The 46444-nt window shown below is 37.1% G+C and carries 41 protein-coding genes and 2 tRNA genes (1 of these 43 only partly in view); 19 read left to right on the top strand and 24 right to left on the bottom strand.

Annotated elements, in window-relative coordinates; genetic code table 11:
- The 3 genes from RTX21_RS17560 to RTX21_RS18060 all read left to right on the top strand — a co-directional run.
- Positions 1-20, top strand: a tRNA-Val gene (locus RTX21_RS17560); it begins 155 nt to the left of the window's first position.
- A gap of 48 nt (positions 21-68) precedes the next feature.
- A tRNA-Val gene (locus RTX21_RS17565) sits at positions 69-143 on the top strand.
- A gap of 191 nt (positions 144-334) precedes the next feature.
- Positions 335-799 carry a VanZ family protein gene (locus tag RTX21_RS18060; protein WP_409415005.1) on the top strand — a complete coding sequence of 155 codons (465 nt, stop codon included), beginning with the start codon at positions 335-337 and terminating at the stop codon, positions 797-799.
- Here the strand turns inward: RTX21_RS18060 and RTX21_RS17570 are convergent.
- The 4 genes from RTX21_RS17570 to pepT are packed head-to-tail and all read right to left on the bottom strand — an operon-like array spanning position 774 to position 4336.
- Entirely contained in the window at positions 774-1676 is a 903-nt protein-coding gene (locus tag RTX21_RS17570; protein WP_312769776.1) for a glycosyltransferase, read from the bottom strand. The two genes, RTX21_RS18060 and RTX21_RS17570, sit on opposite strands and share 26 nt — an antisense overlap.
- Entirely contained in the window at positions 1673-2638 is a 966-nt protein-coding gene (locus RTX21_RS17575; RefSeq protein ID WP_312769777.1) for a glycosyltransferase family 9 protein, read from the bottom strand. The genes RTX21_RS17570 and RTX21_RS17575 overlap by 4 nt, the downstream gene beginning before the upstream one ends.
- The gene (locus tag RTX21_RS17580) at positions 2639-3058 is read right to left on the bottom strand and encodes a SufE family protein (RefSeq protein WP_312769778.1); all 420 of its coding nucleotides are present in this window, start codon (positions 3056-3058) and stop codon (positions 2639-2641) included.
- A gap of 27 nt (positions 3059-3085) precedes the next feature.
- The gene (pepT, locus tag RTX21_RS17585) at positions 3086-4336 is read right to left on the bottom strand and encodes a peptidase T (RefSeq protein ID WP_312769836.1); all 1251 of its coding nucleotides are present in this window, start codon (positions 4334-4336) and stop codon (positions 3086-3088) included.
- Between the two features lie 303 nt (positions 4337-4639).
- Between pepT and RTX21_RS17590 the strand changes: the two genes are divergently transcribed.
- Together RTX21_RS17590 and RTX21_RS17595 are read left to right on the top strand one after the other, a co-directional pair.
- Positions 4640-5488, top strand: coding sequence for a hydroxymethylglutaryl-CoA lyase (locus RTX21_RS17590; RefSeq protein ID WP_312769780.1), 849 nt, complete (start codon positions 4640-4642; stop codon positions 5486-5488).
- A gap of 119 nt (positions 5489-5607) precedes the next feature.
- Positions 5608-6012 carry an OsmC family protein gene (locus RTX21_RS17595; RefSeq protein ID WP_312769781.1) on the top strand — a complete coding sequence of 135 codons (405 nt, stop codon included), beginning with the start codon at positions 5608-5610 and terminating at the stop codon, positions 6010-6012.
- A 33-nt stretch (positions 6013-6045) separates the two neighbouring features.
- Here the strand turns inward: RTX21_RS17595 and RTX21_RS17600 are convergent, their stop codons facing one another.
- From RTX21_RS17600 to RTX21_RS17635, 8 genes are all read right to left on the bottom strand, one after another.
- Entirely contained in the window at positions 6046-6372 is a 327-nt protein-coding gene (locus tag RTX21_RS17600; protein WP_027383088.1) for an SUF system Fe-S cluster assembly protein, read from the bottom strand.
- A 1-nt stretch (position 6373) separates the two neighbouring features.
- The gene (locus tag RTX21_RS17605; protein ID WP_312769784.1) at positions 6374-7069 is read right to left on the bottom strand and encodes a 3'-5' exonuclease; all 696 of its coding nucleotides are present in this window, start codon (positions 7067-7069) and stop codon (positions 6374-6376) included.
- Between the two features lie 75 nt (positions 7070-7144).
- Complete coding sequence (locus tag RTX21_RS17610; protein WP_312769785.1) at positions 7145-8479, bottom strand: quinol:cytochrome C oxidoreductase; 1335 nt, start codon at positions 8477-8479, stop codon at positions 7145-7147.
- A gap of 12 nt (positions 8480-8491) precedes the next feature.
- Entirely contained in the window at positions 8492-9217 is a 726-nt protein-coding gene (locus RTX21_RS17615; RefSeq protein ID WP_312769786.1) for a c-type cytochrome, read from the bottom strand.
- Positions 9210-9731, bottom strand: coding sequence for a DUF3341 domain-containing protein (locus RTX21_RS17620; protein ID WP_312769788.1), 522 nt, complete (start codon positions 9729-9731; stop codon positions 9210-9212). The genes RTX21_RS17615 and RTX21_RS17620 overlap by 8 nt, the downstream gene beginning before the upstream one ends.
- On the bottom strand, positions 9718-11115 hold the full coding sequence (gene nrfD, locus RTX21_RS17625; RefSeq protein WP_312769790.1) for an NrfD/PsrC family molybdoenzyme membrane anchor subunit: 1398 nt from the start codon (positions 11113-11115) through the stop codon (positions 9718-9720). Before nrfD ends, RTX21_RS17620 begins: the two co-directional genes overlap by 14 nt.
- 18 nt (positions 11116-11133) lie before the next feature.
- Positions 11134-14193 (bottom strand): TAT-variant-translocated molybdopterin oxidoreductase, encoded by a 3060-nt coding sequence (locus tag RTX21_RS17630; RefSeq protein WP_312769792.1) that lies wholly within the window; start codon positions 14191-14193, stop codon positions 11134-11136.
- Positions 14194-14214: 21 nt separating this feature from the next.
- Positions 14215-15585, bottom strand: coding sequence for a c-type cytochrome (locus RTX21_RS17635; RefSeq protein ID WP_312769795.1), 1371 nt, complete (start codon positions 15583-15585; stop codon positions 14215-14217).
- A gap of 187 nt (positions 15586-15772) precedes the next feature.
- Here RTX21_RS17635 and RTX21_RS17640 point away from each other — a divergent pair, with 187 nt between their 5' ends.
- A complete protein-coding gene (locus RTX21_RS17640; protein WP_312769798.1) occupies positions 15773-16282 on the top strand; it encodes an SPOR domain-containing protein in 510 nt (169 codons plus the stop codon).
- 41 nt (positions 16283-16323) lie between these two features.
- Here RTX21_RS17640 and RTX21_RS17645 read toward each other — a convergent pair whose 3' ends face one another.
- The 6 genes from RTX21_RS17645 to ricT form a co-directional block, all read right to left on the bottom strand.
- Positions 16324-17601: a DUF6080 domain-containing protein gene (locus tag RTX21_RS17645; protein ID WP_312769801.1), complete on the bottom strand. Its 1278-nt coding sequence runs from the start codon at positions 17599-17601 to the stop codon at positions 16324-16326.
- Positions 17602-17692: 91 nt separating this feature from the next.
- The gene (locus RTX21_RS17650; RefSeq protein ID WP_312769803.1) at positions 17693-18517 is read right to left on the bottom strand and encodes a hypothetical protein; all 825 of its coding nucleotides are present in this window, start codon (positions 18515-18517) and stop codon (positions 17693-17695) included.
- A 71-nt stretch (positions 18518-18588) separates the two neighbouring features.
- The gene (locus RTX21_RS17655; protein WP_312769804.1) at positions 18589-20124 is read right to left on the bottom strand and encodes a protein adenylyltransferase SelO family protein; all 1536 of its coding nucleotides are present in this window, start codon (positions 20122-20124) and stop codon (positions 18589-18591) included.
- A 41-nt stretch (positions 20125-20165) separates the two neighbouring features.
- A complete protein-coding gene (locus tag RTX21_RS17660; protein ID WP_312769805.1) occupies positions 20166-22523 on the bottom strand; it encodes a penicillin-binding protein 1A in 2358 nt (785 codons plus the stop codon).
- A gap of 7 nt (positions 22524-22530) precedes the next feature.
- Positions 22531-22992, bottom strand: coding sequence for a gliding motility lipoprotein GldH (locus RTX21_RS17665; protein WP_312769806.1), 462 nt, complete (start codon positions 22990-22992; stop codon positions 22531-22533).
- Complete coding sequence (ricT, locus tag RTX21_RS17670; protein ID WP_312769807.1) at positions 22985-24448, bottom strand: regulatory iron-sulfur-containing complex subunit RicT; 1464 nt, start codon at positions 24446-24448, stop codon at positions 22985-22987. The genes RTX21_RS17665 and ricT overlap by 8 nt, the downstream gene beginning before the upstream one ends.
- 377 nt (positions 24449-24825) lie before the next feature.
- On the opposite strand from ricT, the gene RTX21_RS17675 reads away from it, so the two are divergent.
- The 4 genes from RTX21_RS17675 to RTX21_RS17690 all read left to right on the top strand — a co-directional run bounded on the left by RTX21_RS17675 (position 24826) and on the right by RTX21_RS17690 (position 28578).
- On the top strand, positions 24826-26052 hold the full coding sequence (locus tag RTX21_RS17675) for an outer membrane protein transport protein (RefSeq protein WP_312769808.1): 1227 nt from the start codon (positions 24826-24828) through the stop codon (positions 26050-26052).
- 14 nt (positions 26053-26066) lie between these two features.
- Positions 26067-27614: an SGNH/GDSL hydrolase family protein gene (locus tag RTX21_RS17680; protein ID WP_312769809.1), complete on the top strand. Its 1548-nt coding sequence runs from the start codon at positions 26067-26069 to the stop codon at positions 27612-27614.
- Positions 27615-27721: 107 nt separating this feature from the next.
- Positions 27722-28147, top strand: a complete 426-nt coding sequence (locus RTX21_RS17685) for an Rrf2 family transcriptional regulator (RefSeq protein ID WP_312769810.1) — start codon at positions 27722-27724, stop codon at positions 28145-28147.
- On the top strand, positions 28147-28578 hold the full coding sequence (locus tag RTX21_RS17690; RefSeq protein WP_312769811.1) for a nucleoside deaminase: 432 nt from the start codon (positions 28147-28149) through the stop codon (positions 28576-28578). The genes RTX21_RS17685 and RTX21_RS17690 overlap by 1 nt, the downstream gene beginning before the upstream one ends.
- Here RTX21_RS17690 and RTX21_RS17695 read toward each other — a convergent pair whose 3' ends face one another.
- The gene (locus RTX21_RS17695; RefSeq protein WP_312769812.1) at positions 28579-29337 is read right to left on the bottom strand and encodes a type III pantothenate kinase; all 759 of its coding nucleotides are present in this window, start codon (positions 29335-29337) and stop codon (positions 28579-28581) included.
- A 283-nt stretch (positions 29338-29620) separates the two neighbouring features.
- Positions 29621-31480: a M1 family metallopeptidase gene (locus RTX21_RS17700; protein WP_312769813.1), complete on the bottom strand. Its 1860-nt coding sequence runs from the start codon at positions 31478-31480 to the stop codon at positions 29621-29623.
- A 142-nt stretch (positions 31481-31622) separates the two neighbouring features.
- Here RTX21_RS17700 and RTX21_RS17705 point away from each other — a divergent pair, with 142 nt between their 5' ends.
- From RTX21_RS17705 to RTX21_RS17715, 3 genes are all read left to right on the top strand, one after another.
- Positions 31623-31874, top strand: coding sequence for a DUF6364 family protein (locus tag RTX21_RS17705; RefSeq protein ID WP_312769815.1), 252 nt, complete (start codon positions 31623-31625; stop codon positions 31872-31874).
- Complete coding sequence (locus RTX21_RS17710; protein WP_312769816.1) at positions 31875-32291, top strand: PIN domain-containing protein; 417 nt, start codon at positions 31875-31877, stop codon at positions 32289-32291.
- A 356-nt stretch (positions 32292-32647) separates the two neighbouring features.
- The gene (locus RTX21_RS17715; protein WP_312769817.1) at positions 32648-33778 is read left to right on the top strand and encodes an endo-1,4-beta-xylanase; all 1131 of its coding nucleotides are present in this window, start codon (positions 32648-32650) and stop codon (positions 33776-33778) included.
- A 121-nt stretch (positions 33779-33899) separates the two neighbouring features.
- On the opposite strand, the gene RTX21_RS17720 is transcribed toward RTX21_RS17715, so the two are convergent.
- Positions 33900-35612, bottom strand: coding sequence for a hypothetical protein (locus tag RTX21_RS17720; protein ID WP_312769819.1), 1713 nt, complete (start codon positions 35610-35612; stop codon positions 33900-33902).
- Between the two features lie 51 nt (positions 35613-35663).
- On the opposite strand from RTX21_RS17720, the gene RTX21_RS17725 reads away from it, so the two are divergent.
- Positions 35664-36152, top strand: coding sequence for a YdeI/OmpD-associated family protein (locus tag RTX21_RS17725; protein ID WP_312769822.1), 489 nt, complete (start codon positions 35664-35666; stop codon positions 36150-36152).
- A 53-nt stretch (positions 36153-36205) separates the two neighbouring features.
- Here the strand turns inward: RTX21_RS17725 and lepA are convergent, their stop codons facing one another.
- Complete coding sequence (gene lepA / locus RTX21_RS17730) at positions 36206-38002, bottom strand: translation elongation factor 4 (protein ID WP_312769825.1); 1797 nt, start codon at positions 38000-38002, stop codon at positions 36206-36208.
- 205 nt (positions 38003-38207) lie between these two features.
- On the opposite strand from lepA, the gene bamD reads away from it, so the two are divergent.
- The 5 genes from bamD (at position 38208) to RTX21_RS17755 (ending at position 43542) form a co-directional block, all read left to right on the top strand.
- Positions 38208-39200 (top strand): outer membrane protein assembly factor BamD, encoded by a 993-nt coding sequence (gene bamD, locus RTX21_RS17735; protein WP_312769826.1) that lies wholly within the window; start codon positions 38208-38210, stop codon positions 39198-39200.
- Between the two features lie 35 nt (positions 39201-39235).
- Positions 39236-39559 (top strand): DNA-directed RNA polymerase subunit omega, encoded by a 324-nt coding sequence (locus tag RTX21_RS17740; RefSeq protein WP_312769827.1) that lies wholly within the window; start codon positions 39236-39238, stop codon positions 39557-39559.
- A 105-nt stretch (positions 39560-39664) separates the two neighbouring features.
- Positions 39665-40858, top strand: coding sequence for a bifunctional phosphopantothenoylcysteine decarboxylase/phosphopantothenate--cysteine ligase CoaBC (coaBC, locus tag RTX21_RS17745; RefSeq protein ID WP_312769828.1), 1194 nt, complete (start codon positions 39665-39667; stop codon positions 40856-40858).
- Between the two features lie 90 nt (positions 40859-40948).
- Positions 40949-41854, top strand: coding sequence for a DUF4835 family protein (locus tag RTX21_RS17750; RefSeq protein WP_312769829.1), 906 nt, complete (start codon positions 40949-40951; stop codon positions 41852-41854).
- Positions 41855-41892: 38 nt separating this feature from the next.
- Entirely contained in the window at positions 41893-43542 is a 1650-nt protein-coding gene (locus RTX21_RS17755) for a DNA repair protein RecN (RefSeq protein ID WP_312769831.1), read from the top strand.
- Between the two features lies 1 nt (position 43543).
- Here RTX21_RS17755 and RTX21_RS17760 read toward each other — a convergent pair whose 3' ends face one another.
- Complete coding sequence (locus RTX21_RS17760) at positions 43544-45061, bottom strand: GH3 auxin-responsive promoter family protein (protein ID WP_312769833.1); 1518 nt, start codon at positions 45059-45061, stop codon at positions 43544-43546.
- A gap of 62 nt (positions 45062-45123) precedes the next feature.
- Entirely contained in the window at positions 45124-46062 is a 939-nt protein-coding gene (locus RTX21_RS17765; RefSeq protein ID WP_312769835.1) for a WYL domain-containing protein, read from the bottom strand.
- Positions 46063-46444 lie beyond the last annotated feature (382 nt).

Raw genomic sequence — 46444 nt, forward strand, 5'->3', positions numbered from 1 at the left:
TTCGAATCCCTCAGGGCCCACAAGATCTCTCAGGAAACTGAGAGATTTTTTCTTTAAAGTCAAATTTTGGGCAGTTAGCTCAGTTGGTTTAGAGCGTTGCGTTGACATCGCAGAGGTCACTGGTTCGAATCCTGTACTGCCCACTTTCTTAAAAATTATGTTAAATCACATTTTTTCTACTTAACATAATGTTAAAGTTTTATAAAAAATCTAATCATTTGTTTAATTCCGAGTTAACGGAAAGATTTTTGATACTCTATAATAGATAAAATTGTTGCGCCTTGTTACTTGGTATAAAACTCTTTTAATTACTAATCCCCTCAAAAGGAAACCTATGAAAAGATATTATGCAGTGTTGATTTTCTTCTACACATTTTTTTTATTATACATGATGTTTTACGGATGCGGACGTCATCCAGAATTTGGCTTTATACAGAAAAATCCTTTTCAAAGTATCAAATATTTTCTTCATTACCATCAGATTTTTTCAGAAAAATTCATGGTAAATATTATAGGTAATATACTAGTATTCATCCCCTACGGATGGCTAGGCATTTTAGATAAAAGATTAAATAACCTGCCGTTGCTATTTTTTGGATTCGTACTGTGGATCTGCGCTATAGAATATACACAATACTGGACAGCCAGAGGTACTGCCGATATAGATGATGTTTTCCTTAATACATTTGGTATGTTAATAGGATATTTTTTACTTAAAGTTGTAACTTGGCTTAATATATCTAATATCAGATTGGAATTGGGGTATCAGAAATTTAATTCTTATTCATATAATAGATAAGCTGGCCTAGCTTATAAAAATCTAAAGCTTTTAATGAGGCATCTCCTCTTAAGAGCTTTTTTTTGATATATTCTTTTGAAAATTTATAAATCAACCTGTAAATAAAAATACCTCCCGTTTTTTTCAATATGGAATAAGCTTTTGCAAGCTTTATTTTAGAGATTCTTTCGACATCTTTATCAGTTTTAATAAGCTGAGAAAGACTTTTTGCAGATTGATCGGCTTTAGCGAGAAAAACCTCATTGGTCTCAACATCATTATTGAAAATCGGATTATCAATATGGTCAATAAAAATATTGTTTTTGAAAAGGTCTTTCGCAAAAATCAAATCTTCGTAACCATATTGCGTAATTGTTTCATTAAAAGGATTTTTTTCTAAGACCGATTTTCTAACGATAAAATTATTAGTCTGAAAATCCAGATAAGGAGACTTTAAACGTTGTTTTAAAGGCAAGTTCTCTCTTTCTACAGCGAATTTCCATCTAAGACCATATTCCGCAGAGGGCTTTACATCACTCACTTTTCTGCCTCCAAAAACCACATCTGGATTTTTAGTATTAATAAAATCGGTATAGTGCTTAAGAAAATTTTGATTGATTATTTTTCCATCGCAATCTAAAAAAAGCAAGTAATCTGACTGAGAATAATTAAGGAATAGGTTTCGGATTTTAGAGCGCCCAATATTTTTATCGAGGAAAATAAACTGTTTGACAGCCTTTTCTAAATTTTTATTTTTATTGATAAATTCAGTTTTAGAAGCATCATCAATCAAGATAATTTCCGCATCCAATTTATTTGAAATAATCTGATTTTGAAGGTCTTTTACCAAATCATTGACATCGAAATTATAAACAGGAATACAAATACTCAGCTTCATATTTTGTCTATGATTTTCTGAATATCTAATTCCTCGAGACAAGCATAATCGCCTCGGAAGCATTCTTTATCACCAAAAACAGAGCAAGGTCTGCAAGACAGATCTTTAACATGAACAATATCATCTTCACTTTGCCCGTAACCTAAAAAGCCAGCAAAATGATGGGTAGAACCCCAAACCGAAATACATCGGGTTCCCATGAGACTTGCCAAATGCATATTCGCAGAATCCATAGAGATCATCACCTCCAATTCAGAGATCTTTTTGAGTTCTTCTTTCAGGGATAATTTTCCGGATAAACTATGGGTATTAGGAATTTGTTTTTCCCATTTTGTAAGGATCTCATTCTCCTCTTTTCCGCCGCCAAAAAAGTAAACCTTATGCGTTTTCGCTAAGATTCTCGCCAGTTCAAAGGATTTTTCTTCCGGCATCATTTTACCCTTATGTTGTGCAAAAGGGGCAAAGCCAATATCTTTTTTATTATCAGATTGATTTCTTAATTGATGGGATAATTCAACATCAAATCCCATTCGTCTGAAAACATCAGCATACCTTTCAACAGTTCTTTTAAGTTGAAATTTATCCAGATTCCAAATATCGGTCAGCTTTTCCTTCTCATCCTTACCTTTATCGATTTGAAAAATTTTGTAGCCGTGCCTGAAAAAAATAGAATTGATCATTTTGGTTCTGATCACATCGTGAAGGTCAGCAACATAATCTGGATTAAACTGTTTGATCAATTGTTTTGTCAGTTTTCTGATCCCGAAAATCCCTTTGTAATCGTCGAAGCTGATTCCGTGGAACTTCAGTCTCGGATGTTTGTCAAAAAGGTCTTTGAAGTTGTCTCTGCTCACAAATACAATTTCAACATCAGGATTCTGTTCCAGAAACTCTACGCAGACAGGAACTGTCATCGCTACATCTCCGAATGCAGAAAAACGATATGCCAGAATTCTCTTCACCTATTTCTTTAGTTGAAATGCAACTGCGTAAAATTTGATCTGCTTGGTCATCGCCATCAGTCCATTGGCTCTGGATGGAGACAAAAATTCCTGTAATCCGATTTCTGAAATAAATTCGAAATCAGAATCCAAAATCTCCTGTGTAGAATGTCCACTGTAGATTCTCACCAAAAGTGAAACAATTCCTTTTGGCAAAATCCCGTCAGAATCTGCATTGAAAAACAATTTCCCATCTTTGAATTCTGCATCGATCCAAACTTTGGACTGACAACCTCGGATTAGATTTTCATCCGTTTTTTTGTCCTCAGAAAGTCCTTTTAATTCTTTCCCAAGGTCTATAATATATTCATACTTCTGCTCCCAATCGTCCAGAAAGGCGAATTCTTCTATTAATTCCTGTTGTTTTTCTTTGATTGTCATTCAGAATTGATTTGAATTAAAATTAAATTATTTTACCGATTGAGCAATATTAGCAATCACCTTAACGGCTGCCAACATACTTTCCAAAGGTACAAATTCATAAGGTCCATGGAAATTGTGTCCACCAGCGAAGATATTTGGGCATGGCAATCCCATATACGACAATTGCGCACCGTCTGTTCCACCTCTGATCGCTTTGATCTTCGGTTCGATTCCGGAATCTTTCATTGCCTGTTCTGCGATATCTACGATATGCATTTTACCTTCGAATTGTTTCTTCATATTGAGATATTGCTGCTTGATCTCTATCTCAGCAGTTTTAGCGCCATACTTTTTGTTGATTTCCTCAACTTTTTCAGCAATCAGTTTTTTTCTGTCTTCAAATTTCTGGTCATCGTGGTCACGAATGATGTATTGAAGTTTAGCCTCTGAAACATCACCTTCGAAATCTGTTAAATGGAAAAACCCTTCGAAACCTTTTGTAGTTGCCGGTGTTTCATTAGCTGGAAGTGAATTGATGAATTCTGAGGCCACTAAACCTGCATTCAGCATTTTCCCGAAAGAATAACCTGGATGTACAGACAATCCGTGGATTTTTACCACAGCTCCGGCTGCATTGAAGTTCTCATATTCCAGCTCACCGATTTCCCCGCCATCCATCGTATAAGCCCATTCAGCTCCAAATTTTTCTACATCGAAATGATGTGCGCCTCTTCCAATCTCTTCATCCGGATTAAAGCCGATAGAGATTCGTCCGTGCTTGATTTGAGGATTAGCCAGAAGAAATTCGGCTGCCGTAACAATCTCCGCTACACCAGCTTTATCATCAGCACTCAGCAATGTTGTTCCGTCTGTTGTGATAATGGTTTGTCCGACATACTTTTTTAAAGATTCAAATTTGGTTGAGGACAAAGTGAATCCAGTTTCTTTGTTCAGTAACAGATCTTCTCCATCATAGTTTTCCCAAATCTGTGGATTCACATTTTCGCCATTGAAATCCGGTGACGAATCGTAATGCGCAATGAATCCGACTTGTGGAACTTTATCTTCCTTATTAGAAGGAATGAATCCAAAAACGTATCCTTTTTCGTCTATACTCACATCTTCCAATCCCAAATCCTGTAATTCTTTATACAGATAATTAGCAATATCCCACTGCCTTTCTGTAGAAGGTGTAGTCTCACTTTCTGCGTCGCTGGTTGAAAATATCTTGATGTATGTAATGAATCTGTTAAGGAGTTTTTCTCTCCAAATACCGTCTAATTGGATGTTTTCCATATAATTTGCCATATCTCCGCAAAGTTATATATTTATGCAGTGAACGACAAATAATATCTGATGATTGATAAGTTGTGAATTATCAAAAATCTGAGATGTTGTTGTGTGCGAGCGAAGCGAGCGCCGATGAGTCCTGTTGGAACACAGAATCTCTTGCGTGAGCGATTGCAGCGGCATCCTTTTTACTTTGCAAACCTTAAGAATGAAGGTTTGCAAGAAAAAGATATAGCGGAAAGCGCGACCTGCTTGTTCCGATTTATCGGGACAAAAGGGCACCCCCAAATAATTATAAAAACGATACGAATGTTCTTAACCGAGTGTCCACGCGACGCGATGCAAGGCTGGGGAGAAATGATTCCCACGCAGAAAAAAATAGATTACATCAACCGACTGATGGAAGTGCGCTTTGATGTCTTGGATTGCGGCAGCTTCGTGAATCCGAAAACGATGCCCCAAATGGTTGATTCCGGAATTGTGGTGGACGAAATTGACAAATCGCTTTCTAACACAAAACTGTCTGTCGTTGTTGCCAATCTTCGAGGTGCCGAAAAAGCTTTGAGCCACGAGCAAGTCGACATTCTGGGTTTTCCTTTCTCAATTTCTGAAACATTCCAACACAGAAATACCAATAAAAGCAGAGAGGAAGCTTTTACTGAAGTTGTGAAGATATTAGAGCTAACAAAATCTGAGAGCAGACAATTGAATCTTTATTTCTCGATGGCTTTCGGCAATCCTTACGGCGAAAGCTGGAAATGGGAAGATGTGGACTTTTGGGCAAAACGTTTTGAGGAAATTGGAATCAAAGATGTTCTTTTATCGGACACAACTGGTGTTGGCGACGTGGAAAGAATTTCGCTTTTGTTTAATAAAATTCCTGCCAAATATCCCGGCATCAATTTCGGAGCGCATTTTCATAACCGATACAAGGATTCTTACCTCAAACTGAAAGCGGCTTATGACGAAGGCTGCAGAAGATTTGACAGCGCCATAAAAGGAATTGGTGGTTGCCCAATGGCGGAGGATGATCTGGTTGGAAATATGCCGACTGAAAAGGTTTTCACTTTTATGCAGTCAGAAAAACTGGATATCCATCAAAATCTTCTCCATTTTGAAAGTGCTTACAACATGGCCAAAGATATCTTTCATTTTTAATTCGAAGTCCAAAATATAAATTATATCATATTTTAATAATTATTCACATTCATAATTCGGGATTTCAAAAAAATGATGTAATTTTATTACAGAAAAAACAATTAAAAAAACTATCGGTTATGACTTCAAAAACAACTTACTTAGGAGAATCCAAAATTGAATCTGTGCATGAAGCCTCCGGTGAAGTATTCTCAACGTATGTTCCATCCAATGATTTTACTGTCCGTGAGCATTTTTCTCCGACAGACATTTTTGCAACGGCTTTGGCAGAGAGCGTATTCGCTTCACTTGTTGTTTTGGGTAAGGACAGAAATATCGACATCACGGGTGCGACTTGCGAATTGAAAAAAACCATGTATTTTGAACCAAGAAGAATTGGTGAAATCTTCTGTGTTTTCAAATTCCCAAACTCTTACACTCCGGCAGAAAAAGAGTTTATCGAGTCTACGGCCAAGAATTGCCCAGTATATCTCAGCCTCAATTCAGACATCAAGAAAATATTCCTTTTCGAATATAAAGATTAAAATAAAAATCCTGCAATTAGCAGGATTTACTTTTTATAACATACCAAGTTCAAACTTGGCTTCTTCACTCATCATTTCTTTGGTCCAGGTTGGCTCAAAAGTAAGTTCGATTTTCGCAGATTTTACACCTTCCACTCCTCTCACCTTATCTTCTACTTCTACCGGTAATGTCTCTGCGACAGGACAGTTCGGAGAGGTTAATGTCATTATGACCAGCACTTCTCCTTCATCCGAGATCTGCACATCGTAAACTAATCCCAATTCATAAATATCAACCGGAATTTCCGGGTCGAAAACCGTTTTAAGTTCTTTGATTATTTCTTCGCCAATATCTGCAATTTGGTCGTCTGTATATTTCATTTTAATCTAATCTTTTTAGTAAATCTTCCTGACGCATCCGCCTGAAAACATTTGCCAAAGTTAAGACATCTTTTTCACAATAATGAATGATTCTGTCTATATCGCCCTCTTTGTAGTATATATCGGCAACCATACTTCCATCGATATCATCCTTTGGTGTGGGAATTCCAAAAACATGAGCCAATAATTCCAGCGAAACATAACTTTTCCAATCTCCGAATTTCCAAAGTTCCATCGTATCAATATGAAGGATTTCCCAAGGTTTCTTCCCAAACATTTGGAATGGAACCGGTGGCTGAATTCCATTAATTAAAAGCCTTCTTGCGATGTAAGGAAAATCGAACTCTTTTCCGTTGTGAGCACAAAGAATAACATTATTCAGTCGAGGACTATTGAACAATTCACAAAATGAAATCAATAAATCTTTTTCCTCTCCAGAATAAGTTTTGATTTTAAGCTTACCAGAATTATTATCAATCATTCCGATTGAGATGCAGATTATCATCCCGAATTCAGCCATAATGCCTGCACGTTGCTCATAGAAATCAGAAGCTTCGATTTCTTCTTTTCTTTGAACTTTTGTCTTCTTATCCCAAAGGTATTGAGATGTAGAATCGAGGTTATTCCAAGAGTCAATTTGTGGAACAGTTTCGATATCAAGAAAGAGAATATTTTCGATTGGAATTTTATGAATCATTTGTATTTATTTGTTTAAATGTAATAAAAAAACCCAACATTACTGCTGGGTTATATTTTTGATTTTCTATATTAATTAGAAAGGATATTCGTAAATCTCCGACTCATGGAAGAATGGGTTTCCAGTAGGCATCAATTTTAATTTAGATAAAGCTGTCATTACTGTGAATGTAAATAATCCAATCACAAATACAAATGAACCTAATACTAATAAAGCATTTGAAGCATTGTTCCAATATGGGCCAACTGTTCCCGGCATTACCATATTAAAGTAATCTACGGCGTGACCTATAATTACAACACAAGCCATAAACGTTACCACTTTGTAATTTCTCTTGATGCTGCTACTTACTAAAACCAATAGTGGAGCAAGGAAGTTAATAATCAACATTGGTAAGAATGTCGGTGTATAATATTCGAATCTACCAAAGAAGTAGTTAACCTCTTCCGGAACGTTAGCATACCAATAAAGCATAAACTGACAGAACCACAGGTAAGACCACAACATACTTGTAGCAAATAAGAATTTACCAAGGTCGTGAAGATGGTTATTGTTGAACTGAGGGTAAACTCCTTTTTTCTTAAGATATACACTAATGATGATCATTACAGCAATAGAAGTTGACAAACAACTAACCATTGAGTACCAGATGTAAAGCGTGGAATACCAGTGAGGGTCAATTGACATCAACCAATCCCAAGCCCAAGCTGCAGAAGCAAACCCGAAGAATGCGATATAACCAACACTCCAGCTATATAAGCTTGCATAAATCTTTCTATCCCCTTTGTTCTCATCGACTTTTTTAGAAGTACTCTTCAGTTTCCAAACAAAGAAAGACGCACCAACAACATAAATCAATGTTCTGATAGCATAGAAAGGAATATTAAGGAATCTTTTCTTTTCAAATAAAATAACATCAAAATTAGGATCTCCCGGTGTAGTAAGACTTTCGTCCATCCAATGGAAAAGGTGACCTTGGTGTGTGATATTCAAAAGTACTATGATTACTAGCAATGCTCCTCCATATGGAATGAAAGAAGCAATAGCTTCCATTACTCTTGTTACAATGATAGACCAACCAGCGTGAGCAGCGTGTTGGATACTGTAAAAGAATAATGCACAACAGCTGATTCCAAAAGCAAAAACTGCAAAAGTATGAATTGCCGCCAATGGTTGATTATGAATCTGATGCTTTGCGTGCTCTAAATGTGAATCGTGGTCTTGAGGACCAACCAACTCACTAGAATGTGAAGGTGCTTCGTGCCCCTTTGAATGAACAGACTCCATCCAATGAGAGATTGCAGTATCATCCAATCCGTGGTTAAGTGCATAACCAATACCGAATAAAGCAACTCCTACAACAATGAGTATAATTGAATATAATCTTAATTTAGGTGAAAAACTATACATTTTCTTCTTTTTTTATTTAGCATTGGTTTTAGCTTCAGCTGCTGCAGGAGCAGTAGAAGTTTTCTCTGTCGTAGCTAGAGCGGCAGCGTCCGGAGCTGCTGTAGCAGTTGGTGCTTTAAAAGTATTATAGACATATAAAGCCACTCTCCATCTATCTCCCACATTCAATTGTCCTGCATAAGAACCCATTGCGTTTCTACCATTAGTCAAAACATAGTGGATAGAACCGATTGTGATATCTCTATCAGCATAATTAGGAACTCCAGAATAAGCACCGCTTTTTACAATTGGTCCTTGTCCGTCTCCGCCTGTACCATGACAAGCAGAACAAGTATGATCAAACAATATTTTTCCTCTTGCCAGATCTTTTTCAAGATTTTTAGGATTCAGTGGTGATTCCTTTATCAATTTTGATGCATCATATCCAGCATTGTATTCATCAACATTTTTAGGTAGAGTTTCCTCACTTACGATTCCGTCTTTGTTTTGAGGAACAGTTCCTTCTACAGGAGAAAGTCCAGTTGCTCCGTTATGAGCTACAAAAGCAGGAATTTCGTTTTCATGGTCAGAATATGCGTCCTTAGCTTTCATCAAAGGATCATAAGCTACTGGGAAATACATATCTGGAAAATATACCAATGGTGGATTGTCTTTTGGCCCACCGCAAGAATTCAGTAAAACAGTTGTTAAACCAAAGATTGCTGTAAATTTTAATATACTATTCTTCATCTTAGGCATCTTTAACAGTTATTTCTTCAACACCTGTATCAATCAACAGTTGTTTAATAGTTTCAACATCATCAGACACAAACTCCATCATAAATTTGTCATCCGTAGTTCTTGGGTCTGGATTCTGAGGTTTTGCACCAGGATACATTTTGTTTCTTACCAAGAAAGTTAATGACATCAAGTGAGCAGAACAGAAAACCATCAATTCAAACATTGGATCAATGAAAGCCGGAAAGTTATGAATCCAGTCAAATGATGGTTTACCACCAATGTTCTGAGGCCAGTCGTGGTTCATAATCCAAGCTGTTAAAGTAATACCGATGGTAACTCCATAACAAGCATAGATGAATGCTGCGTCAGAAATTCTGGTTTTCTTTAATCCAAGAGCTTTGTCAAGTCCGTGAACTGGGAATGGCGTATAAACTTCGTTTATAGATATTCCTTTATCTGTGAAGGCTTTCACGCCGTGCATCAAATCATCGTCGTCGCCGTAAAGTCCATATATAATCTTAGTGGTGCTCATCTCCTTCTTTTGCTTTATAAGTTTCACCGGAAATTTTCAAAATACTCTTCAATTCGGCCTGTGCAATTACAGGGAATGTTCTTGCATATAAAAGGAATAATACAGAGAAGAATCCGATTGTTCCAAGATATACACCAACGTCGATAATGGTTGGCTTAAACATTGTCCAAGAAGATGGTAAATAATCTCTTGACAAGTTGATTACTATAATATCAAAACGCTCAAACCACATACCGATGTTGATGATCAATGCAATGATGAAAGTCCAGAAGATATTAGTTCTAACTTTTTTGAACCAGAACGCTGCCGGCACAACCAAGTTGCAGATAATCAACGCCCAGAATGCCCACCAATAGGGTCCAACTGCTGCTCCTGGAGACAGATAGGTAAAATCTTCAAATCTCGATCCAGAATACCATCCGATAAAATATTCAGTGGCGTAAGCTACAGTTACCATACCACCTGTTACAACGATGACGATGTTCATAATCTCGATGTGGTACATTGTAATATAATCTTCTAAGTGACAAACTTTTCTTGCTACCAATAAAAGTGTTTGTACCATTGCAAATCCTGAGAAAATAGCTCCGGCAACGAAGTAAGGAGGATAGATTGTTGAGTGCCATCCTTTGATTACCGAAGTAGCAAAGTCAAATGATACTGTCGTGTGTACGGAGAATACAAGTGGTGTTGCCAAACCTGCTAGAACCAAGGATAACTCTTCAAATCTCTGCCAGTGTTTTGCTTTTCCACCCCATCCAAATGCAAGAAGAGTATAAATCTTTTTATTGAAAGGTGTTTTTGCTCTATCTCTGATCATTGCAAAGTCAGGAATCAAACCCATAAACCAGAATACAACTGATACAGAGAAATAAGTCGAGATTGCAAATACGTCCCAAAGTAATGGTGAGTTAAAGTTAACCCAAAGAGAACCAAACTGGTTTGGCAAAGGGAAAACCCAGTATCCAACCCAAACTCTACCCATGTGAATTACCGGAAAGATAGCCGCCTGACAAACTGCGAAAATCGTCATCGCTTCTGCAGAACGGTTAACAGACATTCTCCATCTTTGTCTAAATAATAATAATACAGCGGAAATCAATGTTCCTGCGTGACCAATACCTACCCACCATACGAAATTGGTAATATCCCAACCCCAGTTGATAGTTCTGTTAAGTCCCCACGCACCGATACCGGTTCCGACTGTGTAAGCGATACAACCAAATCCATAAACGAACAAGATTAAAGCTGCATACAAAGATGCCCACCATAATTTCCCTGCACGTTCTTCGATAGGTCTTGCGATATCTTCTGTAATATCGTGATAAGTCTTATGACCAATAATTAAAGGTTCCCTTATCGGAGCTTCGTAATGTCCTGACATTTTTTACCTATTTATTATTTAAACGTTTTTCTCTTCTTTTCTGTTTCTGATTTTTGCATGATAGAATACGTTTGGTTTGGTACCAATTTCTTCAAGCAAAGTATATTTTCTATTCCCGTTGAACAAGCTTCTAACTTCAGAATCTACGTCATTCATATCACCGAATTTCATAGCTCCCGTAGAACAAGCTGCAGCACAGGCACAAGAAGCTTGGAACTCTGCATCAGTTACTCTTCTGCCATCTTTCTTAGCATTCAAGATTGTTAACTGAGTTTCTTGGATACAAAGAGAACATTTCTCCATTACCCCTCTTGTTCTTGTTACAACATCTGGGTTAAGAACCATTCTTCCCAAATCATTGTTCATATTGAAGTCGAACTTATCATTCAACGCATAGTTGAACCAGTTGAATCTTCTTACTTTATACGGACAGTTGTTTGCACAATATCTAGTACCAATACATCTGTTGTAAGCCATTTGGTTCTGACCTTGCTTACCGTGAGATGTTGCAGCAACCGGGCAAACTGTTTCACAAGGTGCGTGGTTACAGTGCTGACACATTACCGGCTGGAAAATTACGTCTGGATTATCAGCAGCATTTTCCAATGCTCCCTCAATTCCTAGAAGACTACTACCATAAAGTTCAGGAACAGCCATCCCTTCTTTAAGACCTTCGTAAACTTCAACTTTTTGTTCAGTAGAATAGTAACGGTCAATTCTTAACCAATACATATCTCTAGACATTCTAATCTCTTCTTTTCCAACAACAGGAACGTTGTTTTCTGCCTGACAAGCTATAACACAAGCTCCACAACCAGTACAAGAGTTAAGGTCAACTGATAAGTTGAAGTGAGGACCGTCTGTATCATCAAAAGAATCCCAAAGGTCAACTTTTCCAATTGGAAGCTCACCTCCAATCGTGTGCATTTTTAAAGGTGCGTTCCAGTCATCAACAGGTTTATTAATGAAATCCTCCAAAGACACTTCTTTAGCAATTTCATAACGACCCATCAATGTATTTTGAAGCTGCATTCCTGCGAATTCGTGAGTTTCTCCAGTTTTTTCAATTTTAACATTAGAAATAACTGTATTGTAACCGTCGAATAATGGATATGCATTGATTCCTGTTTCAGCAACTTTACCGGAATCTTTCTTACCATAACCAAGAGCCAATCCTAATGAACCTTCTGCTTGACCAGGTTGAATAAATACAGGAACGTTTTCAAGAGTAACGCCGTTTACTGTCAATTTAACAGTATCTCCATCCAGCTGCATTCTGGCATTAAGACTATTCTCAATATCAAGAGTCTTCGCATCTTTTGGAGAAATTGTCAAGTAGTTATCCCAAGACAATCTAGATATCGGGTCCGGAAGCTCCATCAACCAAGGGTTGTTAGACTGTGTTCCATCACCGATACCTGGTTTGGTGTAAAGTTGTAATTCGAATTCAACATTTTTAAATGCTGACAATTCTGAAACAGCCTGAGCTGCGTTTCCGCCGGAATAACTCAATCCCATTGAAAGACCTCCGTTCGTGAAACCATTATAAAGGTTTTTGTTGAAAGAAAGACCACCATTAAGAACTAAAGCGTTTGCTTTTAGGTAATTATAATAATTATTAGCTGGACTATTTTTACCGTTGATCCAAACTAATAAAGATTCTTCAACTTGTCTAGAAGTATAGATCTTCTGAATTGTAGGCTGCATCAAAGAATATGCACCTGTTTCCGGTGTGATATCTCCCCAAGATTCTAACCAGTGCGTATAAGGAATCACTGCTTTAGAGGCTTTGTACATATCATTCTTCTTATCTACTATCGCAACAGAATAAGGCACTTTTTTGAATGCTTCAAATAAAGTTTGCCCTTTTGCGTGAGAATAAACCGGATTCACATTATTGGTAATTAAAACACCAACTTGTCCTCCATTTAACCAAGAAACAAACTCATTGAATCTTGCATTATCATATTCTTTAAGGAAATTAGCTTTACCAGTGAAAGCTTTAGATCCTAATTTTTGATTGATCAAATGTGCTAAAACATAAGCTGCTTTTGAACCGTCTGCAAATACAACAGCTTTGTCGCCTTTAGCCTGAAGTTCTTTAACAATTGCAGAAGCTAACTTATCAGAAGTCCCACCATTAAGACCGTTATAAACTTCTACCAAAGTTTTGAAAACTGCACTTGGCTTCAATTTATATCTTGAATCTGAGTTAGCACCTGTCAAGCTCATATTAGATTCAACCTGAATATGTCTCAACATATTTTCTCCAGGTTTTCTAGCAGCAGCATAAGAAACTTCCAGACTTCCTCCGTTATAATCTCCTAAGAAATCTGCGTTGAAAGAAACTACCAATTGACTTGAACTCAAATCATACACTGGCAATGCTCTTTGTCCGAAAACCTCTTGTGCAGCATCCAAAGCCGCAGCGTGAGGATATGCATCGTAAGTGATTAATTCAGCAGAAGGATATTTTGTTTTGAAATCAGCAAATAACTTTTTGAAAGTTGGACTTGGGAAAGAGTGAGATAATACTACAATCTTTTTACCGCCAGCCTGAGATTCTGTTAAACCTTTAAGAACAAAATCATCAACTTTATTGAAATCATCCTGCTCCTGTCCATTCAAAGCTGGTTTTTTCACTTTATCATTATCATAAAGAGAAAGAACACTAGCCTGAGCTCTGGCATTAGTTGTACCTAATGATCCGGCTGCTGGGTTAGGGTCAATTCTGATAGGACGACCTTCTCTTGTTTTTACCAAAACACTTGAGAAATCGAAACCGTCAAAATATGAAGATGCGTAAAAATTCGGAATACCAGGAATGATATCGTGAGGTTTTACAACATAAGGAATCGTTTTAAGAACCGGTGCTTCACAAGCTGCTAATGTAACAGCTGCAGTAGAAAACCCTAATATCTTAAGGAAATCTCTACGAGAAGTTCCTGAACTATTAGAATCGTCTAAGAATTCTTCAACCGGAATTTCATTCTGGAACTCTTTTGCCGCTAACTTTCCAGTCAAAGTCGGGTCTTTTAGTTCGTGAATACTTCTGAATTGTATTTTATTTGAAGCCATTTATACTTCTAATTTTTGTTATTAATAATGACATTTACCACACTCAAGACCTCCAATCGCATCTACGGTAATCTTACTACCTTCACCATATTGTTTTTTCAACTTATCGTGTAGATTTTTGAAGTATTCTTTATTATAACCGTTGTTCATATCTACTTCTGTAGTCCTGTGACATTCGATACACCATCCCATTGTAAAGTTGTTAGCCATTTGAACTACGTTCATTGTATCAATTTTACCGTGACAAGCTTTACAAACAACATCGATCTTGTTAGCTGCATCTTTCTGCTTAGCATTGAAACTATTGATGATTGCTTGCTCACCAGCAACAACGTGTTGAGAGTGATTGAAATATACGAAATCTGGCATATTGTGAATTCTTGTCCACTCAACTGGTTCAGTTTTACCAGTATAAGCCTGCTTATCTTCGTCCCATCCCACGTGCTGATAAATCTTCTTGATTTCTCCTGTGTAGAATTCTCTGTCTTTTCCTGGCTCGATGTATTTTCCTTTGTATTCAGAAATAGAACGGTGACAATTCATACAAACATTAAGAGAAGGAATCTCAGAAACTTTACCATACTTAGCACCTGAGTGACAAAGCTGACAGTCGATCTTGTTTTCACCAGCGTGGATCTTGTGAGAGAAGTAGATTGGCTGTTCCGGAGCATATCCTTTGTAAACCCCTATCCACATCAACCAGTTCCACACGCCATACAATGCGAATACAGCCAATAGACCAACAAGCCCTTTTCCTACATAACTGTATTTTTCATATAATTCCGAGAAAGAAGTAAGTCTTGTCGAATTAAGTTCTGATAATTCCGGAGTCTGCTGTAGTTTAACTAATTGACGGATTTTAAGCAATAACCATAACAACAAGCCAGCAATTGCAATTAGGGCAGCAACTACAATTTTGGAGTTCAGCTGTTGTGCTTTTTGAGCTTCAATTGCAGCAGTACTATTTACATCAGTACCTTGTGTTGCCGCTTCAGCTGCAGGCTCTTCTTTTGGTGGATTAGTTGTGTATTCTAAGATATCATCGATATCCTGATCAGAAAGTTTCCCTTCGAAAACCTGCATCGCAACCTTTCCATTCTCTTCATAAATCTTGTTTGCGTATGCATCGCCTGACGCTCTCAGTTTTTCGTTGTTGCTGATCCATTTGTGAAGCCAGTCGACATCCTGACCATCTTTTTTAACTTTCTCAACAACACCGCCAAGCGCAGGTCCTACAACTTTTTTATCCAATGCGTGACAAGCTGTACAGTTCGCCTTGAATAGCTCCTGTCCTTTTTTCGGATCGCCTTGTGCATAAACGGAAGCGCCGGTTGACAACAATAAACTAATTGCTATCAGACCCTTTTTGTAATGCTTTCTCCAACTAATCATTTATATAATCTTGGGTTAGTAAATTTTGTTCAGTTTACATTCAATCCGGCAAAAATAACACTTTAACAAAAATTAAGAAGCCCTTATCGTATGCTTTTTTTCAATTATAATTAATTTGTAAACGTTCTAAATAACAGAGTTTGCGTTTAATTCAATTTATTTTAAATTTGCTGAAAATATATTTATAATGAACAATCTGCTTAAGCTTTTCATAATCTCAACATTATTCTGTTTTTACCAAATTGATGCTCAATACATTGTAAAAAAAGACACTTTGTCGGGGACTGAGCTTTCTTTTGCATTAGATGAGCGTGTGAATGATGCTTTGGAAAAAATCGAAGACAACTGTAACAGAAATTCTGGTGCTCCTGTGAAAACGACTCCAAAGATCCTAGTTGCAAACAGAGAACTGACGAATGCAGAAATCTGCCGAAAGAACCCCAAAATTATGGGTTTTAAAATTCAGGTTGTGGTTGTAAAAAGCAATGAAGAAGCCAGAAAAATAGCAACAGAATTCAGAAATGATTTCAGAAGTTTGAAAGTTGAAACGGATGCTTCATTGAGACCAAATTATAAAATACTTGCCGGAAGCTACTTCTCCAAACAAAGCGCTTCTGATGATTTGAGAAATGTTAAAAAAGTTTATCCTTCGGCGACAGTTATTCCTTATGCCGTCTTCTGTGTTGAAGCCAAATAAGAAGAAAATCCATAAAAAACCTTCGGAATTCCGAAGGTTTTTTATCTGTAATAGGTTTCTAAAAATTGGTAGAATTCGGTCAATCGATAAAAATTGCTGACTCCAAGATAGACCGTCATTATCAAAAGTAATCCGTAGAACAAACTGAGTGAGTTCCTTTTATTTCGATAACCGGAAAACAGCCAGCCCAACAAAAGCGGGTAAACAAAAACAAAATGTCCGCCGTAAATATAAGAGGTGTGAAGTCCGAATTTCAGAACGCAATGAATCAGAATATCAACTAAAAACGTGATCACAAGAATCCAAACCAACTTATTTTTATAATTCTTCACAACACTCCAAATAATCATCAACACAACCAGTGCGATGAAAATATAAGGAATCACAGAGCTGTAAACATCCATAAACAAAGCTTTGTAATAAAAGGTTTTGTCTTTGTTATGATAATCTCGGATCTCGTAATTCGAAAATAAAATATTGCCTCCGAAAAACCAGGAATAAATCATATCCCAAAGTGGCGTTGCTTTTGGTTTGGAGAATTTGTCGTATTGTTCTTCTGTTTTGTTAAGGAAATTTTGAAAATTAAAATTCAGTCTCAGCATAAAAAGGAAAACAACAACAACAACCGAAGTCGCTATTTTCGCAACAGCTATTCCTATTTTTTTCCAGTTCCAGAAGATCTTTTTCTCAAACAAAAACGGGATGTAAACTTTAACAATATTCGTAATTGTCAATCCACCGATGAAAATAGAACCGAAAATTGTTGAACCAAAGGAAATCGGTTTCTCTTCCTGAATTTTCTTTGCCGAATAATAATTGAATATTGATAAGAAAAGTAACGTATAAGTATAAGTTTCCGGTGTGAATGACAACAAGATATTCGTTACAAACAACCCGTAGAAAGCCAAAATCAACAGACTGATTTTCAGCGGAAGTTGGATGACATTATTTAAATATTTGAAAACCGAAACATTCGCTAAAGCAATCACAACGGTCGAGAACAAGGCCAAAACCAATCTAAAAATAGAATCATATCGATTTCCAGAGATCCATGATGCAAAATTTCTGATCTGATCAAAGAAATAATTGGACAAAGGATGCCTCTCAAAACCACCGCCAGTCTGAACAATCGCTCTATTATCAAAACTGAAATAACCATCCCAGGGAATCCTGTCGTCATAGATAATGCTGAAATTCTCAGCAATGAACCACGCATTTGCGCCATAAAGAATGACAAAAAATAAGAAAATCAGTAATTCTGTTTTGGTTGACGGAAAAATGATTTTCAGGATGGATAAAGTTTTATTCAGAATTTTCAAACTGTGATCTTTTCTGCAAAAATAGAAAAACCATATTTATACAAAAAGTCACGAATCATAAATCCGTGACTTTAACGAGATATTATTTTCTTTATTGATTATATGTAAAAATTGTAGTGTGGCTACTTCCCGCCTGATTACTACTATTATATTGAGTTTCTGTAATCTGATTAGGATAATCTTTATTATTGTAAGAAGTTGTATACATTATTTTATAGCTAGAACTTGCAGAATTTGTTGGAGTATTAGCATTCGTAAAAAGTACAAGATTCTTTTTTCCTGACAAATTATCATTAGAAGCCCAAGGATTATATAACTCCATTTTATCAAAGCCTAAAATATTTTTAAAAGGATTATTTTTATCATCATAAGTATAAGTCTCTGTAAGATTTCCAGCTAAGACATTATTATGATAATATTTTTCTTTAGAAGAAATAACGTCTCCATCTTTTACTGTATAAACTATATCTGATTTATCTGTTTGTGAGTTTCCTGCAAATGTATAATTTCGAATTTGGGTACAGTTTATTGTTGTAGAATTTGGATAAGTATATGTAAGAGTTTTTGTACTTGTAGTATTACTACCTGAGGTTATACTAACTTCCTTTACATTTATCAACTTGTCACCATCATAAGTAAAATCAGCTGTGCTTCTAAGTGAACCATTAGAATAATCATTGATTTGAGTTATAAAATTTCCTGTATAGGTATAAACAAATTTGTTCGATCCATCAGAGTTTGATTCTTCCAAAATTTTTATGCCATCATATTTGACAATGTAAACATCACCATCAACTATCGCTTTAGTTACCAAAATTGGATATTGTGGATCTACAATGATAGTTTCGTCATCATTTGAAGAACTACAAGATAAACTCAAAAAGATTAGAGAAGATAAAAAAATATTTTTTTTCATAGAATTGTTAATTTCCGGCAAAAGTATAATTTTAATAATTAAAGACGTTAGAAATTTAAACTTATTTATAATTACGAACTACAAGACAACTGGCTGCAACCTGTTTGATTATCGTACTTCGAAGGGCGCTTTTGATTGAACTCCGGAAATCGGTTTTCGTAGGGATTTTGCAAAGCTTCTTTCAGCTTGAAAAACAGTTCGTAACATCCCTTTTCAGCTTCTTGGATTGCTTCGAATAACAGATAATTCCTCAGAATAAATTTTGGATTTGTTTTGAACATCAATTCCAAAGATTCTGTCTCTGAGATTTTATTTTTAAGTTTTCTTTCTTGATATTTCTCGATAAAATTAGAAAGTCGTTTCAACTCATTTTCATTCAGATTTCGATAAAAAGAATTTGAGAAATCATCAATTTTAATTTCTGAAGCAGGCTTTTCAAGACTTTGGAAAAATAAGGTGTAATCGAGATTCAAATCCTGCATCAGTTGCTGCCATTCCGTAAAGAACCTTTCATCTTCCGGCAAAACCTCATCAAAACCGAACTTATCTGCCAACATTTTGTCGTGTTCTGTCCAGAAGCGTTTCCCGTAATCATTCAGTATTTTTTCAAGAATTTCGGGATCATTGATCAAAGGAAAAATGGCATTGGCCAAAGTAGCCAAATTCCAATGTGAAATCTGCCCCTGCTTTCCGAAAGCATAACGTTTTCCGGGTAAATCTGTTGTGTTTGGCGTGAATTCCAAATCGTAACCATCCATCATTGAAAACGGCCCATAATCAATCGTGAGCCCAAGAATCGACATATTATCGGTATTCATCACACCGTGGACAAAACCAACACGATACCAATCGATTATCATTCTTAACGTTCTGTTACAGATCGCTTGAAACCAATCGATATATTGATTCGGATTATTCTCCGAATTGATTTCTGGATAAAATTTTTCAATAGTATAATCCGACAATTGTTTTAACAAATCCGTTTGATTTCTGGCAGACAGCAATTCAAAATGCCCGAAACGAATAAATGATTCAGATGTTCTCACGACAACAGCTCCTTGTTCCTTCTGTGGATTTCCAGAATACTGAATATCACGAATTACATCTTCCCCGGTTTTCGAAAGACTCAAGGCTCTGGTTGTAGGAACGCTTAGATGAAACATTGCCTCGCTCATAAGATATTCCCGAATCGAGGAACGTAAAACCGCTCTTCCATCTGCATGTCTCGAGTATGGCGTTGCACCGGCTCCTTTCCACTGGATTTCGGTTTGATGATCTCCATGGAGAATTTCTCCTGCATAGATAGCCCGTCCGTCACCCAATTGTCCTGCCCAATTCCCAAATTGATGCCCTGCATAAGCAGTTGCATAAGTTTCGATATTCTCGGGAAGATCTTGTGCAGCTAAGAAATCTTCATTGTTTTCTAATGTCCCCAAACCAATTTCGATTGATAATTCTTCATTAAAATCAATCAACTCTGTTCTATCAAAATCTGCAGGTTCAATTGTACTGAACAAAACATCTGGCGTTTGTCTCTGCATTTGATTTCCAGAAAAATCTCCTGGAAATAGCTTGGTGAAATTATTAGTAATACTTTTTAAATTCATTATCAAAAAACCCGTCTCGCTTGATGCGGACGGGGATTAAATTATTTGTTAAAGTCTATATCATCCGAGGAATTAATAGCTTCATTAGAATTGTCTTCTTTTTTCACTGGTTTATCCGGGATAATCTGTGTTGGATTTTTGAGTTGATCAATAGACTGTAATCCACCTTCATCACCGTATCCATTTCTGAGATTATTAAGATCAGAACAACTGCCTGTCCAATTCGCCGGTTTTATGAATTTGTCTTCCGGAAGAATATTTAATGCTTTGTCTGCAAAAACTTTTTTCATATAAATAGCCCAAATCGGAAGTCCCATTTTAGCTCCTTGTCCTTCGCCTGTGCTCCAAAAGTGGGTTGCTCTATCTTCCCAACCAACCCAAACATCAGTCGCTAGTTTTGGAACAATTCCTACAAACCAACCATCTGAGTTTTTCTGAGTTGTCCCGGTTTTACCTGCGATTTCTACACTTGCAGGAATCCCTCTACGTCTCAATTCTCCAGACGCTGTACCGAATTCTGTTACACCTTTCATCAAATCAAGCATTGTGTAAGCGTACATCTCATTCATAACTTCTTTCACGACAGGTTTCACTTCTTTGATCACTCGTCCGTTGGCATCCTCTATTCTCCAGATCATTTCCGGTTTTGTATAGTTTCCGAAATTAGCAAAAGTACTGAATGCCCCTAACATTTCATAAATTGTAATATCAGAAGTACCCAAAGCCATGGGCAAATGTTTATCGATAGGATTTGTTACTCCCAGATCCCTTGCTAATTGGATTACATTTTCCGTTCCTGCCATTTCAGCTAATCGGATTGCAACTGGATTTTGTGATTTTGCCAAAGCATCTTTGAGTGTCAACATTCCCCCACTACCCTTTACATGCCAATTTCCTTTGGAATAAGAAGCATTGGACACTGTGGAACAAGGTGTCATCCCAAGATGCATAATGGCCGTTGCATATACAAATGGTTTGAAAGTTGAACCCACCTGTCTCTTACCTTGCTTTACGTGGTCATATTGGAAATGCTGCCAATTGATACCTCCAACCCAGGCTTTAATATCTCCGGTTGCCGGCTCCATAGACATCAGACCAGCTTGCGCGATCTGCTTATGATAACGGATAGAATCCCAAGGAGACATTTCAACTTCCTCTTCTCCTTGCCAAGTGAATCTTGTCATTTTAGTAGGCTCGTGGAATTCCATCATGATAGAATCCTCCGGCATTCCTTCAGCTTTCAGCTGTTTGTAACGGCCTGTTCTTTTTACAGCTGCCATCATCAGATCATTGATCTGGGTTTTGGAAAGATTGTAATAAGGACGATTCGGATTACGCCTCATCTCTCCATCAAAATTTCTCTGAAGATCGGTCAAATGCTCTTTGATTGCTTCCTCTGCATATCTCTGCATTCTGGAGTCCAAAGTCACATAGATCTTAAGACCATTTTTATAAAGATTGAGCTCCTTTCCTGTTTCCTTTTCGTACGAATCCAGATATTGCTGAATTTCTTTTCTCAGATAGAATTTGTAATAAGAAGAGAAACCCTCTTCCACAGTTTTGATCTCGTGGAAATCTACAACGATTGGTGTTGCTTTCGCTTTCTCATAAGTTGCATTATCAATGTAACCAGTTTCCAACATCTGTTTCAAAACAACGTCTCTTCTGTCTTTGGCCCTTTCTGGATTTCTGTAAGGATTATTTCTTCTAGGAGCCTCCAGCATCGCAACAAAAGTCGCCGCTTCAGGCAATGTCAATTGGCTTGTAGATTTGTTAAAGTAGACCCGGGAAGCCATTTCAATCCCTTTAGCATTGAAAAGAAAATCCATCTTGTTGAAGTATAAAGCAACAATTTCTTCCTTTGTATAACGCTTTTCAAGACTTACTGCAACGCACCATTCTTTTAGCTTTTGGAAAGCCCTTTCTATCTTGTTTTGAGAAGCATTTCCTGTAAACAAGAGTTTAGCCAGCTGTTGTGTAATAGTTGATCCACCACCTCTCTCTCCACCATATCTGACAGCTCTAAGAATAGATTTCAAATCGATACCAGAATGTTCTTTGAAACGCTCATCTTCCTTTGCCTGGAGTGCATAAACCAAATATGGCGGAAGCTGTTTGTAAGTAACGGGTTTTGTTTTTTCTTTTTCAAATTTTCCTAATAGCACATTGTCAGAAGAATAGATCTCCGAGGCTACATATATGTCAGGATTTTCCAATTCCTTCACATCCGGCATATCTCCTACAAATCCCTGAGAGACAGCAAAAAATAAGGCAGAAATCCCTAATACGACCGCAAAGAATCCAATCCAGACAATCTTGATCCATTTTTTTATATTGGGTCTAGTCTTCTTTTTGTCTGGTAAAGGAAATGTTTTATGTTCAGTTTTCTTATTTTCCATTAATAAATCAAGGCTTTGAGTTTTGAATTTTAATTCCTATATCTTCGATTCCCGGCAATATGTTCCGTCTCATTGCCTGAACAACTTTTACAGAATAATTATCGTTCTGCGGAAATTTATAATTGAGTTTATACTGAAACAGATTCTCCTTGGTATCGCCAAATCCTGTTCCTATCCATTCGCCATTCGGTTTAGCCAAAACATAGTTGAGCGTATCTGTGGAAATAATTTTTTTACCGTGCTCTATCTTAGCTATCAAACGCAAGTTACTATAAGGATATGCATTATTATTCCTGATAACAAATACAAGATCTTTAGAATCCTGGGAATCTTTTATATCAAAGTCAAGGCTTTTAAAGTCATTCTTTTTCCAGCTATTGCCAACATCTTTCACCACAACATTTTCATTGTGATTTTGACACGAACTTAGAAAGAAAAACAATACAAAAGCAACTATTATTCTAAGCATTACCTTCATTTTTAGGCGGCGTTTTCTTTTTCGGTTTTTTGAACGGTTTTTTATGCGTTTTATTTTCCTGTGGTTGATTATCCGTTGCCTGAGTATTTGGAGCTGTCGCCTTGTTTTCTATCGGTTTTTGGCCGCTCGGACGATTTCTGTTATGATTTTGTTTTGGATTTTTATTTTCTGAAGCTTTATTATCCGTCGACTGGACATTTGAGGCCATTGATTTATTCTCTACCGGCTTTTGCTCATTAGAACGATTCCTGTGATCTGTCTGGCTCTGGCGTGGATTTTTATTATCCTGTGATCTCGGTGGACGATTGTCAGACTGTTTTGGATTTCTATCTCTATTTGAGCCGCTTCTTGATTTTTTAAATTTCTTCTCAAAACGGTCCACGCTATTTTCCTGTATCAGGTCAGAAGTTACCAAAGGATTCTCTACAACTTTCAGATCTTCCAAAGCTGGTGCTTTTTCGCCATTTTTATTCATGACGATCAACTTCTTCACCTCAAAGATGTCCAGATCATACCAAGCCATAGAATTCTCCACATAAGCAAACCACATTTTCTTTTTGAAAACATCGATCTTGATGCAAAATGCCCTTCCTTTCTCGGTATTCAGAACCGTACTAGACGATGGAAAATCCCTAAGAACGTCCAGATAGCTATCTAACTCGTAATTCAGGCAACATTTCAGTTTTCCACATTGTCCTGCCAATTTCTGAGGATTGATGCTCAATTGCTGATATCTTGCCGCATTGGTATTGACCGAACGGAAATCTGTAAGCCATGAAGAACAGCAAAGCTCCCTTCCACAAGAACCGATACCTCCTACTTTTGCAGACTCCTGCCGGAATCCGATCTGTTTCATGTCAATCTTCGTGCGAAAATTAGAAGCATATTCCTTTATCAATTGACGAAAATCAATCCTATTATCAGCCGTATAATAAAAAGTTACCTTGGAGCCATCTCCTTGGTATTCTACGTCCGTGATCTTCATTTCAAGATTAAGACCGTAAGCTATTTTACGCGCGTCTATTTTGATCGCATTTTCCTTTTTCCTAAGGTCTTGCCAAGTCTCAATATCTTTTTGACTGGCAAGTCTATAGATTTTTAGTGCTTGGTCTTCGGAAACATTTTTCTTTTTCATCTGGATCTTTACCAGCTCTCCCGAAAGACTCACTACTCCTATATCATGACCCGGACTAGATTCTACAGCAATGATGCTACCTATATGCAAGGGCAGGTTGTTGACATTCTTATAATATAATTTACGATCGTTTTTAAAACGAACTTCCACATATTCAGAGCTTTTTGATCTTGATGGATCAATATCAGAAAGCCAGTCAAAAACACTTAATTTATAACTATTCCCGCAGGTATCTACACTACTACACCCATTAGCGGTCTTTGTGCCGCAAGAATGGGAAGAATCGCCGGATGTTTTACATCCACAACTCATATTTTAATTTTTATGTCTGATTGCAAAGTTAATATAATTTTTATTTAAGCTTGACGATAATATCTTTTAAAAATATTTTTTTGTTAATTTTAAGTTAATATCTGATTAACATTAACAATATAACAAACAAAGCAATTAAATAATAAAATATCCTCAAACCAAAAACCAGCTATTTATTATGGTTTACATTATATTGTTTAAAATTAAACTAAATTAAATTTCATCAAAAAAATTACAATAAATATTTAATAATCAATATTTTAAATAAAACAACACACTAAACAACTATTCTTAGAATAGCAATGTTTAACTTTTTTTATGTTTTTTTATAATTGTTATTAAAATAATTATAAATTTGGAACATTAATAATAATTATATGAGACGAATTTTAATGACCACGGCATTAGCTGCCGGTGTAATGGCATACGCAGGAGGATTCCGAGTATCTCTTCAGGGTGTTAAGCAGTTGGCAATGGCTCATACCAGTGCTCACGCAGAGGATGCAAGTGTTGCATTTTTCAACCCTGCCGGTATTTCTTTTATCCCTTCGAAGTTAAGCGTAGCAGCAGGTGGATTCGGTGTATCAAATAAGATAACATTCCAAAACACAAGTACCTTGCAACAGTCTGAGACAGACAATCCTTTGGGAACGCCTATTTATGCGGCCGTAGCTTACAAGGTTTTAGATAACCTTTCTGTAGGTTTCAGTTTTTCAACTCCCTTTGGAAGCACTATCGAATGGCCAAGCGATTGGGAAGGCAAGGAAATGGTGCAGAAATTAGAATTGAAAAGTTACTTTTTCCAACCAATGGTTTCTGTAAAATTGGCACCTTGGGCATCTTTTGGAGCTAGCTATATCTATGCAAAAGGTAAAGTTGACTGGACAAAGGCTTTGACTCAATATAATGGACAGCTTAATCTATTGGATGATCAAGCTACAGGACACGGTTTCGGATTTGGATTCTATTTCCAGCCGGACAACCAATGGGATGTGAGTGTTGCATATCGTTCGCCAGTCGATATGAAGGCTAAGGAAGGAAAAGCTACCTTCATGGTTCCTTCTGCATTATTATCAAACTTCAATGGTGGTTCGGACAATTTCAAGGCCACACTTCCACTTGTTGATGAAATCACTTTAGGTTTAACTTATAAGATTACTTCAAAATGGTTAGTCTCTGCAGATTACAACTATCATGGCTGGGAAAGGTATAATAAACTGACGCTTGATTTTGAGAACGTGGCAGCAGGTAACCAACCAAACGATCCAACAGTATTGGTAACGCCAAAGAATTTCAAAAACACTTCAAGTGTGCGTGTTGGAACCCAGTATATCTTCAATGATATGATTGCTGGTAGATTAGGCTGGTATTATGATCAATCACCTTATGCTGATAAAGACTTCATACCGGAAACGCCTTCTTTTGACAATTATGTGATAACAGGAGGTATCGGTCTTAAGTTCAACAAATTAGGAGTAGATATTTCTGGAGCTTATGCAATGCCGAAAAGCAGAACTTTCAACAATGCATATTACAATTTCGCAGGACAGGCAAAAGCTGATGTATTTTACTTTGGTCTAGGATTATCTTACAACGCATTTTAAAAATTGAATCTATTATGAAAAAATTATATATATCGACATTGGCTGCAACACTTTTATTGACAGCAAGTTGTGAAACAGATTTTGATAACAGCACAGAAGATGTGGTTGTAACATCTGGGGAGGCTAATTTCTCAAAATATGTTGCATTAGGAAACTCACTGACTTCAGGTTATAGAGACGGAGCATTATACATTGATGGACAAAATGAATCTTATCCAAGTATGTTGGCTGCTCAAATGAAACTAGCAGGAGGTGGTGAGTTTAAACAACCTATGATGCCAAATAACACAGGAGGATTTGTTGGTCTTCCTGGATTTGGAGGAAAATACACGTTAAAAGTTATAAATGGAGCGTTATCTCCTGAACAATCTGCTGCCGCCGCTGCTCTTGATAATATTTCATCAGCAGGACCATATCAAAATATGGGTGTTCCTGGGGCAAAATCATTTCATTTGGTAGCTCCTGGTTATGGAAGTGCAGCGAACTTACAAATTGGAGCAGCAAATCCCTATTTTGTAAGATTTGCCACATCAGCAACAACTTCTGTTTTAGCAGATGCAATGGCTCAAAAGCCTACATTTTTCTCTCTGTGGATTGGAGCCAATGATATACTTTCTTATGCTACAAATGGAGGAATGAATTCTTCTACGGTAGGTAATGTAACAACATACACTCCGGCAGTCGTACAGCCAGCGACTGCAAACCCCGCAACTTATAAAGCGAATGATATTACAAATCCAGCGGTTTTACAACAAGCTATAAAAGGGATACTTGATGGACTTAAAAGTGTAGGAAGTACTAAGGGAGCAATTGGAAACATTCCTGATGTGACATCCATTCCTTACTTTACGAGAATACCTTATAATACAATTGCATTAGATGCAACCAAAGTGCAAGCTTTAAATGCAAGTTTATACAAATTACTGAATACAGTTGCATCTTCAAGATTTAGTTTGGCAAAAGTAGGTCAAAATCCTGTAATTATTATTGACAACACATTATCTGACCTATCCCAATTTTATACTGCGGGATTTGCTGCAAGTGGTATTTCAGCCACTCAAGCAGCATTTTTGGGAAGTGCATTTGGTAAAGCTAGACAAGCAAAAGAAGGGGAATTGATTTTATTGCCAGCTTCTAAAGTTCTAGGTTTGGACGCTCTTACTAATGCAGCTCCAACAGCAACATCTCAGTTTATTTATGGAGCATCTTTCCCGTTGCAAGACCAATTTTCTTTAACTGCTACAGAAGCAACAAATATTTCTACCGCAACAACGGCTTATAATACTGCAATAAAAGGATTTGCTGATTCTTACGGACTTGCTTTTGTAGACGCAAGAGCAAAAATGATTGAGCTCAATTCTGCATCGGGAATCCAATGGGATGGTGTTAAATACAGTGCAACATTTGTAACTGGCGGCGCATTCTCTTTAGATGGAGTACATCCAACCGGAAGAGGGTACGGAATTATCGCAAACGAATTTTTGAAAGCGATAAATAACACTTACAAATCAAGCCTTCCAATGATTAATCCAAATTCTTATTCGGGAGTTACATTTCCTTAATTAGAAAAATCATCACAATAAAAAACCGTCTCGAATCAAAATCGAGGCGGTTTTTTATTGGTACAAATATTATTTTCAAAATATAAAAATTTGATTATTTTTACAGTATGCTTTCAAAAAGAGTCAAATACGCTATCAAAACTTTGCTTTTCCTGAATAGGACAAACAATGCTTCATTATTTTCCGCTAAAAAAATATCGGAGAACGAACGTATCCCGCTCAAATTCCTTGAGCAGATCCTTCGTGAGTTGAAGCAAAACAAAATTCTGAAAAGCGAAAGAGGCGCTGAAGGCGGCTATACTTTTATGAGAGATCCAGCCGACATCAAAGTTCTGGATGTTATCCGAATTGTGGATGGCCCGGTTGCAATGTTGCCTTGTGCTTCTCTTAATTTCTATGAAAAATGTGCAGATTGTACCGACGAGGCAACCTGCAGCATCAGAAAACTTCTCATCAATGTTCGGGATAATATGCTTCCGATTTTGGATACCAGCATCGCCGATATGACAAAATCTGAGAATTGTCCTATCTGATGTTCACCGACGAATATTTTATGAAAATGGCTTTGCAGGAAGCCGAAAAAGCTCTTGAGAAAGATGAAGTGCCAATTGGATGCGTGATTGTTTCAAATGACAGAATCATTGCAAAATCTCATAATCTTACAGAAACTCTTAATGATGTCACCGCACACGCTGAAATGCAAGCCATAACATCAGCGGCTAATTTTCTCGGCGGAAAGTACCTTCAGAATTGCATCCTGTATGTAACCTTAGAACCTTGCGTGATGTGTTCAGGCGCTTTAGCCTGGTCTCAAATTTCGAAAGTCGTGATTGGCGCAAGAGACGAACAAAGAGGTTTCATTAATAAAGGCCTATCACTTCATCCTAAAACCGAAATCGTAACCGGAATTTTGGAAAATGAATGTTCGGAAATTGTGAAAACTTTTTTCAAGAATAAGAGATAATTATAAATCTTTACCCAAAAAATACAGGCCTTTCAAAGTGTGCAACCTGTCGCCGATGTTGATTTTTTCGGTCAGAGGTTTGTAAACGTGGCTCACACCGCCGGTTGCGATGACGAAACATTGGTCATTCACCTCATCATTTATCCTATCAATAAAACCTTCCACCATCCCAAGGAAACCGTAAACCATGCCGCTTTGCATGCAGGTAATCGTATCAAGGCCTAAGACAGATTTTGGTTTGACCAATTCGATTTCCGGCAATTGCGCTGTGCCTTTAATCAAACTGTTCAGTGAAGTGACAATGCCCGGGGCAATGATAACGCCGAGCGTTTCTCCATTTTCTGCCAGACAACTTGCAGTAAGTGCGGTTCCAAAATCCAGAATGATTTTCTTATGATTCGGATAGAGATTATGCGCTGCGACAAGATTAGCATAGATGTCTGTTCCCATTTGTTTGGATTTCGGAATCACTCCAGACGGCGTATTTCGGTCAACAATTACAGGAATTTTATTATGAATTTTCTTAATAGCACTCGCCACCACTTTCGTCAATTGTGGAACCACGGAACCAATAATGACTTTATCAATCTTCTCAACATCGATTTTATATGTCTGATAAAGCATCAGGATTTGAACAAACAATTCGTCGGTCGTCTTGTAAGGTTTGGTGTTGATGACCCAAGACAGGTCGCAATTGTCATCATCAAACAATCCGAAACGGATATTGGTGTTGCCTATATTGATTACGATGGAATTCATTACTTACTTTTTTAACATTCTAATTGCAGAAACTGGCCTATTCATAAAGAAAACGAGTCTTTTATACTCAACAAACAGCCTTTTTGGTTCATCGGCGAGCCTTTTATACTGGAAAACCACCCTTTTTGGCTGGATGACGAACCTTTTTAGTTCATCGGCGAGTCTTTTTGCCTCAAAAACCACCCTTTTTGGCTGGATGACGAGCCTTTTTGGTTCATCGGTGAGCCTTTTTGCCTCGTTTGAGATTCACTTATTCTTTTGCGTTGAATCTTGTTTCTTACTTCTACTTCACTTCCAAATAATTATCCTCAGGATTCACATCCGCTAATCTTTGGCTGAAATCGATTCCCATTGCAGACAATTGTGCTTTGGTATACGGAATCGTAAAGCTGTATTCCTGCTGTGTCCAAGCCCAGAAAGGCAAGGTCTGGATATTACCGTAAATGTCTTTCGTTTTCCAAGTTCTGGTCAAGTTCAGTGGAATATTATAATTAATGACTTTCTTGTCCTTAGTCAGAATACTGAAATCGATTGGCATCGGAACGCCGCCTTTATTCACTAAAGTTATTGTTGTTGATTGCGGGTCATACTTCACATTCTTGATGCCGTAATCGATTGTTTTTGTCGTATTGATCCAATAATGCTGGAACCATTTCAAATCCATCCCGGAAACCAATTGCGCAATATGAATGAAATCTCTTTCTGTAGGATGTTTCATCGCCCATTCGTCGTAATATTTCAGCATAATTTTGTTGAGATTTTCTTCTCCTACAATGTAACCAAGCTCTACCAAAAACGTTTCGCCTTTGATGTAACTTGCATAAGTGTAAGCTATTCCATTATCGTGATGGTCGCCCAGCCAAACTGCAGGTTCTTCTTTTCCTGATTTGGCGAAATTAGCATAAGCTTTCAAAGCGCCCACAAAAGGATTCGGTTGAGATTCCTTTGGAGGGAATAATCTGTAAGACACATAATCTTCCGCATACTGTGTGAAACCCTCATCCATCCAAGGTCTTACACTTTCGTTGTTGGCCAGCATCTGTTGAAACCAAGAGTGTGCGCCTTCGTGGAACATCAAACCGGAAAGACCTTCTACCGATGTTGCTTCGCCGAGAATCATTGTACACATGCCATACTCCATGCCGCCATCGCCACCCTGGATGAAGGCATAACTTGGCCATTTGTAACGCCCGAAAGTCGCATTCATCAGCTGGTAATATTTGGTGATGTAGGGTTTCATCTCGGACCAATATTTTGTCTTTTCAGATTTCTGATAAACCAAATATACTTTTGGCCCATCCAAAATCGGGAAACTCTCCACGGAATAATCCCTGTCTGCTGCCCAGGCAAAATCCAGAATATTTTTGGCAGTCCATTTCCAGGTCACTTTGTTGGAAATATCTGCTTTCACGGTAGCGTTACTGTCATAACCTTTGACTTCAGTTGGGTTTTCAAGATTTCCTCCAGCGCCGATAACGTAGTCTTTATCGATTTTGATATTCACTTCATAATCAGAAAACGGGGCGTGAAATTCTCTTCCGACATAGTCAAACGCCGCCCAACCGTCATAATCGTACTCAGCGATTTTTGGATACCATTGCGTGATGGTCATATCGACACCTTCGCGGTTGTTTCTTCCTGCTCTACGGATTTGCATCGGGATATTGGCGTCCCATTCCATAGTGAACGTGGTCGAAGAATTGGGTTTAATTGATTCTGCCAAATAAACTTTCATAATGGTCCCTTGAATCTCGAACTTCAAATCTTTTCCGTTCTGTTTAATCCAACGGATATTTTGCGCGCCTTCTTCATTTTTCGGAATCTCGGACAATCTTGAAATGACTGTATTTCCCACTCTTTTGGCCAATCTTCCGTCGGCATTCACACCTTGCGACTGCACGCGCTGGTCCATCATAGAACCCGGTTTGAAAGCGTTCCAATACAAATGAAAATAAGCGACTTTCAGTTCGTCCGGCGAATTGTTTCTGTAATCTAAAGTCTGTTTCCCTTGATAAGTAAAGTTCGCAGCATCCACATCAATATCCATTTTATATTTGGCGTATTGCTGGTAATATGGGGTTTGCTGAGCCGATAAGAGAAAAGAAAAAAGAGAAAAGAAAAAAGATATTTTTAGTTTTTTCATAAGAGTATGATTCAACCTAAAAGGTTTGTTGATAATAATTTTACCAAAAATAGGAAGTTTTTGGTTAATGGCAAGTTTACCTCAAAGTGAAAATTGAATTTTCACGTATTAATTTTTTATATTTGTACGTAAATTTGTTTTTATGGATTCCAAACTCACTTTAAAATTAAATGAAAATGTTATCGAACGGGCTAAAATTTATGCTTCCAGCAAGAAAGTAAGCTTGTCCAGACTAATTGAAAATTATCTTGATTCTATCACACGTGAACAAAATGATGATTTTGAAATTTCGCCTTTTGTGAAAAGTATTTCCAGTGGAAAAAGCGTGCCTGATTTGGACTGGAAAACTTTGAGAGAGGACTATACAGACAATTTGGATAAAAAATATCAGTAGATGAAAAAGATATTTTTGGACACCAATATCATCATCGATTTTCTTGGAGAACGAGAAGGTTTTTATGATGCATCTGCAAAAATTCTGACTTTGGCAGATAAAAAGAAAATACAGGTTTACACTTCGCCAAGCTCTATTTCTAATGTTTTTTATGTCTTGGCGAGATTTGAAAATTCCAAAATCGCATTAGAGAAAATCAGGAAATTCAAGCTTTTATGTTCGATGTCTGTGATGGATGATGAAGTGGTGGACAAAGCGATTCATTCTGACTTCAAAGATTTTGAGGATGCGATGCAATATTTCAGTGCACTGGCTTCCAACTGTGATATCATTATCACCCGAAACGAAAAGGATTTTAAAAATGCTCTAATTCCTGTGATGAATGCTGAGAGTTATTTGTTGAGTTTGAGGAAGTAAACTAAGACTAAAACCGCAGCCGACTTGAGCGGAACTCGTCATTACGAGCCCTTCGACAAGCTCAGATAAAACTACAGGCGGAAATAGCTGCCCAAAAATAAAATCGTTTTTTATTAAGACTTAACATAAAATTAAGCGATTGAAGTTAACTCAAACTCAACCTTATATAATCTTCAGTCAAAAATTATTCTCATCATTCATAATGATTACCGTGAAACTTAAAATTTCCAATTATTAATTCTCAAAACTTCAACAAATTGGTTCTAAGCACAATTAGCAAATTAATTGATTAAAATAAATGTCAATTTCACGTTTATTTTATTTTTCTATATTTAGTTCAATCAATTTTTGAGCTTATGAAACAGTACCTTATCTTATTTAATGTTTTAATTTCTTCCGTTAGTTTTTCGCAGAACGTGAAATTTAAAGAGGCTTATTCCAAAGCTTTCAAAATCGGAACGGCTGTGAACGACGACATTGTGACGGGGAAAGATAAAAAACAACAGGATATTGTGCTGCAACATTTCAACACCATTACGCCGGAAAACTGTATGAAAGCCGAAGTTGTGAATCCACTTCCCGGGAAATTCGATTTTTCGCAGGCGGATGCGTTTGTGGAATTTGGACAGAAAAACAAGATGTTCATCGTCGGGCATACTTTGGTTTGGAAAAATCAAACGCCTGACTGGTTCTTCAAAAATGAAGATGGCACTCCAAAAACTAAAGAACAAACTAAAGAGCGCCTGCACGACCACATCAAACTGGTTGCAGGAAGATATACCGGGAAAATACAAGCTTGGGATGTTGTTAATGAAGTGATTGATGATGACGGCAGCTACCGTAACGAAGGTTGGGTAAAAGGCATTGGCGATGGCGACGAACTGATGCGACTGGCTTTCCAGTACGCCGCAAAATATTCCTCGAACACAGAATTGTATTACAATGATTTCAACGCGTGGCGACCGGAAAAAGTGAAAGGCATTGTTCGAATGGTCAAAATGCTGCAAGCGGCCGGAATACGGATTGACGGCATCGGCATCCAGGGTCACTGGGGATTGGATTATCCTAAAAATCAATACATTGAAGAGGCGATAGATGCTTACGCAGCGTGTGGCATCAAAGTGATGATTACGGAAATCGATGTGGATGTTTTGCCGGTAACGAAGGAAGGTCAAATCATTGGTCAGGCTTTTATGCACAAGCAGTTTCAGAATGAGGAATTCAAAACTTTTCTTGACCCTTACCAAAAAGGACTTCCCAAAGAAATCGATGATAAACTGGCTAATCGATATGCAGAATTGTATCAGATTTTCTACAAGAAAAGAGACAAGCTCGACCGCGTAACAACATGGGGAATGAAGGACGAAATGTCGTGGAAAAACGATTACCCAATCCCGGGAAGAACCAATTATCCTTTGCTTTGGGACAGAAATGGAAATCCGAAAAAAGCTTTGCTGAAAGTACTTGAGGTTCCAAATAAGAAATAATTTAAACACTTAAGTCGATTTAAAATCATCTTGAAATAGTCAATTAAGTACAATTAAGAATTCTCTACTAAAGTGAACTTTTATACTTTAAGATTTTCTAAAGTGACTTAAGTGTTTTATTTTAATTAATCCTAAAAATAGGATAAAGACGGTGCGTTTTTTCGTAATAGTCCGAATGTTTGTAAACCCAATCCAATTGCGCTTCGCCGTCTTCTGCAAACTTTGGATTATTGGCTTTTTCAATTTCGAAAGCGGTTTTTAAAGCTTTATTGTCCTGTAGAAGTTTGGCTGCTGTATCTTCGAAAACATACGCCGAATAATATTCTTTTTGGCCAAGAATCGCATCGAAGAAATTCCAGTTGAAGTAAGAATCAACAGCTTCCGGTTCTAAAGTTTCTAATAGAAATTTCACACCGTCTTGATTTAGCGGAACCAGAAAATCACCTTTTCTGAATATAGTTTTTCCAGATTCTTTGATCACAAATGTTTCATAATGAAGATAATGACCTTCATAAGGATTCGGAACAGTTTTAAAATCTTTGATTCTGTATTGTTCAACCACAATTGTAGAATCCTGTTTTATCGGAATCATTTTGATTTGGTTCAGTTTCAGTAAATCAATGATTTTCCATTCGGATTGTGGGATGACATAATATTTTGGAATGGTGATTTCTTTGGCCGGAATATAAGTATTATAAAACTTGACGAGTTTTGAAAACTTTGTATTTCTGTCATACCAAAGTCTGGTTTTTCCGGAAACGTCGCTCGATTTATATTTCGCTTCGAAGCCTTTGAAATCGATGTTTTCATACTTTGTAGAATCGAGTTTCCAAGATAAAGCATATCGATTTCCGACTTTATATTGTTTCAGATTTTCAGTTCTTTTTTGCTGAATGGTTTCGTAATTCTCATCGATATAACTAAGATTGTCAACCATATAATTGTAAGTGACTTTAACTCGGTCCTTGTACGGTTTCAGCATATGCGTTTCCACCACCGTCCCGATGGTATTGAACAAGGTCGTGTAACCCGTTGCATATCTAGGTGAATCCACAAAAGCAGGAAACCCGCCATCCGGAACGTCGCCGTGAATGTTGACATAAGGCACTGAAATCACACCTTTTTTCTCCATATTTTTCAGAAGTGTCCGTTGCATTTCGTTATTGAAATAATTGCCGAGAACATTTCCCAAACGTTCTTTATTTGTCGAAATATAAGTGAAAGTGTATTGATAATCTGCGCCGTTGCTGACGTGATTATCAATAAAAACATCAGGCTTCAGCCATTGAAAAATCTGCTGGAAACTTCTGGAATTTTTCGAATCTGTTTTGATGAAATCCCGATTCAAATCATAATTTCTTGCATTACCACGGAAACCGTATTCTTCCGGACCATTTTGATTGGCTCTGGAAAAGCTTCCCCGGTTCATCATTCCGCTGATATTGTAACTTGCAATCGCTGTGAAGACGACGTTTTTCGGTGTTTTGATTTTTCCCATCGCTAAGTCTCGCATCAATATCATCGTCGCATCAATCCCATCTGGCTCGCCTGGATGAATTGCGTTGTTCACAAACAAAACCGATTTCCCTTTTCTCGCTTCTTCAAAACTTTTTCCTGACGGATTAAAAATCACAACATCGATTGGTGCGCCATTATCATCTTCGCCTTTGGTTTCATAACTGATTGATGGATAATGTTTTGACAATTCCTGATAGAATTTTCGCATCTCATCAAAAGTTGTGGTTTGATTACCATTACCTTTTTCGAAAGGTGTCAGAATTTGAGAATTAGCAAAAGCAGAAATGAGGATGAATAGGATGGAGAGATTTTTCATAGTACAAATCTAGAAAATTGAATGATTAATTTTATTAAATTAGAATTCTAAATGAATAATAAAAAATTTTCTGCAAAACTCGATATTATTGGAATCAATCCATTCGTATTTGTTCCGGAAAAAATTTTAAATACAATCTTCGAAATCTCTGGAAAAAACAAAAGCCCTATTGCCGTTAAAGGGAAAGTAAATGGTGTGGCGTTTACTCAAACACTTGTGAAATATTCCGGGGAATGGAGATTGTATGTCAATTTGAAAATGCTTGAAAACTCACCCAAAAGAATTGGAGAAACTATTGAGGTGGAAATAGAATTTGATGAGTCTGAAAGACAGGAACTTATTCACCCGAAATTGGAGAAAGCCATTTATGACAATCCTATAATTTCAAAAAACTTCGAAAATCTGAATCCTTCCCACAAAAAAGAACTGATCCGTTACATTAATAACTTAAAAACAGAAAAAAGCATTGATAATAATATTGCAAAAATCATCCGTCATCTGAATGGAGAGATTACTTTTTTCGGAAGAACTATTAAATAAAAAATCCACAGAAAATTCTGTGGATTATAATATGTATAAAATTGAATTAAATCTTAATCATTCAGTTTCAAAACAGCCATAAACGCTGACTGCGGAACTTCTACACGACCAATTTGCTTCATCTTTTTCTTACCTTCTTTCTGCTTCTCAAGAAGTTTACGTTTTCTGGAAATATCACCACCGTAACATTTCGCCGTAACGTCTTTTCTCAATGCTTTGATAGTTTCTCTCGCAATAACTTTCGTTCCCAAAGCCGCTTGAACTGCAATATCAAACTGTTGTCTCGGAATCAGTTCACGAAGTTTTTCACACATTTTTTTACCAATGTGATAAGCATTAGAATCGTGAATCAATGAAGATAAAGCATCTACCATATCGCCGTTAATCAGGATGTCCATTTTCACCAATTTAGAAGCTCTGAATCCAATTGGATGATAATCGAATGACGCATAACCTTTAGAGATAGACTTCAATCTGTCATAGAAATCGAAAACTACTTCCGCCAAAGGCATATTAAAAACCAGTTCCACTCTTTCAGAAGTCAAATAACTTTGATTGACAATTTCACCCCGTTTCTCGATACAAAGAGTCATAACCGGTCCAACAAAATCAGATTTTGTAATAATTGAAGCCTTAATGAATGGCTCTTCTACTCTGTCCATTGTTGTAGGGTCCATCATTTCAGACGGGTTATTGATCAAAATTGCCGTTTCCGGTTCTTTCTTGGTATATCCGTGATAAGAAACGTTCGGGACCGTTGTGATAACATTCATATTGAACTCTCTATCTAGTCTTTCCTGAACAATCTCCATATGCAGCATTCCCAAAAATCCACATCGGAAACCGAAACCTAGAGCCGCTGAACTCTCCGGTTCGAAAACTAAAGAAGCATCATTCAGTCTCAATTTTTCCAGAGAGAATCTTAATTCTTCAAAATCTTCAGACTCGATAGGATAAATCCCGGCAAAAACCATCGGTTTTACCTCTTCGAACCCATCAATTGGAGCAGCAGCTGGTTTTTCAAAAGACGTGATGGTATCTCCTACTTTTACTTCCCGTGCATCTTTGATTCCCGAAATCAGGTAGCCAACGTCGCCACACTGAATGGTTTTCTTTGGAACTTGTTTCAGTTTCAAAGTACCAACCTCATCAGCACCATATTCTTTTCCTGTTGCAAAGAATTTGATCTTTTCGTTCTTAGAAATGCTTCCATTGACTACTTTAAAATATGCTTCGATTCCCCTGAAAGGATTATAAACAGAGTCAAAGATCAACGCTTGAAGTGGAGCTTCTGGATCCCCAATAGGTGCCGGAATTCTTTCTACGATCTGCTCCAGCAAATCATGAACACCTTCGCCTGTTTTCCCTGAAACACGTAAAACATCTTCATATTCGCAACCGATGAGATTCATGATTTCATCTGTTACCTCTTCAGGGTTTGCAGAAGGGAGGTCTATTTTATTAAGAATTGGAATAATTGTCAAATCATTTTCCAAAGCCAGGTATAAATTACTAATTGTTTGCGCCTGAATACTTTGTGCTGCATCTACTATTAAAAGCGCACCTTCACATGCCGCAATCGAACGGGAAACTTCATAAGAAAAATCAACATGTCCCGGTGTATCAATCAGATTTAGAACAAACTTTTCTCCTTTATACTCATAATCCATCTGGATGGCGTGAGATTTGATCGTGATGCCACGTTCTTTCTCTAGATCCATATCGTCCAACGTCTGAGATTGCAACTCTCTCTGCGTAACGGTGTTTGTATATTCTAAAAGACGATCTGCCAATGTACTCTTACCGTGGTCGATATGTGCAATGATGCAGAAATTCCTGATGTTTTTCATTTAAAATTCTTGTAATTTGCAAAAATACATTATTTATTAATAGTCCGGAAATTGGAATGATCGATTGTGATGATTTTTTTGAATATATGAATATCTTTCACAAGAAAAAACGTTAATCTTTCATAAAAAAAATAGATTGGAGAAAAAAGTTTTATTTTTGCAAATTAATTAGAATCAAGTAAGCAGAATTATTCTGTTCGGAATTATGAAGAAATATATCAGTCTAGTAGTATTATCTATGTTTTTGCTGTCTTGCAAAACTGAAATGGATCAGGCGATGAAGAGTGCCGACAAAGATTTTATCTTAAAAGTAGCAAATGAAAAATTTGCGAAGAAAAAATGGGCAGATGCCTTGGCTTTATATGACAGATTACCAAACCTTGTTGCAGGTACAGATGATGCTCCAAACGTGGTCTTCAATTCTGCATACGCCAATTATTATGATAAAAACTACAGATTGGCGGCGAATCAATTCAAGAATTTTGCGATAAGTTTTCCTCAGGACCCAAGAAAAGAAGAAGCTGCTTATTTATCTGCACTTTGCTATTACGAGGGATCTTTGCAGTATAACTTGGACCAAAGCAATACAGAATCTGCGATCACAGAACTGCAAAGTTTCATCAATGATTATCCAGATTCTGAACGTTCTAAAAACATTAATCAACTGATTGATGAACTAACCTATAAATTGGAATTCAAAGCATTTGAAAATGCCAAGCAATACTTCAAAATGGGAGAATATAAAGCTGCTTCTGTGGCATTTGAAAATGTTTTGGAAGATTTTCCAGCTACTAAGCTTAGACCAAAGATCTATGATATTTCTCTAAAATCGAAATATGAATTGGCAATCAACTCGGTTTATGACCTGAAAAAAGAAAGATTAGACGCTGCTGCTGCTTACGCAAAAAGAATAAGCGCAGAACTTCCAAATTCTGAATATTCCAAAACAGCCGATGACCTTTACATTAAACTAGAAGCAGAGAAAGTAAAATTCGCTAAACTACAGGAGGAAGTAGAAAAACGAAAAGCTGAATACGAGGTTAAAATTAAAAATGCTGAAGCCAAGGAGAATGAGAAAAAAGAATTGGCTCAGGAAAAAAACCAACTACAGCTGGAAAAGACTGCAGAGAAGACAAGAAGAGACAGTGCGAAGATAAATACACCTGAACCTCAGGCTACTTTCAAGTTTAAAAGATAATTAGTATATTTGCAATCCCAAAATAATTTCACCCTATGAGTGTTAAAGATACAAAAGCAGAAATAAGTACGATCACTTACGACAAAGACAAGATCGAAGAAAAAGTAGGTAGCATCTATGAGGCTATCGTGATCATGGGTAAAAGAGCGGAACAGATCAATGCTGAGATTCGTTCTGAGCTGCATGGGAAATTAGATGAGTTTGCTGTTCACAACTCTACTTTGGAAGAAGTTTTCGAAAACAGAGAGCAGATAGAGATTTCCAAACACTACGAAAAAATGCCAAAGCCTACTTCTATCGCCATCAAAGAATGGTTGGATGATGAAGTATATTTCAGAAAAACCGACGATAGAAAATAAATTTTTCTTTCCGGAAAGATAAGAACCGTCTAGTTTATAAAACTGAGACGGTTTTTTTGTTAATAAAATTATTAATACTTTCGTTAATACAAAAATCAAAGGCAAATGAGCTTGCAAGGCAAAAAAATCATCCTGGGAATTACAGGAGGAATCGCTGCATATAAAATGAATTATCTTGTACGTGACCTTATCAAGAACGGAGCAGAAGTAAAGGTAATCCTGACAAGATCGGCAGAGGATTTCATATCACCGCTTACACTTTCTACCCTATCCAAAAACAAGGTCTTCACTGATTTTTATGATGAAAACAAGAACTGGAACAATCACGTAGAATTGGCACTTTGGGCAGACCTCATCCTAATTGCGCCTTGTACAGCAAATACATTGGCAAAGATAACCACTGGAATCTGTGATAATTTTTTGATGGCCGTTTACATGTCTGCAAAATGCCCTGTTATCATTGCTCCAGCCATGGATCTGGACATGTATGCACATCCGACTGTGACAAGAAATCTACAAATTGCTGAAAGTTTTGGTCATCAGATCATTCCGGCAGAATTCGGAGAACTGGCAAGTGGGCTGGTTGGACAAGGACGATTGGCGGAGCCTGATACAATCCTGTCTATTATAGAAAAAAGATTCTCCAACGACACATTAAGTTTTGCAGGCAAAAAACTCCTCATCACTGCAGGTCCTACTTATGAGAACATTGACCCGGTAAGGTTCATTGGAAATCATTCTTCCGGAAAAATGGGATTTGAGATTGCAAAAAATGCCGCAAAAAAAGGAGCCGAAGTAATTTTGATTTCCGGGCCTTCTTCTGAAAAAGTAGATGATAAAAACATCACGCTTCACAAAGTGACCTCTGCTCAGGAAATGTTTGACGAAGTATTCAAATATTACGAAAATGCAGATATCGCTATCATGAGCGCAGCCGTTGCCGATTATACTCCGAAAGTAAAAGCAACGGAAAAAATAAAGAAAAGTGAAAACGAACTGACAATAGAATTGGTCAAGAATAAGGATATTCTCAAAACAATGGGAGAACAAAAATCACATCAATTTTTAGTTGGTTTTGCTTTGGAAACTCAGAACGAGGAAGAGAATGCGAAAGGAAAATTGGTCAAGAAAAATCTCGACATGATCATTCTCAATTCTCTACGTGATGAAGGTGCCGGTTTTGCGAATTCAACAAATAAGATCAAAATTTTCACACCAACCGAAGAGCATTCTTTCGATTTAAAATCAAAAGAAGAGGTTGCCAATGACATATTAAACTTTATTGGGCAAAAATTGTAACAAAATAGTCGAAATCACGTTATGTTCTTAGCGGAATTAGATTCTGAACTTTAACAAAGATTCCTTATTTTTACAGACATTTTTATAAGAATGAAAAAACTACTTTATATAATTTGTGCTTTATTTTTCGCTCAGACTGCTTTTTCACAAGAGCTTTTGGCGACTGTACAAATCAACAACCAACAAATCCAGGGAAGTAACACACAGGTTTTCAGAACACTCGAAAAATCCTTACGCGACTTCATCAATAATACGAGCTGGACGGGGAAAAAACTTCAGAACTTCGAAAAGATCAAATGTAATTTTGCCATAGTCCTTTCTGAACGGACTGCAAACAATGCTTTCAAAGGAGCAATTGTTGTGCAGGCAACCAGACCGGTTTTCAATTCCCAATACGAATCGCCCTTGATCAATGTGAATGACACTAATTTTGCTTTCGAATACAATGAGAATGAGAACCTCATTTTCAACGAAAGACAATTCTCTGGCAAAAACCTTATTGATGTGATCAGTTTTTATGTTTATTTAATCCTGGGCTACGACGGAGACAGTTTCCAATTGAAAGGTGGACAGCCTTGGTTTGATAAGGCCTTTAAGATATCGCAAAATGCGCAGAACCAGAACTACGCCGGCTGGAATGCCGTGGAAAGTCAAAGGAACAGAGGAGCACTGATTAGTGGTTTACAAAATGAGAATACATCCGCATTAAGAACAGTTTATTATAGCTATCACAGATCCGGACTGGACAATCTTGCAAAACAAGACCAAAACCCTGCGAAAAAGATCATCGCAGAATCTCTTATGCAGCTGAAATTCTATGACAATAATTTCCAGATGAATTATCCATTCGGAGTTTTCATGGAAACAAAGAGTACGGAGATCTTCAATATTTTCAATAGCGGACCTAATACATCTGTGAACATCAGTGAGCTTAAAACCTTGATGAGTACATTCTCTCCAAAAGATATTGACACCAAATGGGATAAGTGGAAATAATAATTTTTAATTATTAGTTATTAATTGTTAATTTCATTATGCTTTCAAGAATTTTTATACAAAACTTTGCGTTGATCGATCGATTGGAAATCGATTTAAAAAATGGATTACAAGTCATTACAGGAGAAACTGGAGCCGGAAAATCTATTATTCTTGGTGCACTTCGTCTCATAATGGGCGAAAGAGCTGATGTGAAATCATTTGCTAAATCTGACGTCAAAAGTATTGTAGAAACCGAATTTCATATCAATAAAAACTTCAAAGATTTTTTTGACGATAACGATTTGGATTTCGAAGAACAAACCATTATCAGAAGAGAGATCTTGCCGAATGGAAAATCCCGGGCTTTTATCAACGATGTTCCGGTAACGCTTGATATTCTGAAAGAATTGTCATCAAAACTGATAGATATCCATTCACAATTCGAGACTTCTAATCTTTTTACAGAACAATTTCAATTCGGGATATTGGACGGATTGGCTAAAAACCAATCGTTATTAATTGATTATCAAAATCATTATTTCGGTTATCAAAATACAAAAAGAGAAATTGAGCAACTGAAATCTGCATTGGCTGAGAACAATAGAGAATCTGATTATAAAAACTTTCTACTCACCGAATTAGAAGAAATACAGCTGGATGACCTGGATTTTGAAGAAATACAAAATCAGCTCGGAATACAGGAAAATGCAGAACAGATCAGTGAATATCTTTCGGAAACTATTTCCAAATTAAATCAGGATGATTTTGGGATCTTGTCCAATCTTTTTGATGTTAAAAATAAGATCCAAAAACTTTCGGAATTATCTTCGGATTATCAAGACCTCAGCCAAAGGCTAGAAGCTTCTTATCTGGAGCTGAAAGACATCAATACCGAAATTGAAAATAAAGCTGAAAGTCTGGAAATCGATCCAAATCTCCTGCAGGCTTTATTGACAACAGTCAACCGATTAAATTCACTTTTTCTAAAACATCAAGTGAATGATATCAATGGACTTTTGGAAATAAGAGAAGAACTATCTGCAACACAAAACTCTCTTGAATTAATTGAAAATCAAATTGAAGAAAAAGAGAAAAACCTTAAAACCATTGAAAAAGAACTTGATTCCTTAAGTAAAAAATTATCCGAAAACCGATTAAATTTTTCTGAAAACTTAGAAAATCAAGCCAAACAAATCTTCAGTCAATTAGGTTTAGAAAAAGCGATTTTAAAGATTGATCTGTCTGATTCTACTACTTATAATCTTCATGGGAAAAATAATATTCAGATCTTGTTTCAAGCCAATTCTGGTTTTCCTCTGAAGCCTATCCAAGGAGCTGTCTCTGGCGGAGAACGTTCCAGAGTAATGCTTGCCATCAAAAAAATAATGGCCGAAAACAATGCTCTTCCAACCTTAATTCTTGATGAAATTGACACAGGTGTTTCCGGAAGGATTGCAGAAGAAATGGGAAAACTGATGAAAGAGATGTCACAAGACCTTCAGCTTATCGTGATCACTCATCTTGCGCAAGTTGCAGCAAAAGGAAACGAGAATTACAAAGTGGTGAAATTCGATGAGGATGGAATTACCAAAACAACAATCGTCAAGCTTTCAGAAGACGAAAAACTGAACGAAATTGCACAGTTGATATCAGGATCGAAAATTACAGATGCCGCTATTTCTCAGGCAAAGGAATTGATAGGATAATTTATAATTGATTAAGCTGTAACAAAGGATCAATGTATTGTCGGTCATTACTCAATCTCGGCACTTTGTTCTGTCCACCTAATTTTCCACGGCTCGCCATCCATTCGTAAAATAGATTAGGTCTTGCCGAATGAACGATTGGACATCTTAATGTAATATCGTTATAGCGTTTTGCTTCGTAATCGGAATTTAAAGTCTTAAGCGTTCTGTCAAATACCTCTGTAAATTCCTTTAAATCATTCGGTTTTTTCGTGAATTCGAAGATCCATTCGTGACAACCTTTGCTTTCATTGGTCATGAAAACGGGTGCTCCAGTGTAATCGGAAATGCTCGCATCCAAATGTTCGCAAGTAATCTTAAGAGCCGTTTCCACATTATCGATCATCAGCTCTTCCCCAAAAGCATTGATATAATGTTTGGTTCTGCCCGAAATCTTAATTCTGTAAGGCTGGATCGATGTAAACCTCACGGTATCTCCAATCAAATAACGCCAAAGTCCACCATTGGTAGTAATCACAACCGCATAATTCTTATCCAGCTCGACCTCCGAAATTGGAATTGCTTCTCTAATTCCTGCATAATACTGATCCATTGGAATGAATTCATAGAAGATTCCGTAATCCAGCATCAGTAGCATCTCATCACTACCCGCCTGATCCTGAATGGCAAAAAAACCTTCGGAAGCATTGTAGATCTCATAATAACGAATCCCTTTACCTATGAATTCTTTATACTGATTTTTATACGGCTTGAAACTGATCCCACCATGGAAGAAAACTTCCAGATTTGGCCAAAGCTCCCCGATGCTATTTTTCCCCGTCTCCTGTAATGTTCTTTGCAGAAGAACCATCATCCAGCTTGGAACTCCTGTCAGGCTTCCCACGTCTTCATTTTTCACTTCGCTGATGATCGCCTTCATCTTGCTTTCCCATTCGGACATGAGGGATGTTTTTTTACTGGGTGTATTGATAATCTCCACCCAGAAAGGCAGATTCTCAATCAGTATCGCCGACAGGTCACCGAACTTGGTGTTGAAGTCCTGATACATCTCTGCACTCCCTCCTAATCTGAGATTCTTGTGCTGGAACAGCTCGCTTTCCGGATGATTGTTGACATAGAGGGCAACCATATCTTTGCCCGCCTTGTAATGGCAATCTTCCAGGCTTTCATCGGTGATAGGGATATATTTGCTTTTGGCATTGGTGGTTCCGGAAGATTTCGCAAATTGCCTGATCACTCCCGGCCAGAAAACATCTTTCTGACCCTGCCTTGCCTTTTCAATATAAGGTTCGAAATCCTCATAACAGACAATCGGAACTTTTCTCTGAAAATCGCGGTAATTGGAAATGGAACTGAAGCCATACTTCTGCCCATACTCCGTCTCCTCTGCATGGAAGAGCTGCGAGAACAGAAGACCCTCCTGGGTTTCTGTAGGATATTTTATAAAATGTTCTATCTGATCTATCCGTTGAAGGATAAACCAATTGACGACAGAGTTGAAAAGTGCTTTAGTTGCCATTCATCACAAATATAACAAATTTTGATAATGGAAAACATGTTGGTCGTCTTAATAGAAAAATATCAGCTTTTTTCCTCTTCTACCGAGCTGTCATCGTATTGCTGGATAGATTTTTCCAGTGTTTCCTTCACTTTGCTGATGAGACTTTTGGGCTCCATTACTTTGACCTGATTCCCGAATGAGAGAATCTCTTGGATAAAATCGTAAGTCGGATAAAGGTCGTATGCGAAATAAACCGACTTGTCCGTTTCTTTTTGGATCTGCTGCGAATGATGGAGCGGAGAGCTTTTGAGATACTCTGCTTGTTCTTTTGTAGAGCGTATGATAATATTTTCCGGCTGCTCTTCCAGATTCATAATTCCGAAAGCGTTCTTGAAATGTTCTTTCAGATTGAATCGTTGCTGGAGTTTGAAACCGGCTTTGCTCACAGAAAGGTCACTGATCCTATCCAATCCGAAAGCTTTCAGTTTCTCATCTTTTGTGTCTAGGGCAATTAGATACCAGCGGTCTTTGGACTCTTTGAGCGCCATGGGATGGACTTTCCTGGATGTGATACTTTGGTCTTTGTATTTGAAATGCTGGAACTCTATAATCCTCTTGTTCCTGATGGCGAAAAGGAGGTCATAAAAGTTCTGTATCCCTCTAGGTGTACGATTTTCCAGATAGACGAACTCTGCAAAATCGGGTTGGGAGTTTACGGCGTTCATGATCTGGAACGATTCTATAAGGCGCTGGTTGTACTCGTCCACCTCCATCACAGGGCGACTTTCTATGTAATAGCGATTATCCCCTTTTTTCTTGTTATGAATATCAAAATTGAAAAGATTGGCTATATCCTTGATATCCCTTTGCAAGGTGCGCATTGAGTAGCTCACAATTTTGGCATCCTGAAACTCGAAGGAGTTGAGGAGATAGCTCTCCAGCTCGGGATATGTGGCCGGCGAGCGCTCCAGTCTTTTGATGATCAAAGAATATCTGGTAAGGTAAAAATCTTTTTTCATTTGTGGCTACTTAATGTGTTTTATTGTCAAATGGAACTGAAGTTTCATTTTGTCTTTTAGTTATTAAATTTTGTTACACAAATATAAATTCTTAATGCGACAAAAGGTGTCGTGTTTTATTTTTGTGGATAAGTTTCTTTGAACTTGCAACTATTTTTGAGACAAAATTTATATACTCCTTATGCTACATTTTTAAATTGATTAGACATTAAATTTTGATACTCTTTTATGGTTAAATTTTCTTCAGTCTGGCAGAGATAAAGGTAATAAAATCTATAAGCTACAAAAAACCACTCAAATAGAGTGGCTTTAAAATTTTAATCTTCCCTGAACTTGCAACTATTTTTGAGACAAAATTTATATACTCTTTATGCTACATTTT

It is taken from the genome of Epilithonimonas sp., from assembly GCF_032054305.1.
Classification (GTDB): Bacteria; Bacteroidota; Bacteroidia; order Flavobacteriales; family Weeksellaceae; genus Epilithonimonas.

Bases quoted from the DNA above. Each gene is read 5' to 3' on its own strand.
- RTX21_RS18060 (WP_409415005.1), top strand. From the start codon at position 335: ATGAAAAGATATTATGCAGTGTTGATTTTCTTCTACACATTTTTTTTA.
- RTX21_RS17570 (WP_312769776.1), bottom strand. From the start codon at position 1,676: ATGAAGCTGAGTATTTGTATTCCTGTTTATAATTTCGATGTCAATGAT.
- RTX21_RS17580 (WP_312769778.1), bottom strand. From the start codon at position 3,058: ATGACAATCAAAGAAAAACAACAGGAATTAATAGAAGAATTCGCCTTT.
- pepT (WP_312769836.1), bottom strand. From the start codon at position 4,336: ATGGAAAACATCCAATTAGACGGTATTTGGAGAGAAAAACTCCTTAAC.
- RTX21_RS17590 (WP_312769780.1), top strand. From the start codon at position 4,640: ATGTTCTTAACCGAGTGTCCACGCGACGCGATGCAAGGCTGGGGAGAA.
- RTX21_RS17595 (WP_312769781.1), top strand. From the start codon at position 5,608: ATGACTTCAAAAACAACTTACTTAGGAGAATCCAAAATTGAATCTGTG.
- RTX21_RS17600 (WP_027383088.1), bottom strand. From the start codon at position 6,372: ATGAAATATACAGACGACCAAATTGCAGATATTGGCGAAGAAATAATC.
- RTX21_RS17605 (WP_312769784.1), bottom strand. From the start codon at position 7,069: ATGATTCATAAAATTCCAATCGAAAATATTCTCTTTCTTGATATCGAA.
- RTX21_RS17610 (WP_312769785.1), bottom strand. From the start codon at position 8,479: ATGTATAGTTTTTCACCTAAATTAAGATTATATTCAATTATACTCATT.
- RTX21_RS17615 (WP_312769786.1), bottom strand. From the start codon at position 9,217: ATGCCTAAGATGAAGAATAGTATATTAAAATTTACAGCAATCTTTGGT.
- RTX21_RS17620 (WP_312769788.1), bottom strand. From the start codon at position 9,731: ATGAGCACCACTAAGATTATATATGGACTTTACGGCGACGACGATGAT.
- nrfD (WP_312769790.1), bottom strand. From the start codon at position 11,115: ATGTCAGGACATTACGAAGCTCCGATAAGGGAACCTTTAATTATTGGT.
- RTX21_RS17630 (WP_312769792.1), bottom strand. From the start codon at position 14,193: ATGGCTTCAAATAAAATACAATTCAGAAGTATTCACGAACTAAAAGAC.
- RTX21_RS17635 (WP_312769795.1), bottom strand. From the start codon at position 15,585: ATGATTAGTTGGAGAAAGCATTACAAAAAGGGTCTGATAGCAATTAGT.
- RTX21_RS17640 (WP_312769798.1), top strand. From the start codon at position 15,773: ATGAACAATCTGCTTAAGCTTTTCATAATCTCAACATTATTCTGTTTT.
- RTX21_RS17650 (WP_312769803.1), bottom strand. From the start codon at position 18,517: ATGAAAAAAAATATTTTTTTATCTTCTCTAATCTTTTTGAGTTTATCT.
- RTX21_RS17655 (WP_312769804.1), bottom strand. From the start codon at position 20,124: ATGAATTTAAAAAGTATTACTAATAATTTCACCAAGCTATTTCCAGGA.
- RTX21_RS17660 (WP_312769805.1), bottom strand. From the start codon at position 22,523: ATGGAAAATAAGAAAACTGAACATAAAACATTTCCTTTACCAGACAAA.
- RTX21_RS17665 (WP_312769806.1), bottom strand. From the start codon at position 22,992: ATGCTTAGAATAATAGTTGCTTTTGTATTGTTTTTCTTTCTAAGTTCG.
- ricT (WP_312769807.1), bottom strand. From the start codon at position 24,448: ATGAGTTGTGGATGTAAAACATCCGGCGATTCTTCCCATTCTTGCGGC.
- RTX21_RS17675 (WP_312769808.1), top strand. From the start codon at position 24,826: ATGAGACGAATTTTAATGACCACGGCATTAGCTGCCGGTGTAATGGCA.
- RTX21_RS17680 (WP_312769809.1), top strand. From the start codon at position 26,067: ATGAAAAAATTATATATATCGACATTGGCTGCAACACTTTTATTGACA.
- RTX21_RS17685 (WP_312769810.1), top strand. From the start codon at position 27,722: ATGCTTTCAAAAAGAGTCAAATACGCTATCAAAACTTTGCTTTTCCTG.
- RTX21_RS17690 (WP_312769811.1), top strand. From the start codon at position 28,147: ATGTTCACCGACGAATATTTTATGAAAATGGCTTTGCAGGAAGCCGAA.
- RTX21_RS17695 (WP_312769812.1), bottom strand. From the start codon at position 29,337: ATGAATTCCATCGTAATCAATATAGGCAACACCAATATCCGTTTCGGA.
- RTX21_RS17700 (WP_312769813.1), bottom strand. From the start codon at position 31,480: ATGAAAAAACTAAAAATATCTTTTTTCTTTTCTCTTTTTTCTTTTCTC.
- RTX21_RS17705 (WP_312769815.1), top strand. From the start codon at position 31,623: ATGGATTCCAAACTCACTTTAAAATTAAATGAAAATGTTATCGAACGG.
- RTX21_RS17710 (WP_312769816.1), top strand. From the start codon at position 31,875: ATGAAAAAGATATTTTTGGACACCAATATCATCATCGATTTTCTTGGA.
- RTX21_RS17715 (WP_312769817.1), top strand. From the start codon at position 32,648: ATGAAACAGTACCTTATCTTATTTAATGTTTTAATTTCTTCCGTTAGT.
- RTX21_RS17720 (WP_312769819.1), bottom strand. From the start codon at position 35,612: ATGAAAAATCTCTCCATCCTATTCATCCTCATTTCTGCTTTTGCTAAT.
- RTX21_RS17725 (WP_312769822.1), top strand. From the start codon at position 35,664: ATGAATAATAAAAAATTTTCTGCAAAACTCGATATTATTGGAATCAAT.
- lepA (WP_312769825.1), bottom strand. From the start codon at position 38,002: ATGAAAAACATCAGGAATTTCTGCATCATTGCACATATCGACCACGGT.
- bamD (WP_312769826.1), top strand. From the start codon at position 38,208: ATGAAGAAATATATCAGTCTAGTAGTATTATCTATGTTTTTGCTGTCT.
- RTX21_RS17740 (WP_312769827.1), top strand. From the start codon at position 39,236: ATGAGTGTTAAAGATACAAAAGCAGAAATAAGTACGATCACTTACGAC.
- coaBC (WP_312769828.1), top strand. From the start codon at position 39,665: ATGAGCTTGCAAGGCAAAAAAATCATCCTGGGAATTACAGGAGGAATC.
- RTX21_RS17750 (WP_312769829.1), top strand. From the start codon at position 40,949: ATGAAAAAACTACTTTATATAATTTGTGCTTTATTTTTCGCTCAGACT.
- RTX21_RS17755 (WP_312769831.1), top strand. From the start codon at position 41,893: ATGCTTTCAAGAATTTTTATACAAAACTTTGCGTTGATCGATCGATTG.
- RTX21_RS17760 (WP_312769833.1), bottom strand. From the start codon at position 45,061: ATGGCAACTAAAGCACTTTTCAACTCTGTCGTCAATTGGTTTATCCTT.
- RTX21_RS17765 (WP_312769835.1), bottom strand. From the start codon at position 46,062: ATGAAAAAAGATTTTTACCTTACCAGATATTCTTTGATCATCAAAAGA.